General features: G+C 65.1%; 28 protein-coding genes and 1 tRNA gene. 21 read left to right on the forward strand and 8 right to left on the reverse strand.

Annotated features, from left to right (window positions below):
- The first annotated feature begins 325 nt into the window (after positions 1–325).
- From IV112_RS17380 to IV112_RS17425, 10 genes are all read left to right on the forward strand, one after another.
- Positions 326–2002, forward strand: coding sequence for a DUF2341 domain-containing protein (locus IV112_RS17380; protein WP_304005632.1), 1677 nt, complete (start codon positions 326–328; stop codon positions 2000–2002).
- Positions 2003–2016: 14 nt separating this feature from the next.
- Positions 2017–2427 (forward strand): ExbD/TolR family protein, encoded by a 411-nt coding sequence (locus tag IV112_RS17385; RefSeq protein ID WP_019917086.1) that lies wholly within the window; start codon positions 2017–2019, stop codon positions 2425–2427.
- A 12-nt stretch (positions 2428–2439) separates the two neighbouring features.
- Entirely contained in the window at positions 2440–2844 is a 405-nt protein-coding gene (locus IV112_RS17390; protein ID WP_296807435.1) for an ExbD/TolR family protein, read from the forward strand.
- A complete protein-coding gene (locus IV112_RS17395) occupies positions 2844–3542 on the forward strand; it encodes a TonB family protein (protein ID WP_304005636.1) in 699 nt (232 codons plus the stop codon). The genes IV112_RS17390 and IV112_RS17395 overlap by 1 nt, the downstream gene beginning before the upstream one ends.
- A gap of 34 nt (positions 3543–3576) precedes the next feature.
- Positions 3577–5238 (forward strand): putative porin, encoded by a 1662-nt coding sequence (locus IV112_RS17400; protein WP_304005638.1) that lies wholly within the window; start codon positions 3577–3579, stop codon positions 5236–5238.
- Positions 5238–5927 (forward strand): hypothetical protein, encoded by a 690-nt coding sequence (locus IV112_RS17405; RefSeq protein WP_304005640.1) that lies wholly within the window; start codon positions 5238–5240, stop codon positions 5925–5927. Before IV112_RS17400 ends, IV112_RS17405 begins: the two co-directional genes overlap by 1 nt.
- A gap of 334 nt (positions 5928–6261) precedes the next feature.
- Positions 6262–7095 carry a PEPxxWA-CTERM sorting domain-containing protein gene (locus IV112_RS17410; RefSeq protein ID WP_304005643.1) on the forward strand — a complete coding sequence of 278 codons (834 nt, stop codon included), beginning with the start codon at positions 6262–6264 and terminating at the stop codon, positions 7093–7095.
- A gap of 62 nt (positions 7096–7157) precedes the next feature.
- On the forward strand, positions 7158–8696 hold the full coding sequence (locus IV112_RS17415; RefSeq protein WP_304005646.1) for a hypothetical protein: 1539 nt from the start codon (positions 7158–7160) through the stop codon (positions 8694–8696).
- Between the two features lie 186 nt (positions 8697–8882).
- On the forward strand, positions 8883–10436 hold the full coding sequence (locus tag IV112_RS17420; protein WP_304005648.1) for a ShlB/FhaC/HecB family hemolysin secretion/activation protein: 1554 nt from the start codon (positions 8883–8885) through the stop codon (positions 10434–10436).
- Between the two features lie 157 nt (positions 10437–10593).
- Positions 10594–22005 (forward strand): filamentous haemagglutinin family protein, encoded by an 11412-nt coding sequence (locus IV112_RS17425; protein WP_304005650.1) that lies wholly within the window; start codon positions 10594–10596, stop codon positions 22003–22005.
- Between the two features lie 3 nt (positions 22006–22008).
- Here the strand turns inward: IV112_RS17425 and IV112_RS17430 are convergent, their stop codons facing one another.
- From IV112_RS17430 to moaA, 5 genes are read right to left on the reverse strand one after another with little or no spacing between them, the layout of a single operon-like run.
- Entirely contained in the window at positions 22009–22923 is a 915-nt protein-coding gene (locus IV112_RS17430) for a helix-turn-helix transcriptional regulator (RefSeq protein WP_304005652.1), read from the reverse strand.
- 2 nt (positions 22924–22925) lie between these two features.
- Positions 22926–24161 (reverse strand): molybdopterin molybdotransferase MoeA, encoded by a 1236-nt coding sequence (gene moeA / locus IV112_RS17435; protein WP_304005654.1) that lies wholly within the window; start codon positions 24159–24161, stop codon positions 22926–22928.
- A complete protein-coding gene (mobA, locus tag IV112_RS17440) occupies positions 24158–24766 on the reverse strand; it encodes a molybdenum cofactor guanylyltransferase MobA (protein WP_304005656.1) in 609 nt (202 codons plus the stop codon). Before mobA ends, moeA begins: the two co-directional genes overlap by 4 nt.
- Positions 24763–25581, reverse strand: a complete 819-nt coding sequence (locus IV112_RS17445; RefSeq protein WP_304005657.1) for a formate dehydrogenase accessory sulfurtransferase FdhD — start codon at positions 25579–25581, stop codon at positions 24763–24765. The genes mobA and IV112_RS17445 overlap by 4 nt, the downstream gene beginning before the upstream one ends.
- Position 25582: 1 nt before the next feature.
- A complete protein-coding gene (moaA, locus tag IV112_RS17450) occupies positions 25583–26671 on the reverse strand; it encodes a GTP 3',8-cyclase MoaA (RefSeq protein WP_304005659.1) in 1089 nt (362 codons plus the stop codon).
- A 12-nt stretch (positions 26672–26683) separates the two neighbouring features.
- On the opposite strand from moaA, the gene IV112_RS17455 reads away from it, so the two are divergent.
- The 10 genes from IV112_RS17455 to IV112_RS17500 all read left to right on the forward strand — a co-directional run bounded on the left by IV112_RS17455 (position 26684) and on the right by IV112_RS17500 (position 36183).
- A complete protein-coding gene (locus IV112_RS17455; RefSeq protein ID WP_304005660.1) occupies positions 26684–27268 on the forward strand; it encodes a DUF3305 domain-containing protein in 585 nt (194 codons plus the stop codon).
- Positions 27207–27869: a DUF3306 domain-containing protein gene (locus tag IV112_RS17460; protein ID WP_304005662.1), complete on the forward strand. Its 663-nt coding sequence runs from the start codon at positions 27207–27209 to the stop codon at positions 27867–27869. Before IV112_RS17455 ends, IV112_RS17460 begins: the two co-directional genes overlap by 62 nt.
- 65 nt (positions 27870–27934) lie before the next feature.
- On the forward strand, positions 27935–30040 hold the full coding sequence (locus IV112_RS17465) for a 4Fe-4S binding protein (RefSeq protein ID WP_304005663.1): 2106 nt from the start codon (positions 27935–27937) through the stop codon (positions 30038–30040).
- Entirely contained in the window at positions 30037–30693 is a 657-nt protein-coding gene (locus IV112_RS17470) for a TorD/DmsD family molecular chaperone (RefSeq protein ID WP_304005664.1), read from the forward strand. Before IV112_RS17465 ends, IV112_RS17470 begins: the two co-directional genes overlap by 4 nt.
- 63 nt (positions 30694–30756) lie before the next feature.
- Positions 30757–30957 carry a hypothetical protein gene (locus IV112_RS17475; RefSeq protein ID WP_020165592.1) on the forward strand — a complete coding sequence of 67 codons (201 nt, stop codon included), beginning with the start codon at positions 30757–30759 and terminating at the stop codon, positions 30955–30957.
- 17 nt (positions 30958–30974) lie between these two features.
- Positions 30975–33881, forward strand: coding sequence for a formate dehydrogenase subunit alpha (locus IV112_RS17480; RefSeq protein WP_304005665.1), 2907 nt, complete (start codon positions 30975–30977; stop codon positions 33879–33881).
- Between the two features lie 68 nt (positions 33882–33949).
- The gene (gene fdh3B / locus IV112_RS17485; RefSeq protein ID WP_029143814.1) at positions 33950–34576 is read left to right on the forward strand and encodes a formate dehydrogenase FDH3 subunit beta; all 627 of its coding nucleotides are present in this window, start codon (positions 33950–33952) and stop codon (positions 34574–34576) included.
- Entirely contained in the window at positions 34573–34797 is a 225-nt protein-coding gene (locus IV112_RS17490; protein ID WP_304005666.1) for a hypothetical protein, read from the forward strand. Before fdh3B ends, IV112_RS17490 begins: the two co-directional genes overlap by 4 nt.
- Positions 34798–34819: 22 nt before the next feature.
- Positions 34820–35845, forward strand: coding sequence for a formate dehydrogenase subunit gamma (locus IV112_RS17495; RefSeq protein ID WP_304005667.1), 1026 nt, complete (start codon positions 34820–34822; stop codon positions 35843–35845).
- 14 nt (positions 35846–35859) lie between these two features.
- Entirely contained in the window at positions 35860–36183 is a 324-nt protein-coding gene (locus IV112_RS17500) for a formate dehydrogenase (RefSeq protein ID WP_304005668.1), read from the forward strand.
- 107 nt (positions 36184–36290) lie between these two features.
- On the opposite strand, the gene IV112_RS17505 is transcribed toward IV112_RS17500, so the two are convergent.
- The 3 genes from IV112_RS17505 to IV112_RS17515 form a co-directional block, all read right to left on the reverse strand.
- Positions 36291–38543, reverse strand: a complete 2253-nt coding sequence (locus IV112_RS17505; protein WP_304005669.1) for a TonB-dependent receptor — start codon at positions 38541–38543, stop codon at positions 36291–36293.
- A gap of 208 nt (positions 38544–38751) precedes the next feature.
- Positions 38752–39426, reverse strand: a complete 675-nt coding sequence (locus IV112_RS17510; protein WP_304005670.1) for a response regulator transcription factor — start codon at positions 39424–39426, stop codon at positions 38752–38754.
- On the reverse strand, positions 39423–40400 hold the full coding sequence (locus IV112_RS17515; protein WP_304005671.1) for a sensor histidine kinase: 978 nt from the start codon (positions 40398–40400) through the stop codon (positions 39423–39425). The genes IV112_RS17510 and IV112_RS17515 overlap by 4 nt, the downstream gene beginning before the upstream one ends.
- A 154-nt stretch (positions 40401–40554) precedes the next feature.
- Here IV112_RS17515 and IV112_RS17520 point away from each other — a divergent pair.
- Positions 40555–40631, forward strand: a tRNA-Met gene (locus IV112_RS17520).
- Positions 40632–40791: the final 160 nt, after the last annotated feature.

The following is a 40791-nucleotide window of genomic DNA, read 5'->3' on the forward strand; positions in this document are numbered from 1 at the left end:
TAAGACCGCTCCTACAGGAGGTGCGCTCGATCCGCCACCGAAGCCGTGATTCCGTGGGAGGGGTCTTCTGACCCCGACATAAGCCTGTATCGGAGCCGGTGGACTGCAACCGCTGCGTCGCGGTCAGAAGACCGCTCCTACGAGGGGACGCCTGACCGGTCGCCCCAGCCAGTGATCCGTGGGCGCGCCAGACCGGCTACTTGCGGCGTCCAGCACCGATGCGCAAGTCGAGATAGTCCGTTCGGACTATCCATCCCCATATTTCATGTCATGGCAAGGACACCTTGGGCCGCGAAAATCCGGCCTGAAATTTTCCCTGCCTGCCATGAAAAACATCCTTGCCCTCGGCGCCCTGCTGGCGCTTGCCCCTTCTTTTGCCAACGCCTGGTGGGATGAGGCGTGGACCGCCCGCCGCACCATCACGCTCGACACCTCCGCCACCGGCGTGGCGATCACTGCGCCGCAGTCGGCGGTGCCGGTTGCGGTGCGGCTGCACAGCGGCAATTTCGACTTCACCGCGGCGAAGGAAGACGGCTCTGACCTGCGTTTCGTCGCTGGCGATGACAAGACGGTGCTGAAGCACCACGTCGAGCGCTACGACAGCCTGAACGAACTGGCGGTCGTATGGGTGCAGGTGCCGCTGATTGCGCCGGGCCAGAGCACGACGCTGTATGCCTATTTCGGCAACGCCGCGGTCGGCGGTACGCCGGACAGCAAGACCACCTGGGACGGCTCGACCGTCGGCGTGTGGCAGTTCGCCGAAGCGGCACCGCTGGCTGACGCGTCAGCCAGCGCACTGACCGCGACCGGCACTGTCACGCTGCAGAAAGCGGCGCTGCTGGGCGACGCGGCGATCTTCAACGGCGCCGCGCTGCGCGTGCCGGCCGCACCGCAGCTGGCGACGTCCGCCGGCGGCGCGTGGACGATGTCGGCCTGGATCAAGCCGGCGGCGGCGCAGCAGGCCACGCTGTATGCGCAGGGCACGCTGACGGTGAAGGTCGAGGACAGCGCCTATGTGCTGAACGTCGGTGCCACCCGTGTGGCGGGCGGCGCACTGAAGCCGGGCGCCTGGCAGCACGTTGCGGCGACGGTCGGTGGCGGCAAGGCGACGCTCTATGTCGATGGTCAGCCGGTTGCTTCGGCCGATGCCACGCTGCCGGCCGAACAGGCCGAGGTGGTGATCGGTGACGCATACAGCGGCGAACTGGACGAGCTGCAACTGGCGAACACGGCGCGCAGCGCCGACTGGATCAAGCTGGCCGCGGCCGGCCAGGGCGCCGACGCGACCTTCGTGACGGTGCGCGAAGACGTGGCCGAAGGCGAAGAGGGCGGCCACAACTATTTCGGCATCCTGATCGACAACCTCACGGTCGACGCCTGGGTGGTCATCGTCATCCTCGCCGTCATGTTCGTCGTCAGCTGCTGGGTGATGATCGCCAAGGCCCTGCTGGTCGGCCGCATCGACGGCGACAACCGCGCCTTCCTGCAGCGCTTCCGCGGCGCCAGCACCGACTTCCTGAAGCTGGACCAGGGCGCCACGCACAAGAGCTCGTCGCTGTTCCGCCTGTACGGCGCCGGCCTGCGCGAGATCCGCAAGCGCTTCGACGCGCAGGGCGAGGCGGCCGGGCTGACCGGTGCATCGATGGACGCGATCAAGGCATCGATCGACGCCGATCTGGTGCGCGAGTCGCACAAGCTCAATTCGCAGATGGTGCTGCTGACCATCGCCATTTCCGGCGGCCCCTTCCTCGGCCTGCTCGGCACCGTGGTCGGCGTCATGATCACCTTCGCCGCGATCGCCGCTGCAGGTGACGTGAACGTGAACGCCATCGCGCCGGGCATCGCCGCCGCGCTGCTGGCCACGGTGGCCGGCCTTGCCGTCGCCATTCCGGCGCTGTTCGGCTACAACTACCTCGCGTCGCGCATCAAGAACATCAGCGCCGACATGCAGATCTTCGTCGACGAGTTCATCACCCGCGTCGCCGAAGTTCACGGCCGATAGGCACAGGCCCGCCCATGTCCGCCGACGTCAAGGACGACAACCAGCCCTACGACGAAATCAACGTCACGCCGATGCTGGACCTGGCCTACGTGCTGCTGGTGGTGTTCATCATCATGACCACCGCCTCGGTGCAAGGCATCAAGGTCGAGGCGCCGCAGACGCAGACGGTGTCGTCGCTCGCCAAGCCGCAGACCAAGGCCATCACCATCACCGCCGCCGGCGACGTGTTCCTCGACGCCTACCCGGTCGACATGGCCACGCTCGAAGCGCGGCTCGGCCAGTACAAGAGCGCCAACCCGGCGCTGCCGGTGGTGCTCAAGGGCGACGCCGCCGCGCACTACGAGAAGGTGTCGGCAGTGCTGGAAATCTGCAAGCGGCTGGACATCACCGAAGTCGGGCTGGTGACCAAGAAGGTCGCCGGTTGAGGATGCGCGCTCATGCAGATTAATACAGAGGCGAAGCCCTACGACTCGATCAACGTGACGCCGATGCTGGATCTGGCCTACGTGCTGCTGGTCGTGTTCATCCTGATGACCACGGCCGGCGTGCAGGGCCTGACGATGACGCTGCCGAAGCCGTCGAACAAGCCGAGCACCGAACAGCACGAAGTGAAGATCGTGCAGGTGATGGAAAGCGGCGCACTGATGGTCAATGGCGTCGGCGTCACGCTCGATCAGCTCGAAGGCCAGCTCAATGCGGCGCGCGCGCGCGATCCGAAGTTCAGCGTAATGATCCGTGGCGAGGCGCGCGCGCCTTACAACGGCGTCATCCAGGTGGTCGACCTGGTGAACCGCATGGGCATCGAGAACGTCGGCCTCATCACCTCGCGGATCGGTACCTGATGAGTGCGCTGGCCGAAGATTCCGTCGATCTGTCGCGCGGCGCGCGTGCGCTGCGTGTGGTCGCGCTGCTGGTCGGCATCGCGTTGCTGGTGGCGGCCGGAATGTGGCTGAAGGACCTGTTCTCGAAGCCCTCGGCGCCGACGCGACAGGTGACGAAGATATCCATCATTCCGGATACCCCGCCGCCTCCGCCGCCGAAGGAAGAGAAGCGGCCCGAGCCGCCGAAGGACATGAAGGAGGTGAAGGTCGAGCAGCCCAAGCCGGTCGAGGCGCCGCCGCAGCAGGCCGAACAGCTGAAGATGGAAGGCGCTGCGGGTGACGGCCCAAGTCCGTTCGCCGCTGGCAGCGTCACCAGCGAATACAAGGGCGGCGACGTCGGCACCACGATAGGCGGTGGTCCGGCCAAGCCCAACCGCATGCAGTACGCCTTCTTCACCAACGCACTGCAGCGCCACATCCAGGAAGAGCTGGCGCGCAACCGCGACGTGAAGCTGCTCGATTACCGCGTCACCGTCGCCATCTGGCTGGGCCGCGATGGCAGCGTGCGGCGCGCCGAGCTGGTGGACAGCACCGGCGACGACAAGGCCGACGCCGCCCTGTCTGCCGCGCTGGCGCAGATGCGTGCCTTCCGCGACGCGCCGCCCTCTGACATGCCGCAGCCGATACGCCTGCGCATCACCAACCGGATGACCGGTTGAGCACACCTACATACGACACTCCGGAACCGAAGTGATGAAGAAAGCCCTGCCCACGCTCGCGCTCGCCGCGCTGTTCGCACTGCCCGCGCAGGCGAATGAAGGCGCATCGATCGACACCCTGCGCCAGACCACGATGAACCTGATCGACGCGCTGGTCGATACCGGCGTGCTCACCCGAGAAAAAGCCGACGAACTGATCAAGGCGGCCGAAGCCAAGGCCGCGAAGACTGCGGCGAAAGCGAAGAAGGACAGCACCGTGCGCGTGCAGTACGTGCCGGAATCGGTGAAGGCGGAAATACGTGAACAACTGAAGCAGGAAGTGCTGGCCCAGGCACGCACCGAAGGCTGGGCGGCGCCGAACGCGATTCCGGAGTGGACGGAGCGGATCAAGATCGAGGGCGATCTGCGGGTACGTTATCAGGAGGATCGCCTCGGCGACGACAACACTGGAACGCTGGGGCTGACGGGCTTGCATCCCGGTGCCACGGGCGCAGTTCAGGACTATCCCTTCGTCACCCGGAATCCAGCGGGTTCGGAGGTCGATTCGAATGGCATTCCGGTGAACAACGTCGAAGAAGATCTGAACAGGCTGCGCGTTCGTGCGCGACTTGGGGTGCTCGCGAAGATCAATGATTCGGTCAGCGCCGGTGTCCGGGTGGCGACGGGTAATCGCGAAGATCGGGTGTCCACCAATCAGACGCTCGGCAACAATTTCAACAAGTACAACTTCCTTGTTGATCGCGCTTACATAAAGCTCGATCCGGTCGAGTGGTTCAGTGCCTCGGGTGGCCGCATCCCCAATCCATGGTTCAACACCGACCTCGTCTGGGACGAAGACCTCAACTTCGAAGGTGTCGCAGCGACTCTTCGCGACGTAAGACCGACATCGTCGTTGCGTCCTTTCGCGACCGCAGGCTGGTTCCCCTTGCGCGCCGATTCGCCGCCCTCGGCCGACAAGCGCTGGTTGGCGGGGGTGCAGCTCGGTGCCGACTATGACCTGAGCAGCCAGACCCGACTGCGTATCGGGCTTGCGAAGTTCCGTTACGGCAATCTCGAGGGCCGGGTACAGAGTTTCAACCCGAACACTTTGCTACCCGATGCCGACTACGGTCGCTATGCGTATGAAAGCGGCTTCCGAGCAAAGGGCAACACTGTCTTCAAGACCAATGATCCGGTAAACGACACATCGAACAGCGTGCCGAACTGGGGCTTGGCCTCCAAATTCGAACCCTGGGTGTTGACGGTCGCGGCCGATCTCGCCCACTACGATCCGGTTCACGTACTGCTGACGGCCGAGTATGTGAAGAACTCCGGCTTTGACCGCGCCGATATCCTGCGTCGGACCGGTCTTGCGCTGACCGATGGGGACGATACCGCCTATCACCTTCGACTGCAGGTCGGGATGCCGTCAGTGCGTCTGTCCAACGATTGGCAGGTCTTCGCGTCATACAAGTACATCGGTTCAGACGCCGTGGTCGACGCCTTTACCGATTCCGACTTCGGCCTCGGCGGAACGAACCTCAAGGGCTTCGTCATAGGCGGCAGCTACGGCGTGTATCGCGATACGGCGGTCGGCCTTCGCTGGTACTCCGCGCAGAACATCGATTCGATGACCTACCTGACGCAGAACGCATCGATCATTGGTCAGCGCTTCAAGGTCGACACGCTGATGCTCGACATGAACGTGAGGTTCTGATGATGGCGCGCATTGTTTTCAGTCTGCTGCTGCTCGCGCTGGGTTGTGGCGGCGCGCTTGCGCAGTCGAAGCCCTCGCGCGAGGAAGAGCAGCTGCGGCGTCTTCGAGGGCAAGCGCAGCAACTGCAGCAGGCGCTTGGAGCCGAGCGTCAGGCGAGACAGAGCGCCGAACTCGAATTGCAGTCACTCAAGCTTGGTCAGGGCGCAGAACTCGAACAGCTCCGATCGGAGATCAATGCCTCGAAAGGGGTGGCAGGGCGAGCACGCAGGCAGGTCGACAAGCTGGAGACGGATCTTGTGGCGGAGCGCGAGGCGCGTGACGCCCTCATGCGCCAGATGGAGGCGCTTCAGGCACGCCTCGACGCGCGCGAGCGCGATCTGCATTCCGCGCGGGATGCGCTTGCCCGTACCGAGGGCGATCTTGGCGCGAGCCGCGCCAAAGCGGGCGCTCTTGACGAACGTCTTGGCCAGTGCCAGCGGGACAACGTGGCGCTTTATCGCACCGGAATCGAGGTGCTTGATCACTACGGCAAGCAGACGCTGGGTGACCGCATCGGCTTGGCGGAGCCGTTCTCCCAGACCGCGCGGGTAAGACTCGAGAACCTGATCGAAAAGTGGCGCGATCGCCTCGATCAGTCGGCAGGCCTGGTGGGAGATACGCCGGACGGTCGCGAGCAAAGTCGTCAATAGGTCATCCGAAGGGCATTTGTGCTTACGGTCACCAGATGAGGACTACGTGGTGACGACGCGCACGCGCGGTTCCCGGTGGAGGAACCATTGCCGACTGAGCCGTATGGACTACGTTTCGTGCCGCCGCCTGAAACAAATTCGTCACCTCGCCCCGCTAACTTCGGTATCGCAATAACGGACGGTTTTCTTTACACCACATAGTCCGTTCGGCTCATCGCATCGGGTTTGCTCGCTTCAGCGGATGTAACTCGAACTGCTCACCATCTACCTGCTTCCTCGTGGAGCGGTGACGGTCTCTGACCCAACCCACGTAACCCCATTACAGGAGAAGTCCATGTTCAAAACCAAACTGCTGGCAGTCGCCGTTGCGATGACCGCCATGGCCGGTGTCGCGGAAGCCCGCATCACCAACGGTCAAGGTGCGCCGATCGATGGAAATTCGGAACTCGTGTTCTCGGCATGGGACAGCGTCGCAGGCGTTGGCTACACCTTCGACGTCGCCACCACCGACCGCCTGAACAACTACGTGTCGGCCACCACGTCGACGCTGACCGCCGGCTCGACGATTTCGACCGTCAAGAACACCCCCCTTGATGGCATTTTCCTCGACGTCGCGCTGCCGTCGTTCGCGTCCTTTCTGTCGAAGTCGAGCGGCTCCGTCATGTGGAATCTGATGGCAGGTGACGCGGCCGGCACGGATCGCTTTCTGGTGACCTTCTCCGTTGATACGTCGGGTGCAATCAACTTTGCAGCTTTCAACGATATTGGTACGCGGTTCGATTCCTACATTGGTGCCGTCAATGGTAAGGGTACCCATTTGGGTACGAACGATGCTTTCGACGGATATGCAGAGACCGTGGCTGCTGATGGCGTTGCATATGCCGGCACGATGGGATCCAACTTCCAAGGTATCGCTGGCTTCAACGGCTCGACCGCAGCTGGGCTCGGCGAGGCAATGGATCTGAACGTGTTCTACGGTTCGTCGTCGATCGCGCCGACCGCGAAGTCCTTCGTGACCAAGGAGGGCCTGCAGATCGTCGCCCGCACCTACATGGCGGAAGACGGCTATCGCCTTCAGATTTCCGCGGTACCCGAGCCCGAAACCTACGCGATGCTGCTGGCCGGCCTCGGTCTGATCGGCGCAGCCGCCCGTCGTCGTCGCGCCTGATTGCGCTCCAGTCTGAATCCGGCGGGTGCGTCTGCGCCCGCCTCACCCGAAAGGATGTCTGAATGAAGATCAAAGCTCTCGTCGCCGGTTGCGCGCTGGCCTTTGCCGGCATGTCCGCTCACGCCGCCTCGGTTAATCTGACCGGCTACACCAAGATCTACCTGTCCGGCGCCACCGCCCCGGACAGCTTCCTGGCCGATCTGGCTAACCAGATGCTGGATGGCGTCGTTGAGTACCGCAATCGTGCTACCAACAGCTCCGGCGTTGAAATCAGCGGTACCGACTACCGTGCTTTTGTGGGTACGGCCAAGTCTGGCATTCCGGGAGTCACCGCCGGCACGCCCATCGTGTTCTTCAAGCGCTCGAAGGGTGGTTCTGTGTGGGGCGTGGATCCGGTCGCCCGTGCTCAGCGTATCGAGTCGCTGAACATGGATGATTGCGATCTGACGACGCGTCGCTGCGGTGTGAAGGGTATCGATCCGGGCGTTGCGGGTCATGAGGATCCGAGCCTGAACAACGGCGAAATTTCCGACTTCGGTGTGTCCGACGTCGAGCCGCGCATGTTCCGCGAGCCGTTCAACACCGAGAACGGTCAGCCGGAACTGACTGACGCGGAGCGTGCGGTGTTTGAGAACTTCGCCGTCAATGCTTTGATGTTCGGTCAGGTGGCCACCAATGCCGTGCCGGCAACGACCGTGCTCAGCCGCACCACCTACGGCTCGATGCTGCAGGGTCTGATCCGCAACTGGGAACAGGTCGATGGCACGGACGCTGGCGTCATCGTGTGCCGTCGCGTCAATGGTTCCGGCACGCAAACCAGCTACAACGCCTTCTACGGCAGCTTCCCCTGCACGTCTGCGGCGGGTGGTGCGATCGCACCGGCTGGTGTTGCCGATTCGACGCCGGAAGTGTTCACCGGCAACGGCGATGGCAGCGAAGCCGATCCGTTCGAAATCGACCCGAGCGCGCTCGATGGGAACGGAAAGCCGGCCTATGTCGTGATCGAGAACTCCGGTTCCGGCGACGTGCGCAAGTGCCTGTTCGCCGCGCAGAATCGTCAGTCCTACAAGGTGCGCGGTTCGAACGACGTGTGGTACCGGGTGCTGTTCAACAACATGGCCAACCCGGGCCGCGCCATCGGCGTGCTGTCGCTCGACAGCTATGGCCGTGAGACGAGTTCGACTGAAGGTGGCTGGACCTTCCGCCACATGGACGGCGCTGGCGTGTTCACGCCGTCGAACCAGACCTCGTCGGCTGGTGCTACTGGCATCGCCCCGTCGAAGCAGAACCTGCTCGATGGCAAGTGGGACTTCGCCTTCGAACTGTCGATGCAGTACCGCAACGCCGCCGTTACGAACGATGTGGGTGACAGCATCCCGTCGATGAACGATCCGGTGAATGCCACGAAGAAGGCCTTCATCAGCGAGTTCATCAAGCGTGCCGGCAGCACGACCTACACCGGCAACGATGGCGGCACCTTCACGTCGGTGCCGAACGCCTACGCCACGCTGCCGACCATCGGTGACTACACCACCAAGCCGGCCTTCGTCACGAAGTTCTCGCGCGGCGGCAATTCGTGCTCGCCGATGCGTCGCTTCTGATCGGATGCAGCACCGGGGCGGCCGCTGACGCGGTCGCCTGCAGCAGGCGAGCCCGGTGACGGGCTCGCTTTTTTTCGGATGTGTGGCAGTTCGCAAGGGTGATGGCTCCCTGCGGCTGGAACGGATGATCGAGTGAATCGCGTTACACGGTGGTTGGGCCTTGCTGCGGCGTGCTGTGTCCTGCTGATGAGCAACGCGGGGGCGTGGGCGGAAGATGGCGCACAGTACTTTGACATTTTCGAGTACGAGGTTGACGGCAATACGGTATTGCCCGAAGAGCCGATCGAGCGGGCGGTGTACCCATTTCTGGGCGAGCGCCGTACGGCCGCTGACGTCGATGGCGCACGTGCGGCGCTGGAGAAGGCCTATCACGATGCGGGCTTCCTGACGGTCAGCGTCGAGGTGCCGGAGCAGAAGGTCGACGAAGGTCTGGTGCGACTGCGCGTGGTCGAAGGGCGGATACAGCGCACCCGGGTGGCGGGTGCCGAGTATTCCCTGCCGTCTCGGGTCAAGGAGGGTGCGCCGTCGATGGCCGAGGGGACCGTGCCCAACTTCAACGAAGTACAGGAGGACCTCGGACGTCTGGCGCGCAATCCCGACATGCGGGTGACACCATTGTTGCGCTCGGGCCGTAACCCCGGCAGCGTCGAGATGGAACTCGCCATCGAGGACAAGTCGCCCCTTCACGGCAGCGTCGAACTGAACAACAAGCAGAGCGCCGATACGAAAACCGGGCGTATCGAAGCTTCGGTGCGCTATGACAATCTCTGGCAGCGTCGCCATTCGATCGGGTTGAGCTGGTTCGTGTCGCCTCGCAACCGCGACGACGTGGAGGTCTGGGCATTGAACTACTCGATGCCTGTGGGACGCGACGCGACGCTGGCCGCCTACGCGGTCAACAGTGACAGCGACGTGCCGACCGTATTCGGAACACAGTCGCTCGGTCGCGGCAGCACCGTGGGCCTGCGCTGGGTAAAACCGCTGCCGATGCGCGCGGGGCTCTTCCATTCGGTTGCACTCGGCGCCGATTACAAGGACAACAAACAGGACACGCGGCTGTTCGGCGGCGTGCTCAATCTCAGCCAGCCTGTGCGTTACGCGACGCTGGCCGCGAACTGGAATGGCTCCGTTGTCGACGCGGGCAGTGACTGGCGCTTCGGCGCGGGGCTCACTCTGGGTATGGAGGCCTTCAACGCGCGCTCGATCAACTGCAATGGTGTCGTCGTCGATCAGTTCGAGTGCAGACGCCCGGGCGCAACGCCGAGCTTCTCGGTGCTGCGTCTTGATCTGCAGCACACGAGGCAGATCCTTGCAGGGGTCAGCGCCTTTGTCCGCTTTGACCTGCAGCGCACGGGCTCGCCCCTCGTCAACACCGAACAGTTTGCGGCGGGCGGGATTGATTCCGTGCGTGGCTACCTTGAAAGCGAGCGCGTCGGTGACATGGGCACGCGCGCCAGTTTCGAGTTGCGTGCGCCGCGAATGGCACTTGCCGATGGACGCCTGGGACTGATGCCACTTGCTTTCTATGACTGGGCTTCGGTGCGCATTCGCGAACCCTTACCGGGACAGGATGCGCGCGCGTTGATGGCGGGTGCAGGGATCGGATTGCGCTTCGATGTCGCCCAGGCGTTCAGTGGTGAACTGATGTGGGCACATGCCCTGCATGACGGAGCCGCTGGCCCCGGGCGAACCCGGGATGGCGATGATCGAGCCGTCCTGCGCATCAAGTACGTTTTCTAGCCGCCGGTGCCGGCGTGCCGGGTTTCCGGCGCCTGCAGTTTGCGAATGTTTAGCGGTTGGTCATGCACATGAGCCGTCAGCGCAACCAGCCGGTCATGTTTTGCGGGCACTGTGAGGACGCTTGTCTGACCGGCGCCACAGCAGCAGGAGTTGAGCCATGAACCGCAATCGATATCGTCTGAAGTTCAATGATCTGGTGGGTTGCTGGGTGCCTGTCGCCGAGCACATGCGTGCCCGCGGAAAACGTGGCCGTTGTGCCACGCTGCGCGTACTGGTTGGTGCGGTCTCGGCCGTTTTCTCGCTGGGCGGCCTTGCCAACGGGCCTCTACCCGTTGCAGCCGGCACGTTCATCGCACCCAACTCTCCGGGGATGGCGGCGGCACCCGTGGTGAATGGCTCGACCATGACGATTACGCAAACCACGGCTGCGCCCGTGGTCATGCAGTGGAACAGTTTCAGCGTGGATCAGGGTCATACGGTGCGTTTCGTGCAGCCCGACGTCACGTCGCGCGCGATCAACGTCGTGCTGCCCGGTGGGCCGCGCAGCGACATTTACGGCAGCATCCAGGCCAATGGTCAGGTCTTCCTGTTCAACCAGGCCGGCGTACTGTTCGGACCGAACGCCGTGGTAGACGTCGGCGGACTCGTCGCCTCTTCGCTCAAACTGAATGACGAGCTGATCAATCGCTCCCTGTCGGCGCTGGGCGTTACCGGTGCCGCGTTGAGTGGGGATGCCTCAGCGGGTGACGTGATGGTGCAGGCCGGAGCTCGCATCATTGCGGCGGACAACGGCCGTATCGTTCTCGCGGCACCGCGCGTGTCCAACGCCGGCACACTGCAGGCCAATCAGGGCCAGGTGCTGCTGGCCGCCGGCGAGAAGGTCTATCTGGCCGATTCGCTGGATTCCCGACTGCGCGGGCTGTTGATCGAGGTCGATAACGGCGGTACGGTGAGCAACGAAGTTGCCGGTAAGCTTGTTGCTGAGCGCGGCAACATCACGCTGGCCGGGCTCAACGTGAACCAGCTTGGATCGGCGCGCACGACCACCAGCGTCACGCTCAACGGCTCCATTTATCTGAATGCACGCGACACCATGGTCGCGCGCACGGTGAGTACGGCGACGGGTGATGTGCAGTTGCCGGGGTTCTCGCGCACGGGCGAGGTCAGGCTGGGCAGCGCCAGCACGACTTCGGTACTGCCGGAAGATACCTACGACGCCAATGTCAATGTACTTACCTTGCGCGACGACGTGGCATTCAATCCGTCCGAAGTCAGGGTGACCGGTCATCGTGTGTCGCTCGACGGCAAGGACAGCGGCGGCAACGGCGCTCGCATCGTGGCGCCGGCAGCGAACGTGTCCGTGACTGCGCTGGCGCGCGATGGCGCCGCGGGGCGCATCGTGCTGGGGGATGGCGTGTCCATCGATGTGTCGGGTGTCGAAGGCGTGGCCGTCGATGCCGGTCGCAACATCGTTCAGGTCGAACTGCGCAGCAACGAGCTGAAGGACTCGCCGCTGCAGCGGGACCCCGAGTACGGCCGGCTCGTCGATGGCAAGGCGGTCGGCATGTTGTCGGGCAAGAAGATATGGGTCGATGTGATGACCGGCATCGATCCGGCGACCGGCGCACCGCTTGCCGATGTGTCCGGTTACCGCGCGGGCATTTCGCGCAGCGTGTCGGAGTTGTCGACGGTCGGCGGCAGCATCGCGCTGCAGGCCGAGGGCGATGTGCTGGTGTCGGGCGGCGCGACTCTCGACCTTTCGGGTGGCAGCGTCGTCTATCAGGCGGGCAGCATCAACGAGTCGCGCCTTGAGATGGTGGGCGGCACCAGTGTGAAGGCGAATGTAGCGTCGGCGGACGCGCGCTACACCGGAAACATCCTCGATTCGACCCGGCAGGTGGCGGCGCGCACTGTGGGCAGCGATGCCGGAACGCTTACCGTAAGCGGTGCGCGCGTCGCGCTCGACGGGCGGGTGAACGCCACCACCGTCAATGGTCAGCATCAACGGGACAGCGCCGCCGCACGTGCCGCTCTGCATGAGCTGACACTTGCTTCCAGCGCGGGCTCGGCGATTGTTGATCGCTACAACGCGTTGCTGACCGAGCGCGAGCGTCAGCAGTTTCAGGCGGAGAACCGCCGATTCTTCGAGCAGAAGGGACGGCTGAACGTCGATGAATCGACGCGAGCCCAGGGCGGAACGCTGCGCATCACTGGGGATCTGACAGGCACCACCTTGCTGGCGCCGGTGGGCGACGTGCGCTTCGTGACCACGACACCTGCACGCAGTTTCGACATGACGTCGAGTGCCCCTGGCGAACTACTGCTGTCCGCCGGGCTGTTCTCGGGCGGTATCGATCACCTGGCGTTGACCTCGGGCGGTCACATCGTGCTACCCGAGGACGTCCGGATTTCGGCTGCAGCCGGGTCGAGCATCACGCTCGCTGCGCGGGAGATCGACCTTCTCGGCGATGTACGCTTACCCGGCGGAGCGTTCGTTGCGCGCACGGTCGATGTGAATGGCGCCAGCGGAGATGCCACAACGCGGGACATCGTGGTCGGCAGTGGCGCCAGCATCGACGTGTCGGGGGCGTGGACCAACGATCGCATTTCGCGCCCCGGCGTAAACAATCCGCCGGTCGTCCGCGCGGACGGAGGACGGATAGAGCTCGTTTCGACATCCGATCTGCAGGTCTCCGGTGCACTGGACGTATCGGCGGGCGGCTGGATCGACGGCGCCGGCAAGTTTCATCCTGGCGATGCCGGAGAGATAGCGCTGGCAAGCGGAAATTTCGGCGCGTCTACGGGTACGGCGCCGCAATCAAGGCTGGTGATCGACGGCACGCTGTCCGGTTACGCGATCACCGATGGCCGGGTGGCGGGGCAGGGCGGCACATTGAATCTGACTGCTTCGACCATCGAGGTCGTCGATGGCGCCGACACGAGCAGCAGCGACAGCGGCGTACTGACGTTGGGCGACGACTGGGTCGGCGCAGGTGGCTTTGAAAAGATCAGTCTGGGTGCACGCGGCGCACTCAACGTGCGTTCCGGCGCGCACCTGCAGCCGCAGCCTGTAGCGCGCCTGATCGATCAGTCGACGCGTGCAGCGCGCAGCGGCAGTCAGCTGGCGGGCACGGGCACGCTGACGCCGCTCGACCTGTGGTTCCGTTCGCCGACGTCCATCGAACTGAGCAGTGCGCTGCGGCCGAATGGCGGTGTGACGGTGGAGCAGGGAGCGTTGATCGCAGTCGACGCAGGCGGCCACATCGCGCTGCGGTCGAACGGGAATGTCATGCTGGGTGGCACACTGACCGCGCGCGGTGGCTCAGTTGTTCTGACCACCCAGGTCGCGGGTAGCGACGAGACGACGCTGGTGACATCGGACCAGATCCACCTTGCGGATTCAGCACTGATCGATGTGTCCGGCGTCGTCGTCTACAACCCGTTGCAGAGAGCGGCCGGACGCTATGTCGGCACGCTGCTTGGTGGTGGCGATGTCGACATCGATGCCGGGCGCGGCTTTGTCGTTGCCCGCGCGGGTGCCAAGGTACGGGCCGACGGTGCCGTCGCCCCGCTCGATCTGGTGTTGCGTTCAGGTACCGCGGCTGTGCGCACCGATGTTGCGAGTGCCGGCGGCGACATCAGCATTTCGGCTCGTGAAGGAGTGATGTGGGATGCCGGCCTGAGCGCACGCGGCGGCGATGCGAGCGTCGCAGGCGGGGCGCTGGTGCTCGCGTTGACCAAGCCCGTCGGCGATGACTGGCTGGGTACCGACGACCCGCTGTACGTGGGACAGACCACTCTGGGTAATCCCGCGCTGAGCGAGGTAATCAATGCGGCACCCCGTATCGTCGTCAGTGACGATGATGCTGCGGGATCCGCATCAATCACGGCTGGCGGACGTGTTCCCGTTACCGGAAACGTTGGTGTCGCGCGTATCGCGACAGATTTGATCTCGGCGGGCGGATTTTCCGATCTCACCCTGCGCAGCAATCGGCTGGTCGAGTTTTCGGAAAGTGTCGACCTGAAGTTGCCTGGTCAGCTGCAGATCGATGCATTCAACGTGCGCGGCCTGTCCGATGCGAACGTAAACCTGACCGCAGCACATGTCCTGCTCGGCCCTCAGGCGGCGTCCAATCGACCCTTGCCGCCGACTGCGACGGGGAGCGGCAAGCTGTCGGTGCAGGCGGAACAGATCATGTTGCGCGGGCGCAGCTTCATCGATGGCTTCGATCAGGTGCTGCTGTCCGCAGCCGGCGACATCCAGGCTACCGGTGCGCTGGAGCGTGTCAGCAATCAGCTTGACGCGCCGGTTGAACTGCGTGGGGGGCTGGCGACGAATGCTGATTTGACGCTGCGTGCGGCACAGGTCTATCCGACCTCGGGCAGTGCGTTCGACATCGAACTGCGCAACCGGCCGGACGGAGTGCTGCGCATTGAATCCAGCGGTCGTACGCCCGGCGTGGCCTTGTCGGCCTATGGCGATCTCGAGCTCGTGGCGCCCCATATCGAACAGGCGGGCTATCTGCGGGCGCCCATGGGCAGCCTCTCACTGGTGGCCGCGCGCATTGGCGACACCACCGGTGTAAACGACAGCAGTGCCTTGCGCCAGGCCTTCTCCGGAAGTTCGGTCACCTTGCTTTCCGGCAGCGTTACGTCGGTTGCAGGAGATGACGTGGTGGTTCCCTTCGGGACTACGACAACGTCGGGCCGCGAATGGGTGTTCAGTCCGGGCGTGGTGAAGAACATCGAGTCCGCGCCGGACAAGCGTGTGCGGCTTGAGGCGGACAACGTGGTCACGGCAGCAGGTTCGCTCGTCGACCTGTCGGGCAAGGGCGATGTCAGTGCGGCCGAGTGGGTTCCTGGGCCGGGCGGTTCGACCGATGTGCTGGCGCCTGCCGACGGTCTGCAGCGCTATGCGGTCGTGCCGATGGTGAACGCGGGGTCGGTTCCGTATGACCCGACCTTGTGGGCCGAGAGCGGACTCGAGCCGGGTGCCACGATAGAACTGCTCACCGCGGCCGGCGGATTGCCGGCTGGCCGATACGTCCTGTTGCCGGCCCGCTACGGTCTGATGGAGGGAGCGTATGTACTGACAGTGCGCAGCGCGGCCGGCGAGTTCGACGTTGCAGCCTCGCGCCAGCAGGTCGATGGGACCCAACTGGTGGCTGCACGCATCGGTCGCACGTTGTCCGGAGCGACCTTCGCAGCTGCGGCACCGGCGCTTGCAGTGGAAGTCTGGAACGGCGCGCAGACGCGCTTGCGTTCCGAGTACATCGAAACCAAGGGCAGCGAGTTCTTCGATGCAGACGGCGGCGCACGCTTCGCCGACGCGGGAAGGCTGCAATTGCTTGCGCAATCCAGCCTCACGCTGGCCGGCAGTCTCGGGACCGCCGCCGGCACGGATTCGCTGGGGCGCCGTGGCGCCGGTGCGCAGATCGATGTGTCGGGCACGAAGCTGGCGGTGATCGGAAGCGGTGCATCATCTGACGATTCTGAACTGGCGGTGGACGTTGCGACGCTGAATGCCTTGGGCGCCGACAGCGTGCTGCTCGGCGGTACGCGGGCGCGCGCAGCGGACGGCAGCTGGGTGCTGGTCGATCTGAGCGATCAGGTCAGGGTGGCGACCGGTGACGGTGAAGTGCTGCGCGCACCCGAACTGCTGTTTGCCGCAACCGACCGTATAGAGGTCGCTGCCGGCAGTCGTGTAGAGGCCGTGCAGCAATCAGGCCGTAGCGATGCCGTGTATCGGGTCGAAGGCAGTGGCGCATCGGCGGACGGAGCGTTTGTCCGTGTTGCGAGTGCTGGCCAGGCAACGCTGCTTCGAACCGCGCCGGTCGGTGCACGAGGCGATGTCATTGTCGGCGATGGCGCCGTGTTGGCGGGGCGCCACCTGACGCTCGATGCGACCCGTTCGGTTCTGCTTCCCGACAACGACGTGCGGTCGCTCAACCCGGCGGCGGGCGGCAGTCTGACCCTGTCAGCCGGACAGCTCGTACTGGGTGATCCCGCCGGTACGTCTGCCGGTCTGCTGTTGCGGCAGGACACGCTTGATGCGCTGGCCGCGCTCTCTGCGCTGAACCTGCGCAGCTACGGCGAGCTCACGCTGGTCGATTCGGTACGCATCGGGTCGGCAGCGATGAACAATCTGACGCTTGATGCGGCCTCCATCACGGGGCGAGACGGTGCCGCCGCGGGCAGTGCTGCGGTTGTCGCACGCGTTGAGGCGAAGAACATCGTGCTGACGAACTCGTCAGCGGCGGCGTCGGACGTGGCCGGCGTGGCCGGTCGCGGTGCGCAACTCGACGTCGTCGCCAGCGGCGACATCGAGCTCGGCAGCACGGCCAGTGGCGAGCACGATGCGGGACTTGCCTATGCAGGCTTCGACCAGGTGAACCTGAGTGCAGGCGACGAGGTCGTGGGCAGCGCACGAGGTACTCATCGCGTGACCGGTGCCCTCGACATTTCCGCCGCTCGGGTGACGACGACGACAGCCGCGGAAACGACTGTCCGTGCTGACGGCCTGCTGAACGTGCGCGGTGGCGACGGCGCCACGAGAGCGCCCTCCGGGCTTGCCGGTGCGCTGTCGCTGCAGGGGGCGGAAGTCTCGATCTCGGGGCGCGTCGACATGAACGGTGGCGACGTTGAGGTCCGGGCATTGAGTGGTGACGTTACCGTCGCCGAAGCGGCGCGTCTGAGCGCCGACGGCTTTAGCACCAAACTGGGAAGCCAGACCGTTGGCGTCGGGGCCGGCGCGATCACTTTGCGCTCCGACAGCGGGGACATCAATCTCGCCTCCGGTGCCAAGGTGAGCGTCGCAGGAAAGGGCGGCGCTGACGCCGGCCTGCTTAAGCTCTCGGCAATCGAGGGGACGGTGAACTTCGGGGCGACGCTGGATGGCGCTGCAGAGAACGGTGGTGCCAGCGGGGCATTGAGCCTCGACGTCGATACGCTGGGCGGCAATGGGTCACTCAGTCCGCTTGCTGGCGCTACAGGGAGCTTCACGCAGTCGCGCGCTGTGCGCGTGCGTTCTGGCGATATCAGACTTGACGACGGACAGACGATACGTGCCGAGCGCATTGCGCTGGCCGCGGATGACGGCGCCATCACGCTCGCCGGCACGCTTGATGCGTCCGGCAGCGAAGGAGGCGACGTACGTGTTTTCGCGCAGGCGGGGGAACGTGATGACAGCGGTCGTCTGACGCTGACGGACACCGCACGGATTCTAGCGCGTGGCAGCGTCGGCGATGGCGGTCATGTCGAACTTGGCGTATCGGCTGCCGACACCAGTGCGCAGTCGCCGATGCTCTCTCTGACGGCAGGCAGTCGCATCGATGTCGGCAGCAGTGCTGCCGGGGCGGCGGGCGGTGAAGTGGTCTTGCGTGCGCCGCGATCGGACGATGGTCTTGACCTTGCGCTGCGTGCCGACGGGACGCAGATCGACGGCGCGCGCAAGGTGTGGGTGGAGAGCGTCAAGGTCTACGACGGCAATGAAATCACCGCGGTGGGCGGCGATGGCAAGGTGAGCTTCGTGGTGCCTGCAGTCGGTGCGCGCACGCCATCGAGCGGCATGATCGGTGCGCTGACCGGGACTTCGGTGATCTACGTCGATGCGACGGTGCTGTCCAACCTTTCGCAGAGAAACTCGGTGAATGCCAATGCGCGCACCACTGCCGAAGAAGCGGCGCGCGTCATTTTCGGCTTGCACTTGAGCGGGGCTGCCGACGGCGATGACTTTGCAGCGCTGACCCGTCTCGATGCCGCCAGCTACCTGGCGGGGACGCTGGCCTATCAGGCAACCCAGGTTACCTCCGACGACAGCCAGGACGCGGAGATACGTATTGCAGCACAGGAGGCGATCGCGCAGGCTGTCCTGAACGGAGAGGGCGCTGCAGGCGTCGTGGCAGCAGCCCTTTCTGCGTTCAACACCGATCCGGACAACCCGATGGTTTCCGCGACACAGATCGCGGCGGCACGCGAAGCCGTCATCATGGGTATCGGTGCGAATCCGACCGATGTTGCACGGAATACGGGTGCGACCGCCACCCAGATACTCGGCAGCGTGCGCGCGGCCACGGGTCTGGCGGCGGACCACCCGGCATTCCTGATGCTGGCCGACAGCCGGGTCAATGACCTGATCACCATCCCGACCGCGGTCGAGTTGGCAGCGGGGGCTGCCGCCGGAGCCGGCAGCGCGGACGCTGCGCGCGATGCAGCTTTTGCGGCCTATGCCTACAACCGCTTCCAGATGCCGACGACGGTTGCCGCAGGTAGTCGTGAATCTGTCTATCAGACCGTCGGAGCCAGCGTGTCGGCCAAGGTCGACGCAATCTGGGCGGGTTCTGCAGTGCTGACCGATACGCGTACGGTGATACAGCATGGCGATCGCATTCTCGATACGGTCGGACTCGGCAATGTGGCGGGTGCGGGCGTGCGCGCGGCAGCCGAGATCCGCGCGAATGGTGATCTCGTGGTGAGCCAGGAACTCAATTTCGGTGAGCACGCGATACGTGGCGGGACGGCCGGCAACGCACAGGTCTATGTGCCCTACTGGCGCGACGGCGAGCACGCCGGTTCGCTGACCCTTGCAGCAACCGGCGACGTACGCATCAATGCGACGATCTCCGACGGGGTGGACCGCTTCAACAACACGCGCACACGGGTTGCAGCGGATAACAGCAGTTGGTCCATGCGAGTGGTGGCGGGGGCCGATGCGATGGCCGCCGACCCGATGGCGACAACCGGCGATGCAGGCTCTGTCATTGTCGGTGCCGGCCGGCAGTTGCGCACCGGCGAGGGCCGACTCGAAGTCAGTGCGGCGGCCGACGTGATACTTGGTAGCGCAACCTCCGCCATTTACAGCATCGGTTCGCAAGATTCCGAACTGGGTGTGCGCTACGGGCAGTCCGGCGGTGACGTCATTGTTACAGCCGGCGGCGATCTGCGCACCGCCGATAACGTGACGGCGCCACCCGCCGATGTAACGAACTGGCTTCGCCGTCAGGCCGTGCTGGCAGCTGATGGCAGCATTCTGCAGGGACAGGCTCCTGGCTGGTGGGCCGAATACGGTCAGTTCGGGCAGGGTGTTGCCACCCTCGGCGGGGGCGATCTGCGCGTGCAGACGGGCGGTGACGTACGCAACGTCGTCCTTGCCGCTGCGGGCGGTGCTCAACTCAGCGGCGAGGCGGGCACGCAGGCGGCCGAGTCGTCTTTGAGCGTGAGCGACGCGGGGAATGTCTCGGTGCGCAGCGCGGGTGATGTGCTCGATGTCACGCTGATGTCGTCCGCAGGCAAGATCGACGTGGATGCCGGCGGTCGGGTCGGGGCTGCAGACAGCAGCACGTCTGGCGTCCGCGTATCGATGATGGACAGCCTTGTGCGGATCACAGCGAAGGGCGACGCAGCCGTCGCTGCGGTCAGCAACCCGACTCTGGAGGGCAGCGGAACGCAGGCATATTTCTCAACCTACAGTGCGCGGTCCTCGCTGGGTCTTACCTCGCTCGGCGGCGACGTGTTCCTCGGCGGAGGCGGAAAGCTCCCGGCATCGCTCTCGCTCGTGTCCGTGTCCGGCGGCGCCGGTATCGCTGGCGGAGTGATGCACCCGTCGGCTCAGGGGGCTCTCGACGTGTTGGCGCTGAGCGATGTCAATTTCACGGCAACGCTGGTGATGTCTGATGTGGCACCGTCTGCATTGCCGTCGATCCGCAAGCCGGTTACCACGACAGCCGATCGCGATGCGCTCTACCAGATCGGCGAATTCTCCGGCGCAGGCCGTCACGACCCCGACCTGCTGGCAGCTCGCGGTGATCGTCGTGTGCACGTGTTGTCGGCAACCGGCGATGTGAATGGTCCGGATTCGAGCAGCCCGTCAGGCGTGTTCAACGCACTCGTGTCACCCATTCCGGTGACTGTCAGCGCCGCACGCGATATCCGCGATTTCGGGCTGCGGGTGGATCATCCGGCCGCCGACTCGAGTTCACTCATCTCGGCCGGACGCGATGTCATTTTCTCGACCACCACGAGCTCGCCCGGCGGGCCGCTGATCGACAACGAGGGAGAGGGCATCGTCATCGGGGGCGGTGGTGAATTACTGATCGCCGCCGGCCGCGATGTCGTGTTGGCGAACTCTTACGGCATCGTGTCGCGTGGCAACTACGACAATCCGTATCTGCCGGCATCGGCGTCGGCCATCCAGGTACTGGCAGGCACGTCGGTGATCGACTACGAGGCACTCCTTGCATATGCCCGTCCTGGTAACGCGATTGGCGACGACAGTTTCGATCGGAGCCTTCAGGCCTTGCTGGCGGCCCAAGGCACTTCTTTGGATGCCGTGTTGGCCGATGAACAGAATGCAGGGCTGGTCAGCGCGAGAGAGAGGGGGCGTGCCGACCTGGCGAAGTGGTTTGCCGCATGGGACGAAGCACTGCTAGGCGCCATGAGAACTCGCAACAATGACTCGTCATTGAGCATGGAAGGCGCGCGCGCCGCGTTCGCAGCCCTGTCTCAAGATGAACGTACGAGCTTCATGAGCAGCCAGCGCGTTGCACTGAACGAAATACTGTTTGCCTCGCTGCGCTATGTCGGCCGGGCGGGCGGTGCACTGGGCCTCGGCCCGTCAGGGTACGCGGCCGGCTTCCAGTTGATGGAAAAGGTGTTTCCGTACGAAGCACTGACCGTCGACGGCAAAGTGGTGCAGACCGAGGTGAACGGTATCCACTACCCGCAAAGTGCCGGCGGCGGAGGCAATATCGATCTGTTCCGCAGCCAGATCAAGACCGAGCAGGACGTGCAGAACGTGTGGTCAATACGCGAGCTTGCAGATCCGTCGATTCCTGTATCCGCCAAACAGTACGCGTCGGCGATCGCGCTGTTCGCACCCTTCGGCAGCGTGAATATCGGCCTGCCGTCGGGCAGCGGCGGAGACGCCTCGCGTTCAGGTGTCGTGGTGGTCGGTAAGGGCAATATCGACGTCATCGCGCGTGACGATATTCAGGTCGGTGTGTCGCGGGTGTTCACCTTGGACGGTGGTTCGATTCAGCAGTGGAGCAGCTTCGGGGACCAGGATGCTGGCCGTGGTTCGAAAACTGCCGCTGCCACGCCTCCTCCGCAGTTGCGCGCGGTGGGAGACGGCTTCGTTCTTGACGTCAGCGGCTCAGTATCCGGATCGGGTATCGGTACCCTGAAGACGAGACCGGATACCCGAGAGGGGGACGTCCGGCTTTACGCGCCTAATGGACAGATCGATGCAGGTGACGCGGGTATTCGCGTCAGCGGAAACTTTGAGGTTGGCGCGCAACGCGTAATCGGCGCCGACAATATTTCGGTCGGAGGTGCCACCAGTGGTACCGCAGTCAGCGCACCAGCAGCGGCGCCGGTGAGCGGTGTCAGCAGCAATAACAACGAGTCTCAGCGGGCTGCCGCTGAACCTGCTGCAACGGCATCAGGCGGGCAGGAACAGCGTGATCGGAACTCTATCCTCACGGTCGAGCTGGTCGGCCTGGGTGATGTGGCCACTGGATCGGGTTGTCGCGAGGACGAAAAGGACTGCGGTGAGCCGGCTCGGTCGAACTGAAGGTCAGGTAACCGAATTGGCCTCGCGCAGCCGCCCCAGCGGCGCCAGGTCGTAGCCGCCCAGTCGGGCGGCGAGGTCGCGGCTGTCGTCGCTGGCCAGTTCGGCCAGCAGTTGCTGCAGCAGGGCGCGGAAGTAGAGGGTGCGCGGCATCACGAGGTCGAGCGCTTCGCTGCCCAGCGGCAGGAAGTGCAGGTTGAATTCGCCGGCCGCGGCGCGCGTGCCCGGCGCGCAGTCGCCGGCACCGCTGGCGACCATGAAGGCGGCTTCGCGTTCCGTGGCGGCGACCTGCACCGCCTCCGGTGCGGCAAGGCCGGCGGCGCTGCAGGCCTGGGCGAAGAAGTGCTGAGAGCCGGCGCCTTCGCCGCGCTGAATGAGCCGCGGGCGGCGCTCGAACAGTTCGCGCAGGCCGCCGACGGAGGGGAGCGTGCGCGACAGCATGACGCCCTGTTCGCGCAGCGCCAGCTGCACCATGACCCAATTCGAACTGCCGGTGTATTCGCGCAGCAGCAGCGCGTGCCGCCGCGTCGCGTGGTGTGCTTCGCCCCAGTGGATGGGGCAGGCATTGGCGCGGCGCTGGGCGAGCAGCGCCAGACCCTTGCGCGTACCGCAGGGGCTGTAGGCGATCAGGGTGCCGTCGTCGGCGCGCTGCGCCAGCCGCGCGATGCTGTGCGCAAGCCAGGGGTCGTCGCTGCCAGCGATCAGCAGGCGGTCGGCCAGCACGCCGCCGTGCGTCGATTCGAGCAGCCAGTCGTCGAGCAGCTTGCGCGGGAACAGCCACTTGCCGGTCACCTTGGTGGCCGGAATGCCGCTGTCCTGGATCATCGCGTACAGCGTCTTCTCGTTCAGGTGCAGGTAGGCGGCCGCTTCGCGCGCCGTCAGGTAGGGCGAGGGCGTCGTGTCGTCGCCGTCGGCGCTCACGTTCAGATCAGGCCTTCGAACGGGATGACGCCCACCATGTCGCCGACCGCGACGTTACCGACATCATCGTCGAGCACGATGATGCAGTTGGCGTCGCACATCGAACGCAGGATGCCCGAGCCCTGGGCGCCGGTGACCGTGGCGTGCCAGCGGCCGTCGCGCAGTTCGAGGATGCCGCGCTGGTACTCGGTGCGGCCCGGCTGCTTCTTCATCGCGCTGCCGCTGATCGCGTCGAAGCGGATCGGCGCCGGTACCGGCGACGCGCCCATCAGCGTCAGCAGCGCCTCGCGCGCGAAGAAGTAGAAGGTGATCATCGTCGCGACCGGATTGCCCGGCAGGCCGAACAGCAAGGTGTCGCGGCCGCCCTTGGTGAGCCGGCCGAAAGCCATCGGCCGGCCCGGCTTCATCGCGATCTTCCAGAAGGTGACTTCGCCCAGGCTGGCGAGGATTTCGCGGACGAAATCCGCTTCGCCCACCGACACGCCGCCGCTGGTGATGATGGCGTCCACCTCACCGACCGCCGATTCGAGCGCGGCCGACAGCGCCTCGCGCGTATCGCGCGCGACGCCGAGGTCGACCACCTCGCAACCGAGCCGCGTCAGCATGGCGGTCAGCGTGTAGCGGTTGCTGTCGTAGATGCCGCCTTCGCGCGGCGCGTCACCGATGGACATGACCTCGTCGCCGGTCGACAGCACGCCGACGCGCACGCGGCGCACCACCGTCAGTTCGGGCACGCCGAGCGAGGCGGCCAGGCCGATGTCGGACGGGCGCAGCAGGCGGCCGGCGCGCAGCGCGGCTTCGCCCGCCTTCAGGTCCTCGCCGGCGCGGCGCCGGTTCTGGCCGGCTTTCTGGCCGGGCGGAATGAGGACGCTGTCGCCGTCCACCTTCGCGGTTTCCTGGATCGCCACCGTGTCGGCGCCGCGCGGCATGACGGCGCCGGTCATGATGCGCACCGCCTGTCCGGGGCCGACCTCGCCGTCCCAGGCGTGGCCGGCGTAGGCGGTGCCGACGACGGTGAGCCGCGTCTCGGCGTCGGCCGACAGGTCGGCATGGCGCACGGCGTAGCCGTCCATCGCCGAGTTGTCGTGCGGCGGCACACTGACCGGCGAGATGACGTCGACGGCGAGCACGCGGCCCAGCGCGTCGCGCACCGGCACGCGCTGGGTGCCGGCGACCTGCGAGCAGGCGGCGAGGATGTGGGCGCGGGCGTCCGCGACCGGAGTGAAGCGATCAGTCATGAGGCGTCGGGCCGGGCTTCGAGCGAGGCCAGTTCGGTAAGCGTATTGATGTTGGCGAAGGCGTCCGGATTGTCGTCGAAGGGCACTTCGACCACCTTCAGCGCCGAGTACCAGAGGTCGACCTTGCGGCCGCCGCCTTCGAGGAATTGTGTCAGACCGGGCAGCACGTGCGCGCGCACCAGGCTGAATACCGGATGCGGCTGGTCGCCGGTGATGGCCACCGCGAGGTCGGCGTCTTCGCGCTCCAGCGCCGCGCGCAGTCGCGCGACGAGATCGAGTGGCAGGAAGGGCGAGTCGCAGGGGCTGGTCACCAGCAGCGGCGTCGTGCAGGCGCTCAGCCCCGCGTGCAGCCCGGCCAGCGGGCCGGCGTAGCCGCCGATCGCGTCCGGTACGACCGGGTGACCGAAGGCGGCGTAGCGTTCGATGTTCTGGTTGGCGTTGATGATGAGCGCATCGACCTGCGGCGCCAAACGGCGGATCACGTGTGCCACCATGGGCTCGTCGCGGAAATCCTGCAGGCCCTTGTCCACGCCGCCCATGCGGCGGCCGAGGCCGCCGGCCAGCACCAGACCGGTGATCGCATCGCTCACGCAGCTTTCCGTCATGCGCCTTCTCCATCGCGCACGAAGCGCTGCATGCCGGTCAGCAGCAGGTAGTGCTTGCCCTGCGAGCGACCGATCATCGTGATGCCCACCTGCTGCGCGATGTCATAGCCCATCTGCGTGAGGCCGGAGCGCGACACCAGGAAGGGGATGCCCATCTGCGCCGCCTTGATCACCATTTCCGAGGTCAGCCGGCCGGTGGTGTAGAAAATCTTGTCGCCGCCGTCGACGCCATCAAGCCACATGTGGCCGGCGATGGCGTCCACCGCGTTGTGGCGCCCGACGTCCTCGACGAAGTACAGCAGCTCGTCGCCACGGAACAGCGCGCAGCCGTGCACCGCGCCCGCCTGCTTGTAGATGGTTTCGTGCTTGCGCACCACGTCGAGCATCGCGTACAGCGTGGTTTCGGTCAGCCGTGCGTCGTCCGGCAGACGGATGCGCTCGATGTCGTCCATCAGGTCGCCGAACACCGTGCCCTGACCGCAGCCGGTGGTGACGGTCTTGGTCGCCATGCGCGCGTCGAGGTCGGCCACGCCGGCGCGCGTGGTGACGGCGGCGGCGTTCACGTCCCAGTCCACCTGCACCGACAGGATGTCGTCGATGCTCGGCAGCAGGCGCTGGTTGCGCAGATAGCCGATCACCAGTGCTTCCGGTGCGCCGCCCAGCGTCATCAGCGTCACCAGTTCGCGCTTGTCGAGATAGACGGTGAGCGGGTGTTCGCCGGCGATCGCGGTCGGCACCGTTTCGCCGCGCTCGTTGATGGCGGGGATTTCTATCGTGGCGGGTCGTGCGGCGTCGGTCAGTTCGGGTCTGTGCACACTATCCACCGATGTAGGACATCTCGATTTTTCTTGCGGCGGCGGTTTCCGCGGTGCGGATTTCGGAGTAACGGTCGCCGCGCTGCTGCCAGATGGCGCCGATGGCCGACAGCATCTCTTCGTCGCTGCGGCCTTCGCGCAGCAACGCGCGCAGGTCGTGCCCTTCGGTCGCGAAAAGACAGGTGAATATCTTGCCCTCGGTCGACAGGCGGGCGCGCGTACAGGACGAACAGAAGGCCTGGGTCACCGACGAGATGACGCCCACCTCGCCGCTGCCGTCGGTGTAGCGCCAGCGCTGCGCGACTTCGCCCGGGTAGTTCGGGTCCACCGGCTCCAGCGGCATTTCGGCATGGATGCGCGCGATGACGTCGGCGCTCGGGAGCACTTCGTCCATTTTCCAGCCGTTGCTCGAGCCCACGTCCATGAACTCGATGAAGCGCACGATGTGGCCGCTGCCCTTGAAGTGGCGCGCCATCGGCACGATGGCGTGGTCGTTGGTGCCGCGCTTGACCACCATGTTCACCTTGACCGGCGCCAGCCCGACGGCATGCGCGGCGTCTATGCCTTCGAGTACGCGTGAGACCGGAAAGTCGACGTCGTTCATCATGCGGAAGGTGGCGTCGTCGATCGCGTCGAGGCTGACGGTGACGCGGGTGAGGCCGGCGTCGCGCAGCGCTCGCGCCTTCTGTTTCAGCAGTGCGCCATTGGTGGTCAGCGTCAGTTCGACCGGCAGTTTCGCCAGTCGCTCGATCAGCTTTTCGACGTCCTTGCGCAGCAGCGGCTCGCCGCCGGTGATACGCAACTTGTTGACTCCGTGCGCGACAAACAGACGTGCGATGCGCTCGATCTCCTCGAAGCTCAACAGATCGCTGCGCGCCAGATAGGGGTAGTCCTTGTCGAACACCTCTTTCGGCATGCAGTAGATGCAGCGGAAGTTGCAGCGGTCGGTGACCGAGATGCGCAGGTCGCGCACGGCGCGGCCACGCGTGTCGAGCAGCGTGCCGGTCGCCGGGATCGGCGTCTCCGGCACCCGTGCCGTTGCGCGTCCGGCGGTGCGGATGTCCAGCAGATGTATGATCTTTTCGCTCATGGGCGGTGCGGCGTGAGCCGTTTCCTTGCTCCGGCTCCGTTTGACAGAAAGGCAGAGGAAGATTTCGTGGAAACCAGCCCCGTCACCCTCAGGTTGGCCGTGATTATGGAGCGCAGGGTACTGCACAACAAGTGGACAGACCATGCCTGGGAAGCGCGAGCGCTTTTGCCCGAAGGTCCGGAAAGCCCTGATGCGCCAAGGGTTTTTGCGCAGACCGATGAAGCGACCCAGTGGCTGTTCCCGCCGCTGGAGCTGACGCTCTACACCGACGAGGCCGACAACTACCTGCTCAACGTGACCGCCGCCGAGCCGCGCATCTTCGTCATGTGGCGACCGGACGACGAGGCCGATCCGCCGGTGCGACCGATGCAGATCAGTGCCAGCTACGGCGAGGCCGCGCGCTGGATGGATTCGGGCGAGAAGGTCGATGGTCTGACCATGCCGGCTGACATGCGCGACTGGGTCGAGGACTTTGCGCGCCGTTTCCAGAAGCCGCCTGAACCGCGCAAGCCCAAGCGTTTCGCGAAGACCGGCGATGGCAATACGCACTACGGCGGTGTGCGTGCAGGCGTCGATGGAGGTGAGCGTGAACGATGATCCGGTGAAGGGCTTCCTCGGCCGCTGGTCGCGGCTGAAGCGGGAAGCGGCCGCCGCCGAGGCGCCGCCGCCCGTCGAGGCGTCGGCCGCCATCGTGCCGCAGCAGGCGCCGGACGCGGGGCAGGTGGTGCCGGACACCGATGTGCCGGCCGAACCGCCACCGCTCGAATCGCTGGGCTTCGATTCCGACTACCGCGCCTTCCTTGGCCAGAAGGTGGACGAGGGACTGAAGCGCGCAGCGCTGAAGAAGCTGTTCCACACACCGCACTTCAACACGATGGACGGGCTGGACGTCTATATCGAGGACTTCAACCTGTACGAGCCGCTGCCGGCCTCCATGGTGTCGCAGCTTGCGCATGCGAAGGAAACGCTGAACCCGACGCTGCCCGACAACTGGCTCACTTCGGTACCGGACGAGGCGCCGCCCGCCGTGCCGGAGCTGACCGACGCCTCCGTGGAAGAGGCGGCAGCGCCCGCGCTGGACAGTCCGGCGGACGAAGACGAGGGGGGCGCGACAGCGTCGAGCGAGATCGAGCGCTTGCCGATCGAGGCGCCCGTGCCGTCATCCGATCACGCAGAAAGTCATTCCAGGTCGGAATAGTCCGTTTTGTTCTCAGGTGATCTGGCACGAAGGCTGCAGAAGCCTTGCCGGAGGAGCCTGACTACATGAACAACGCCCACAAGGCGATCCAGCTGTGCAGCTGCAATGGCACGGTGGAGATCGACATTAGAAGACTGGGTGACGCGCTGGCGCTGGACGCCGCCGATCTGCCGGTACTGCACGCCGCGACACAACTGTGCGGCCGCGACGCCGCCGCGTTTTCCGCCGCACTGGGCGGCGCGGCCGACGCCATCGTCGGCTGTACGCAGGAAGCCGCCTTGCTGCGCGAGGTCGCCGACGAGGCGGGCGCCGCATCCGGTCTCACCTTCATCAATCTGCGCGACATCGGCGGCCGCAGCCCGCGCGGCAGCGACGCAACGCCGTCAGTTGCCGCACAACTTGCGATGGCCCGCATGGCCGAACCGGCGCCGGTGCCTGCCGTCAACTACGCGTCTTCCGGACAGCTGCTCATCATCGGCCCGGCCGGTGCTGCGCTCGGCTGGGCACAGGAAGCACAGCGTCGGTACGGCGACAGCATCGCGGTCAGCGTGCTGATCACGGGCCGCGACGGCAGCGAACTGCCGGTGCGCCGCGACTGGCCGGTCATGACCGGCCGCGACGTGACGGTGAGCGGCTGGCTCGGCGCATTCGACGTGAGCTGGGCGCGTGCCAACGCGATCGACCTCGACGCCTGTGTGCGCTGCAATGCCTGCATCGATGCCTGTCCGGAGGGCGCCATCGGCTTCGACTATCAGGTCGATGCCGCCCGCTGTACCGGCCATCGCGCCTGCGTCAACGCCTGTGCCGACATCGGCGCCATCGATTTCGCGGCCGTGGGCAGCCCGCGCAGCGAGCGCTACGACCTGGTGCTCGACCTGTCGGAGCCAGCGCTGATCCGCATTCCGCATCCGCCTCAGGGCTATGCCTCGCCCGGCCGCGATCCGCTCGAACAGTCCCTGGCGCTGCAGAAGCTCGCCGGCATGGTGGGTGAATTCGAAAAGCCGAAGTTCTTCAACTACAAGGCCTCGATCTGCGCGCACAGCCGCAGCAGCAAGCAGGGCTGCAATCGCTGCATCGACGTCTGTTCGACCTCGGCCATCCGCGCCGACGGCGATGCCGTGTTCGTCGAGCCGCACCTGTGCATGGGTTGCGGCGCCTGTGCGACAGTTTGTCCCACCGGCGCGATGCGCTACGCCTACCCATCGGCGTCCGATGTTGCGGTGCGCATCAAGACGGCACTGCAGGCCTGGCGCGCCGCTGGCGGCCGCGCACCGCGCGTCGTCTTCCACACCGAGACGCAGGGTGAGGAGGTGCTGGCGCTGGCCGGCCGCCGTCGCGGGCTGCCCGCTGACCTGCTGCCGGTGGCCGTGCATGACGTCGCGTCGGTCGGGCTGGAACTGATGCTCGCGACGCTGTGCTACGGCGCCGCACAATGCGTCATTCTGTCTCACGACGATCAGCCCGACGCCTACCGCGAAGCGACCGCCGGGCAGATCGCGCTCGGCCGTACGATTCTTTCCGCACTCGGCCATCCGGCGTCGGCGCTGGCCGCGGTGGTGGGGGACGACGCCGCTACGCTGATCAGCGCACTCGACGCCGCCGTCGCGCCGGCGCAGTCCTGTCCGCCGGCCAGCTTCGCGCTGCCGGTCGAGAAGCGCGGCGCGCTCGAGTTCTGCATCGATCACTTGGCCCGCCACGCGGCGCAGAAGGTCGAGGCCATCGCGCTGCCGGCCGGTGCGCCCTTCGGCGCGGTCAATATCGACAAGGCCGCCTGTACCTTGTGCATGAGCTGCGTCGGCGCCTGTCCCGCCTCGGCCTTGATGGACGGCGGCGAGCGGCCGGCGTTGCGTTTCCTCGAGCGCAACTGCGTGCAGTGCGGCCTGTGCGTGAACACCTGTCCGGAGAACGCGCTGTCGCTCGAACCGCGCCTGCTGATCGGCGACGCGGTGCGGCGCGAACGCGTGCTGAACGAAACCGAACCTTTCCACTGCATTAGCTGCGGTACGCCCTTCGGCACGAAGCAGATGATCGATGCGATGACCGGCAGGCTGTCCGCGCATTCGATGTTCGCCAGCGGCGATGCACTACGCCGGCTGCAGATGTGCGCCGACTGTCGCGTCATCGACATGATGAAGGCGAAGGGGGGCGAAACCACGGTGTTCGACACATGAACGCACCCAACCCGCAAACGCTCGCTTTCGTGCGCGACCCGGTCAGCGACGAGGACACGGCGCGCGCCAATCACTACGCACTGCTGTCGCGGCTGCTGCATGCCGCACCCGATGCCTCTCTGCTCGGCATGCTGGCCGCCTCCGGCGACTGGCAGATCGACGATGACGCGCCGTCGGCCGAGGCGGTGCTGATGGCGCAGGCCTGGAATGGGCTGTGTGCGGCGTCGGCAGCGATGGACCCGGCCGCTGCGCAGGATGAGTTCGACGCGCTGTTCGGCGGCGTCGGCCGACCGGAAATCGTCGTTTTCGGTTCCTTTTACCTGGCCGGCTTCGTCAACGAGAAGCCGCTGGTGAAGCTGCGCGACGACCTGGCGGCGCTGGGCCTGGCGCGCACGCAGGGCGAGTCGCTGCCGGAGGACCACATCGCCGCGGTATGTGACGTGATGCGTCTGCTGCTGACCGACACCACGCGCAGCGCCACTGAGCGCGCACAGGCGCAGGACCGCTTCTTTGCCACCCATATCCAGCCCTGGTACGGCGCCCTGTGCGACGCGCTCGATGCCGCAGCGGGCGCCAATTTCTACCGCCGTGTTTCGCAGTACGCGCGCAGCTTTCTCGACGTCGAGGCGGCGGCGCTGACCATAGATCCATGAAGTGACCTACAACTGAAGAGCCAACACCCTGAACCGGGCAGTCATCACGAGGAGGACAGAGCAATGACCGAAAAAGCCAACCTGAAACGTCGTCAGTTCCTGCTGACCGCGGGCGTCGGCGGCGTGAGCGCCGCGGCGGCCGTGGTGGCCGTGCGGTCGACCGGCAGCGATGCCGGCGCGACCGCCACCACCGCGCAGACCGACAGGAGCGGATACCGCATGACCGAGCACATCGCGGCCTATTACCGCACCGCCCGCGTCTGATCCCGAGGAGAGCCAACATGACATTGACCCGCAAATCGGCTGGTGGCGCGCGCGCGCAATCGCGTCTGGCGCGCCCGGCATCGGCGGCTTCGCCGCGCACGATGGACCGCCGCACCTTCCTCAAGCGTTCCGGCATGACCGCAGGTGCCGGCGCCTTCGCATCGGCACTGCCCTTCTCGATGGTCGAGCGCGCGCAGGCCGCCAACCCGTCGGCGGCCGGCGGCAAGGTGGAAGTGAAGCGCACGGTCTGTACCCACTGCTCGGTCGGCTGTGCCATCGACGCCGAAGTCGTCAACGGCGTCTGGGTCGGCCAGGAGCCGGTGTTCGACAGCCCGATCAATATGGGCGCGCACTGCGCCAAGGGCGCGTCGATCCGCGAGCACGGCCACGGTGAGCACCGGCTGCGCTATCCGATGAAGCTGGTCGACGGCAAGTGGGTGCGCATGTCCTGGGACGACGCGCTGAACGAACTGTCGGCGCGCCTGCTGAAACTGCGCGAGGAGAGCGGCCCGGACAGCGTGTACTGGATCGGCTCGTCCAAGCACAACAACGAGCAGGCCTACATGATGCGCAAGTTCGTGTCGATGTGGGGCACCAACAACTGCGACCACCAGGCGCGCATCTGCCACTCGACCACGGTGGCCGGTGTGGCCAACACGTGGGGGTATGGTGCGATGACCAACTCCTACAACGACATGCAGAACTCGAAGGCGATCTTCTTCATGGGATCGAACGCCGCCGAGGCGCACCCGGTGTCGCTGCTGCACATCCTGCACGCGAAGGAAAACGGCGCGAAGATCATCGTCGCCGATCCGCGCTTCACGCGTACCGCGGCCAAGGCCGACCACTTCGTGCGCATCCGCTCCGGCTCCGACATCGCCATCCTGTACGGCGTGCTGCGCCACATCTTCGAGAACGGCTGGGAGGACAAGCAGTACATCGAGGATCGCGTGTTCGGCATGGACAAGATCCGCGACGAGGCGATGAAGTGGACTGCCGACAAGGTGGAGGAAGTCAGCGGCGTGCCGGATGATCAGGTGAAGCTGATCGCGGAAACGATGGCCAAGAACAAGCCGTCCACCGTGGTGTGGTGCATGGGCCAGACCCAGCACACGACCGGCAACGCCATCGTGCGCATGATGTGCAATCTGCAGCTCGCGCTCGGCAACGTCGGTGTGGCGGGCGGCGGCACCAACATCTTCCGTGGCCACGACAACGTGCAGGGCGCGACCGACGTCGGCCCGAACCCGGATTCGCTGCCCGGCTATTACGGCATCGCGACCGGTTCGTGGAAGCACTGGGCCAATGTGTGGGGCGTCGATTACGAGTGGCTGAAGGGCCGCTTCGCGTCGCAGGCGCTGATGGAGAAGTCCGGCATCACGGTATCGCGCTGGATCGACGGCGTGACCGAGAAGAACGAACTGATCGACCAGGACCCGAACCTGCGCGCAGTCGTGTTCTGGGGCCACGCGCCGAACTCGCAGACGCGCGGCAAGGACATGCTGGAGGCGATGAAGGCGCTCGACACCCTGGTGGTGATCGACCCCTACCCGTCGGCCACCGCGGCGATGGCGGCCAGCGCCCGCAAGGACGGCGTTTACCTGCTGCCGGCCGCGACGCAGTTCGAGTGCGAGGGCTCCTGCACCGCGTCGAACCGCTCGATCCAGTGGCGCGAGAAGGTGATCGAGCCGCTGTGGGAATCGAAGCCCGACCACACCATCATGTATCTGTTCGCGCAGAAGTTCGGCTTCGCCGAGCAGTTCACGAAGAACGTGAAGGTGACCAACAACGAGCCCAGCGTCGAAGACATCCTGCGCGAGATCAACCGCGGCACCTGGACCATCGGCTACACCGGTCAGTCGCCGGAGCGCCTGAAGATCCACATGCGCAACATGCAGGTGTTCGATCCGAAGACGCTGAAGGCCAAGGGCGGCATCGACAAGGAAACCGGCTACGTGCTCGACGGCGAGTATTTCGGCCTGCCCTGGCCGTGCTACGGCACGCCGGAGATGAAGCACCCCGGCTCGCCCAATCTTTACGACACCTCCAAGCACGTGATGGACGGGGGCGGCAACTTCCGCGCCAACTTTGGCGTCGAGAAGGACGGCACCAGCCTGCTGGCGGCCGACGGCTCCGCTTCGAAGGGTGCCGACCTGCAGTTCGGCTACCCCGAGTTCGACCACGTGCTGCTGAAGAAGCTGGGCTGGTGGGAAGAGCTGACCGAGGACGAGAAGAAGAAGGCCGAGGGCAAGAACTGGAAGACCGACCCGTCGGGCGGCATCATCCGCGTCGCGATGAAGAACCACGGCTGCCACCCATTCGGCAACGCCAAGGCGCGCGCGGTGGTGTGGAACTTCCCGGACCCGGTGCCGGTGCATCGCGAACCCCTCTTCTCGCCGCGTGCCGATCTGGTCGCCAAGTACCCGACGCACGAGGACAAGAAGGCCTTCTGGCGCCTGCCCACGCTGTACAAGAGCGTGCAGGACCAGTTCGCCAATGTCGGCAAGGACTACCCGCTCATCATGACTTCGGGCCGTCTGGTCGAGTACGAGGGCGGTGGCGACGAAACGCGCTCCAACCCCTGGCTGGCCGAGCTGCAGCAGAACATGTTCGTCGAGATCAACCCGCGGGCGGCCAACGACCGCGGCATCCGCGACAAGGACATGGTGTGGGTGAAGTCGCCCAGCGGCGCGCAGATCAAGGTGCAGGCGATGGTGACCGAGCGGGTCGGGCCGGACACGGTGTTCCTGCCCTTTCACTTCGCAGGCCACTGGATGGGTAAGGACCTGATCGACAGCTACCCGGAAGGGGCAGCACCGGTCGTGCGTGGCGAGGCGGTCAACACCGCCACGACCTACGGCTACGACTCGGTGACCATGATGCAGGAAACCAAGACCACGGTCTGCCAGATCATGAAGGCCTGACGCGGGCGCGATGAAACAACACGGGGCGGCGCGTCAGCCGCGCGTCGCCCCGGAGAACGGAGGACACCATGGCAAGAATGAAATTCATCTGTGACGCCGAGCGCTGCATCGAGTGCAACGGCTGCGTCACCGCATGCAAGAACGAACACGAGGTGCCCTGGGGCGTGAACCGCCGGCGCGTCGTGACCATCAACGATGGCGTCCCGGGCGAGCGCTCGATGTCGGTCGCGTGCATGCACTGTTCCGATGCGCCCTGCATGGCGGTGTGCCCGGTCGACTGCTTCTACCGCACCGATGAAGGCGTGGTGCTGCACGACAAGGACCTGTGCATCGGCTGTGGCTACTGCTTCTACGCCTGTCCGTTCGGCGCGCCGCAGTTCCCGCAGGCGGGTGCCTTCGGCCTGCGCGGCAAGATGGACAAGTGCACCTTCTGCGCCGGCGGCCCGGAAACCAACAACTCGGAAGAGGAGTTCCGCAAGTACGGCCGCAACCGTCTGGCCGAGGGCAAGCTGCCGCTGTGCGCCGAAGTGTGCTCGACCAAGGCGCTGCTCGGCGGCGACGCCGACGTGCTGGCCGACATCTATCGCCAGCGCGTGCTCACCCGCGGCAAGGGTGCGGACATCTGGGGCTGGTCGACCGCCTATGGCAAGCCGGACGCACCGGCCACCGCCCCGGCGGCGGGAGGCAAATCATGAAGCCGCTGAGCGGAGCCGTCTGCCTGATCGCACTTGCCGCCGCGCTCGCCGGCTGCGGCGAGAACGAGCAGGTGGTGGTCTACAAGCAGGGCCATTACCAGGGCAAGGCCGACAGCAAGCCCTGGGACAACGAGTCCTTCTCCGGCGACAAGGGGAACTGGGAGGCGACCATCAAGGCGCGCAACCAGAGCCAGAACGAATATCGCCGCATCAACGGTTAGGAGAGCGTTCATGAGTCATGACATGACTGTACTGAAGCGCCTGCTGTGGATGGTGCTGACGCTGTGCGCGCTGGCGGGCGGACCGGTGTTCGCCGCCGACGCGCCGCCGGCGACGGCGGCCGACCAGGCGTTGCGCCAGCAGTCGCAGCCGCTGAACAACGCGCCGGTGTGGCGCGAGGTGAGGTCGGGCGAGCAGCACTACACCACGGTGCAGGGCGTCGAGACCGGCGTGCTGATCCAGTCCGGCGGCCAGACCTGGCGTGCGCTGCGCAACGGTCCGCTGATGCTGTACGGCGGCATCGCCTTCTGCGCCATGCTGGTTCTGCTGGCCGTGTTCTTCAAGCTGCGCGGGCCGATCCGGCTGTCGGAGGCGAAGACCGGCCGGATGATCCAGCGCTTCAACACGATGGAACGGATGTCGCACTGGGCAATGGCGATCTCGTTCTGCGTGCTGATGGTGAGCGGGCTGGTGATGCTGTTCGGCAAGCACGTGCTGCTGCCGGTGTTCGGCTACTCGCTGTTCGCGACGGTGGCTCTGGTGTGCAAGAACATCCACAACTTCGTCGGGCCGGTATTCATCCTGTCGGTGCTGCTGTTCATCGTCCTGTTCGTGAAGGACAACGTGTGGCAGGCCATCGACGCGCTGTGGATACGCAAGGCCGGTGGTCTGCTGACCGGCGAACACGTACCTTCGCACCGCTTCAACTTCGGCGAGAAGACCTGGTTCTGGCTCGGTGTCGTGTTCCTGTCGCTGACCGTCGGCATCAGCGGTCTGGTGCTCAACTTCCCGAACTTCGAACAGGGCCGCGCCATCATGCAGACGGCGAACATCGTGCATCTGATCGGTGGCCTGATCGTGATGACGCTGTCGCTCGCGCATATATATATAGGCAGCATCGGCATGGAAGGCGCGCTCGACGGCATGAAGACTGGCTATGTCGACGAAACCTGGGCCAAGGAGCACCACGAGCTGTGGTACGACGCGGCGAAGAAGGCTCAACCGGCGGAGAAGCCGGCAGGCGGCATGCCTGCACCGGCCCGCGTCTGAACGGAGGACTATGCATGAACAGGATGATCGTGCTGCTGCTCGGCGCCTTGCTATCGACCGGCGCGCTGGCCAAGCTGCCGGAGCTTACCGAGGAACAGAAGGCCGCTGCCGCGGAGAAGAAGGCGAAGGCGGACGAAGCGACCAAGAAAGGCAACGAGCAGCTGGCGGCGTCGCAGGATCGCGTGGCGGCGAAGTACATCGAGCAGATGAAGGCGAAGGGCGTCACCGTGACGCCGACGCCGATCGCGCCGCCGGGCGCTCCGGCGGCACCGGCGGCACCGGCAGGGGCAGCAAACCCGCCGGCGGCAGCGCCCGCGGCACCGCCTGCAGCGAAGTAAGGAGGTCCGGACGCCGCGTCGCGACGGGCAACAAAGACAAAAGGCACCGCGAGGTGCCTTTTGTCTTTTAGGGTACCGGATCGGCGCGACGATCCGGTTGGTTCGACTCAGCCGCCGAAGCGGTAGCGCACACCCAGCCAGCCCGAGCGTGGCGCGCCCGGCGCGTAGAAGGTTTCATCCTCCCAGTTCGCCGTGTTGCTGTCGAAACTGTTGTTCGGACCGACGAAGGGGTTCTCGCCGATCTGACCCGCGGTGAAGTAGCGCTTGTCGAACACGTTGTTCACCCGGGCGAACACCGACCAGCCACCGCCCAGCTTCGCGTCGGCCACCATATTCACCACGGTGAAACCTGACGTCTTGCCGTTCTCGTCGTGCTCGTTGTTCTCGTTGCCGCGAACATAGACACCCGAGTGCGTGATCACGTCCGAACCGAGCGTGAGCCATTCGGTGGCGCGCCAGTTCAGGCCCAGCTTGAACGAATGCTCGGCGATGCCAGGAATGCGGTCGCCTGACTGCACGCGGATGTTGTCGACGCCGCAGCTCGGATCGAGTGCCGAGTTCTCCGGCGACACGATACATTCGCTCGAACGGTAGGTGGCGTCGACCCAGGTGTAGCCGGCGTTCCACATCAGGCTGCCGTAATCGCCGCTCAGACCGAGTTCGACACCGTTGCGCTGGGTCTTCCCGAAGTTCTTGAAATAGCCCTGACCGACCGTATTGCTCGCGACGAACAGGATGTCGTCGCGGTTCACCGCGCCGAAGGCTGCGACGTTCCAGCGGAACGGTCCGACCACGCCACGGGCACCGATCTCGATGCTGCGCGTGACCACCTGATCCAGACGCGGGTCGGCCTGCATGGCATTCGGCAGCTTGCACGGCTCGTTCGGGTCGGAACAGCCCAGCTCGATCGGGCTGGGCGCACGGTTGCCCTGCTGCGCATTGGCGTACAGCGTGACTGCCGGCGTCAGCGCATAGGTGGCGCCCAGTGCAGGATTGATCTTGCTGTAGGTGTAGTCACTGTTGAGACTGGACGTGGCGTCGAGCTGGTCCATCGTGCGCACACTGGTGTGGTTGTAGCGGCCGGACAGCGACACCGTAGCGTCGGCGATCGGTTTCCAGGTGCCGGTGGCGAACAGACTCCAGGTACGGCTGCGGCCGCGCAGCTTCGGTTCGGGATCTTCCTCGCTGTCGGTCGGGGTGACCGAGCGGTCGGGCAGGAAGTCACCCTCCTGCTCGGTCTGCTGGAACTTCGTACGGCTGTGGTCGAAGGTCGTGCCGACGGCCAGCTGACGGTCTTCGAGGATCTGTGCCCACTGCGCACTGAAGCCGTAGCCGGTCTGGCGGGTGCGGGTTCGGTTCAGCACGCCTTCCGGATCGCCCGGCGCCGCGAACTCGTCGTTGGCGTCGCCGTTGAGCGTGCGTACGTTGTTCTTGCGCACATAGACGGTGCCCGACAGCTTCTGGACGTCGTCCAGCCAGTAGCCGCCGTTCAGCGACAACATGGTCATGCGGTTCTTCGTGTTGTCGGGCGACGTGAAGATCGAACGCCGGCGTTGCTCGTAGAAGGACAGCGGCGTCAGACCGTTGCCGATCAGGTCGCTGTTTGCGTGCGTGATGTTCAGATCGAGTTCGTGCTTGGATGAGCGGTGCGAAATCTTGCCGAAGAACTGGTTCACGTCCGACGGCGACAGATCGCGCCAGCCGTCTTCCTTGAAACGGGTGGCAGTGAAGTACCAGCCCAGTTCGCCATTGTTGCCGCCATGTTCAGCGGTCACAGCGCTGCGGCCGAAGCTGCCGGTGTAGGCCTCTATGCCGGTTCCGGCGTGGCTGAAACCATCCTTGGTGCGTACCGACAGTGCGCCACCGAGCGTATTGAGGCCGAAAAGCGGATTCGAGCCCGGGATCAGGTCGATCGAGGCGATCGCGTTACGCGGAATCAGGTCCCAGTTGACCACGTCACCGAAGGGCTCGTTTACGCGCACGCCGTCCTGATAGACCGACAGGCCTTGCGGCGTGCCAAGCAGCGGACTGGCGGTGAAGCCGCGGTAGTTCACATCCGCCTGATATGGATTCCCCTGGATTTCATTGACATTGACGCTCTGCAACTGGCTGCCAAGCAGCTCGGGCAGACCACCAGAACCTGTATCGCGCAGCGCTTCACGGCGGATCGACTGCACGTTGGCGGGGATCTCGTCCTTCGGCCGGTCCAGACCCGGCACTGGTGATGTGCCAACAACCTCGACCGTGGGGGCCACGGTCTGCGCATGGCTGGCAAACGGCAGGCCGATCGTGCAGGCGCCGCTGATAATTGCGGCGAGCGGGGTCAGACGCAGACGTTGTGCGTCGGTGTGCTTTCTCAAGGGGTTACTCCTCTCGTTTCTGGGGAGTGCGCACTCGTTCTTTGAAGTGCGTCACTGAAACGACCCTACAGGCAGGGTCCGATCGGAAGATAGCCAAGAGCTGTAAGCAAGGATCGGGAAAAACTCCCGAGGTGGGCGGGCTGGCTTGTTTATCGCTTAGTGTGCGAATTGTCTGTCTGTGGCGCACATTTAGCGGGCGCCTGCCGCGTCAATGATTGGCGTCCGTCGGGCCGAGCAATTGCGTCGGGCCGGTGCCGGACACCACGCCCAGACGAAGCGCGAGGTGCACCAGCGCAGCCGACGTGTTGACGTTCAGCTTTTCCTTGATGAGCGCCTGATAGTTTGCGACTGTCTTCTGGCTCAGGTTCAGCATCTGCGCACATTCTGCCGGCGACATGCCGCGTGCGAGCAGGCGGAAGACCTCGAACTCGCGTGCCGAAAGCGCGTTGATGACCTCGCGCTCGGCGTCGGGCGAGCGGTGTTCGACAACCCGTCGTACGTCCTCACTGAAGTAGCGCTCACCCCTCGCGACCGCTCGGACCGCCTCCAGCAACACCTCGGGGGCACTGCGCTTGCTGATGAATCCGCAGGCGCCGCTCTGGATGGCCTTATCAACCACTACCGCCTCGTCATGGACGCTGAACACCAGTACGCGCGCGCTCGTATCCCGAGCACGAATGCGCCGTATCAGCTCTATGCCGCTCGATCCGGGAAGCGAGAGATCGGTCACCGTAACCTTCGGCGTGCATTGCACGTAAGCGGTATAGCCCGCCTCGGCGTCCGGCGCTTCGGCAGCCACGCGGATGTCTCCGCCCGCTTCCAGCAGCCTTGCGTAACCCGAGCGCACGATCGGATGATCGTCTACCAGCAGCACGTCGATCATTGAGTGTCCTCCCTAACTTGTTCAACCGGCGGTCGACATGGAATCGAGCACGTGACGAGCACGCCTCCCAGACGGCTTTGCCCGATCGAAAGGCTGCCGCCCAACATCGAGGCCCGCTCCTTCATGCCGAGCCAGCCCAGTCCCGCACGAACGCGTGCAACGTCGTGACCGATGCCGTCGTCTTCGATGGTCAGATCGATCCGACCTGATTCCGGCTGGCCGTGCAGCATGATTCGAACGTGACCGGCGTGGGCGTGCTTCATGACGTTCGACAGCGATTCCTGCACGATGCGATACAGCGCGATACTGATCTGCTCACCGAGTGCGCCCAGTTCGCCGGACGGAAGAAGCGCGCAGCTTACTTCGGAGCGTTCCTCCCACGACTCGCATAGTGATTGCAGGGCACCTACCAAGCCAAGACTGTCGAGCGCCGCCGGGCGCAGTTCATAAAGAAGTCCGCGGACGGTCTGGTACAACTCGTCCGCGGTCTCTGCGATGCGCGCTGCCGCCGCCTGTTCCGACGATGCACCCGGAAGTGTCGTACGCAGGAATACCGCATCGATCCTGATTGCGTTGCAGCTCTGCCCGAAGTGATCATGAAGTTCGTGCGCAATACGCCGGCGCTCGGCTTCCTGCAGGCCGATCAATGTCTGCGCCAGTTCCCTGTTCCGTGCGGCAAGCCGCTGCAGTGCGTGCTCGGCAGCCACGCGCGACATGAGTTCGCTGCGTGCCTCCCGCCAGCGAAGGAAGGAGAAAACGGCCAGTCCCGCCAGCACGCTGAGCAGCACGAACACAAGCTCGTCCGCCTGGAAGCCCTCGTAACGAGTGAGCTCAGCATGGAGTCTTTCATAGAGCTCTGTGCGAGAACTCACCAGGAAGGTGAGCAGCGCTGCCGTAGCTATCAGTGCGCCTTCAAGTCGCCGTCGGCGTGCCGATGACTTGATGCCCTTGTGCACTGCCTTATATATATGCATGTGTCGCCAACCCAGCCTTCACTGCTTGTTCGAGTATCCGATGCTGCCACACGCTGACGTCACGAGATTTCAGCCGCGGTAACCGCGCTGCAAAGAAAGCCCCAACGAGTGTTGACCTGTCGTTGGAAAACCTTCATAATCTTTTTCTCTCGAACGCGGGGTGGAGCAGTCTGGCAGCTCGTCGGGCTCATAACCCGAAGGTCACAGGTTCAAATCCTGTCCCCGCAACCACCGATTGAACATGGCGGTGAGCGAGAAAAAAGATTCAAAAATGTTTGCGCAGATCTGAAAACGTGCTATAGTTTCACTTCTGTGCTGCAGCGAAAGCAGCAACAAAGCAGCGAACGTTCTTTAACAAAACAAACAGCCGATAGGTGTGGGCACGGCGTGG

This window comes from Methyloversatilis discipulorum, assembly GCF_018780585.1.
In the GTDB taxonomy this organism is placed as follows: domain Bacteria; phylum Pseudomonadota; class Gammaproteobacteria; order Burkholderiales; family Rhodocyclaceae; genus Methyloversatilis; species Methyloversatilis discipulorum_B.

Bases quoted from the DNA above. Each gene is read 5' to 3' on its own strand.
- IV112_RS17380 (WP_304005632.1), top strand. From the start codon at position 326: ATGAAAAACATCCTTGCCCTCGGCGCCCTGCTGGCGCTTGCCCCTTCT.
- IV112_RS17385 (WP_019917086.1), top strand. From the start codon at position 2,017: ATGTCCGCCGACGTCAAGGACGACAACCAGCCCTACGACGAAATCAAC.
- IV112_RS17390 (WP_296807435.1), top strand. From the start codon at position 2,440: ATGCAGATTAATACAGAGGCGAAGCCCTACGACTCGATCAACGTGACG.
- IV112_RS17395 (WP_304005636.1), top strand. From the start codon at position 2,844: ATGAGTGCGCTGGCCGAAGATTCCGTCGATCTGTCGCGCGGCGCGCGT.
- IV112_RS17400 (WP_304005638.1), top strand. From the start codon at position 3,577: ATGAAGAAAGCCCTGCCCACGCTCGCGCTCGCCGCGCTGTTCGCACTG.
- IV112_RS17405 (WP_304005640.1), top strand. From the start codon at position 5,238: ATGATGGCGCGCATTGTTTTCAGTCTGCTGCTGCTCGCGCTGGGTTGT.
- IV112_RS17410 (WP_304005643.1), top strand. From the start codon at position 6,262: ATGTTCAAAACCAAACTGCTGGCAGTCGCCGTTGCGATGACCGCCATG.
- IV112_RS17415 (WP_304005646.1), top strand. From the start codon at position 7,158: ATGAAGATCAAAGCTCTCGTCGCCGGTTGCGCGCTGGCCTTTGCCGGC.
- IV112_RS17420 (WP_304005648.1), top strand. From the start codon at position 8,883: ATGAGCAACGCGGGGGCGTGGGCGGAAGATGGCGCACAGTACTTTGAC.
- IV112_RS17425 (WP_304005650.1), top strand. From the start codon at position 10,594: ATGAACCGCAATCGATATCGTCTGAAGTTCAATGATCTGGTGGGTTGC.
- moeA (WP_304005654.1), bottom strand. From the start codon at position 24,161: ATGACTGATCGCTTCACTCCGGTCGCGGACGCCCGCGCCCACATCCTC.
- mobA (WP_304005656.1), bottom strand. From the start codon at position 24,766: ATGACGGAAAGCTGCGTGAGCGATGCGATCACCGGTCTGGTGCTGGCC.
- moaA (WP_304005659.1), bottom strand. From the start codon at position 26,671: ATGAGCGAAAAGATCATACATCTGCTGGACATCCGCACCGCCGGACGC.
- IV112_RS17460 (WP_304005662.1), top strand. From the start codon at position 27,207: ATGGCAATACGCACTACGGCGGTGTGCGTGCAGGCGTCGATGGAGGTG.
- IV112_RS17465 (WP_304005663.1), top strand. From the start codon at position 27,935: ATGAACAACGCCCACAAGGCGATCCAGCTGTGCAGCTGCAATGGCACG.
- IV112_RS17470 (WP_304005664.1), top strand. From the start codon at position 30,037: ATGAACGCACCCAACCCGCAAACGCTCGCTTTCGTGCGCGACCCGGTC.
- IV112_RS17475 (WP_020165592.1), top strand. From the start codon at position 30,757: ATGACCGAAAAAGCCAACCTGAAACGTCGTCAGTTCCTGCTGACCGCG.
- IV112_RS17480 (WP_304005665.1), top strand. From the start codon at position 30,975: ATGACATTGACCCGCAAATCGGCTGGTGGCGCGCGCGCGCAATCGCGT.
- fdh3B (WP_029143814.1), top strand. From the start codon at position 33,950: ATGGCAAGAATGAAATTCATCTGTGACGCCGAGCGCTGCATCGAGTGC.
- IV112_RS17490 (WP_304005666.1), top strand. From the start codon at position 34,573: ATGAAGCCGCTGAGCGGAGCCGTCTGCCTGATCGCACTTGCCGCCGCG.
- IV112_RS17495 (WP_304005667.1), top strand. From the start codon at position 34,820: ATGACTGTACTGAAGCGCCTGCTGTGGATGGTGCTGACGCTGTGCGCG.
- IV112_RS17500 (WP_304005668.1), top strand. From the start codon at position 35,860: ATGAACAGGATGATCGTGCTGCTGCTCGGCGCCTTGCTATCGACCGGC.
- IV112_RS17510 (WP_304005670.1), bottom strand. From the start codon at position 39,426: ATGATCGACGTGCTGCTGGTAGACGATCATCCGATCGTGCGCTCGGGT.
- IV112_RS17515 (WP_304005671.1), bottom strand. From the start codon at position 40,400: ATGCATATATATAAGGCAGTGCACAAGGGCATCAAGTCATCGGCACGC.